We start from the raw sequence: 57,671 nt of genomic DNA, 5'->3' as shown, positions 1-57,671 counted from the left end.
GCTACCGCGCCCTGTGCGCCGCCGACGGCACCGCCATGTGGAAGCAGCTCGACGAAGCGCGCCCCGACCTGGTGGTGCTCGACCTCAACCTGCCCGGCGACGACGGCCTGACCCTGTGCCGCAAGCTGCGCGCCCACTCCACGCTGCCGGTCATCATGCTGACCGCCCGCAACGAGCCGCTGGACCGCATCCTCGGCCTGGAAATGGGCGCCGACGATTACCTGCCGAAACCGTTCGAGCCGCGCGAACTGCTGGCGCGCATCCGTAGTGTACTGCGCCGCAGTAACGCCATGCCGGTCGGCAGCGGCGCCGAGAAGGCGCAGCAGATGCGCTTCTCCGGCTGGACGCTGGACCTGACCGCGCGCCACCTGCTCAATCCTGACGGCATCGTCATCATGCTGTCGGGCGCCGAGTTCCGCCTGCTCAAGGTCTTCCTCGAACATCCGAACCGCGTGCTCAACCGCGACCAGCTGCTGAACCTGACTCAGGGCCGCGACGCCGACCCGTTCGACCGCTCGATCGACATCCAGATCAGCCGCCTGCGCCAGAAGCTGGGCGAGGACGCGCGCCTGCCGCAAATCATCAAGACCGTGCGCAACGGCGGCTACGTGCTGGCCGGCACCGTCACCGTGGAGCCGCAGCCGTGAAAGCCTTCCTCGGATCGATGACCGGACGCGTGTTCCTGGTGCTGCTGCTGGGCATCGTCGCCTCGGCGGCGCTGACCCAGTGGCTGGCCGTGGGCGAACGTACCCGCGCGCTGGAACGCTACCGCGACTTCCACGCGCTGGAGCGTGCCGAGCAATTGATCACCACCGCCGACGTGCTGCCCGAAGCCTCGCGGCCGACCTATCTGCGCATGGCCAACCGCGGCACCGTGCGCCTCGAAGCGACCGACGTGCCGATGGCCGGCGCGCTGCCGCCGACCGAATTTTCCGCCACGCTGCAGCAGCGCCTGGGCGAGGGTTACAAGCTGGGCCCGCTGGCCGAGCATCCTGCCGCCTGCGACCTGCCGCGCAAGAGCAGCAATATGTTTGCGCCGACGCAGTGGCGCGGCACCTGCGAAACCATGAACGTGCGCCTGCACGACGGCCAGGTGCTGAAGCTGTCCGTGCTGCCGCCGCGCGCGCCGCCGCCGTCGGCCCACAGCGAGCTGCTGGCCATGCTGCCCTTCCTGCTCAGCATTGCCGCGCTGGCCTACCTGGTCACGCGCATGACCGTGCGTCCGCTCAAGCAATTGGCGCAGGCCGCCAAGGACCTGGGCAACGACATCAACCACCCGCCGGTGGTGCTGAGCGGCGCGGCCGAGATCCGCCAGGCCAGCGCCGCCTTCAACGCCATGCAGGCGCGCATCCGCCAGCACATCATGCAGCGCACGCAGATGCTGGCCGCCATCACCCACGACCTGCAGACGCCGCTGACCCGCCTGCGCCTGCGCCTGGAAAAAGTCAGCGACGCCGAATTGCAGCAGCGCCTGATCGACGACCTGTCGGCCATGCAGCAGATGGTCAAGGAAGGCCTGGACCTGGCGCGCAGCATGGACACCACGGAAACCATGCAGGCGCTGGACCTCGACGCGCTGCTCGACAGCGTGTGCAGCGACGCCACCGACGGCGGCCAGCAGGTCGAACTGCGCGGCCGCGCGGCGATGGCGCTGATGGGCCGGCCGCTGGCGATACGCCGCTGCCTGGTCAACCTGATCGACAACGCCGTCAAGTATGGCCATTACGCCAATGTTACCGTCGAGCGCATGGTGGGCGCGGCCCGCATCCGCATCCGCGACGGCGGCCCCGGCATCGACCAGGACCAGATGGCGCGCGTGTTCGAACCGTTCTACCGCATCGAGACCTCGCGTTCGCGCGAGTCCGGCGGCACCGGCCTGGGCCTGACCATCGCCCGCAACATCGCCGAACAGCACGGCGCCAACGTCATGCTGTCCAACCACGCGGACGGCGGACTGGAGGTTACGCTGATCGTGCCGGAATACTACGCCGGCGCCTGAACCCGACAACCAACTCTCGCAGAGAAAAAAGCGTCCGGCGCCAGCCGTGGCGCGGTTTTCCCAGCAAATACTGTGCGACAATATTTCGCCCTATGCACGGCGGCAATATTTTACGACGGTAAAACTTAGTTCAAAAAATGAAAAAAACTTCCTTAGCATTTCTGGTCGGCGCCATCGTGGTGGTCGGCGGCGGTATCTGGGCCACCACCCATCAAACGGCCGAGGCGCCGAAAGCCCCGGGCGCCCAGGGTGGCCAGCAAGGCCCGACCACCGTCAGCGTGGTCGCGCCGTCGCGCCAGGATGTGCCGGTGGTGTTGCAGGCCAACGGCACCGTCACGCCGATCAGCACGGTGGACCTGCATCCGCAAACCACCAGCACCATCGCCAAGGTGCACATCAAGGAAGGCCAGTTCGTCAAATCGGGCGAACTGATGTTCACGCTGGACGACCGCAGCGAGCGCGCCAATGTCGACAAGGCCCAGGCCCAGGTCGCGCGCGACCAGGCCTCGCTGGCCGACTACGAGCGCCAGTACAAGCGCTCAATGGAACTGCTGTCCAAGAACTTCATCGCCCAGGGCGCCGTCGACACGCTCAAGAGCCAGGTCGATTCGGCGCGCGCGCTGCTGCAGGCCGACATCGCCGCCGCCCGCTCGGTCGGCGTCGACGCCAGCTACACCGCGATCCGCGCGCCGATGACCGGCCGCGTCGGCGCCATCAACGTCTATCCGGGCAGCCTGGTGCAACTGGCCACCTCGCTGACCACCATCACCCAGCTCGATCCGATCAACGTGTCCTTCACCCTGCCGGAGTCGGCGCTGGCCGGCCTGCTGCAAGCCCAGCATGATGGCGCGGTGGCGGTCAAGGTCGTGCAGGGCAACTCGGACAAGGAAATCAGCGGCGCCCTGAGCTTCATCGACAACACCGTCGATCCGGTCGCCGGCGTGATCCGCGTGAAAGCCCAGTTCGACAACAAGGACACCCTGCTGTGGCCGGGCCAGTACGTCAACACCAGGCTGATCTCGCAGGTGTTGAAAGATGCAACGGTGATCCCGCAAAACGCTATCATTAGCAACACCCGCGGCACCTTCATCTACGCGGTCGACGCCGACCAGTCCGCCAAGGTGGTCAACATCAAGCGTCTGTATTCGTTTGGCGACAATGCGGCCGTGTCCGGATTGAGCGGCAACGAGAAAGTCATCGTCGACGGCAAGCAAAACCTGCGGCCGGGCGGCAAGGTGCGTATCGCCGGGGCCGACAAGCCTGCCGACACGACCAAACAGAAGGGCTAAGCAATGAACCTTTCCGAGTTGTGCATCCGCCGTCCGGTCATGGTGGTGCTGCTGTCGCTGACCCTGATCCTGGCCGGCGTGCTGGCCTACTTCTACATCCCGGTCGCCGCGCTGCCGAGCTATAACACCCCGGTCATCAACGTCTCGGCCGACCTGCCGGGCGCCGCGCCGGACACGATGGCCTCGTCCGTCGCGCTGCCGCTGGAAAAGCAGTTCTCCACCATCGCCGGCCTGTCGCTGATCACCTCCACCAACACGCTGGGCAATTCCTCGCTGACGCTGGAGTTTGATCCTAGCGTCAACGTCAACGAAGCGGCGGTCGATGTGCAGGCGGCGTTGCTGCGCGCCCAGCGCCAGTTGCCGATCGAGATGACCGACCTGCCGTCGTACCGCAAGGTCAACCCGGCCGACGCGCCGGTGCTGTTCATGACGATGAACTCGCCGTCGCTGACGCTGGCCGAGCTGAACGACTACGCCGAAAACCTGATCGCACCCAGCCTGTCGACCTTGCCGGGCGTGGCGCAGGTGACCGTCAACGGCCAGAAGCGCTTCGCCGTGCGCATCCGCGCCAAGTCCGAGCTGATGAACGCCCGCAACCTGACGCTGGATGAATTGCAGCAGGCGATCAAGTCGGCCAACGCCAACACGCCGCTGGGCATTCTGGACGGCCCGAGCCAGACGCTGACCATCCAGGGCAACGCGCAGCTGATGAAGGCGTCCGAATTCGCCGAGCTCATCGTCGCCCAGCGCAACGGCCAGCCGGTGCGCCTGAAGGATGTGGCGACGGTCGAGGACAGCTTCCAGTCGGTCAAGACCGCCGGCAGCTACAACGGCGAGCGCTCCATCGTGCTGCTGGTGCAGCGCCAGCCGGACGCCAACACCGTGCAGGTGGTCGACGGCGTGCGCCGCCTGCTGCCGCGCTTCAAGAACCAGTTGCCGGCGTCGATCAACATCAACCTGGTCAACGACCGTTCGGTGTCGATCCGCGAAGCCATCCACGACGTCAACCTGACCTTGCTGCTGACCATCTTCCTGGTGGTGATGGTGATCTTCCTGTTCCTGCGCCGCGCCGCCGCCACCTTCATTCCGGCGATCACCATGCCGATCTCGCTGCTGGGCGCGCTGGCCTTGCTGTACGCCTTCGGTTACAGCCTGGACAACGTTTCCCTGCTCGGCATCACGCTGGCGGTCGGCCTGGTGGTCGACGACGCCATCGTGGTGCTGGAGAACATCGTCCGCCACATCGAGCTGGGCAAGAAGCCGCTGCAGGCGTCGCTGATCGGCGCCAGGGAAATGGGCTTCACGATCATCTCGATCTCGGTCTCGCTGGTGGCCGTGTTCATTCCGATCTTCTTCATGCCGGGCGTGATCGGCCTGATGTTCCATGAATTCGCCGTGGTGGTGGCGCTGTCGGTGCTGGTGTCGGCGGCGGTGTCGCTGATGCTGGTGCCGATGCTGGCCAGCCGCCTGCTGCCGGCCGACGCCATCGATCCCGAGCACGACAAGGGCGGCTTCATCGGCCGCTGGTTCGAGACCGGCTTCACCGCGCTGCGCAACGGCTACGTGCGCACGCTGGACATCGCGCTGCACCACCGCTACATCGTGCTGGCGGCGGCGATCGGCACCTTCGCTCTGACGGCGGTGCTGTACATCACCATCCCGAAAGGCTTCTTCCCCGAGGAAGACCTGGGCCAGATCCGCGTCAACACGGAAGCGTCGGAAGACATTTCCTCGTCCTCGCTGCTGGACCTGCAGGAGCGCGTGGCGGCCGTCATCAAGGCCGACCCCAATGTGCAGGACGTGACATCCTTCGTCGGCGGCGGCAACAGCGGCCGCATGTTCCTGGTGCTCAAGCCGCGCGACCAGCGCCAGAAGATGCCGCAGGTGCTGGACAGCCTGCGCAAGGCCACCAAGACCGTGCCCGGCATCTCCGTCTACCTGAGCCCGGTGCAGAACTTGCAGCTGGGCGGACGCCAGTCCAAGAGCCGCTACCAGTACACGCTGCAATCGGTCAGCCCCGGCGCGCTCAACGACTGGGCGCAGAAATACATGGACCAGCTGCGCGCCGATCCGGACTTCCGCGACGTCACCAGCGATTCGCAGAACAAGGGCTTGCAAGCCTCGCTGAAGATAGACCGCGACAAGGCCAACAACCTCGGCGTGGCCATCGGCGACATCCGCACCGCGCTCTACCTGGCCTTCGGCGAGCGCCAGGTGTCGACCATTTATTCGCCGGCCGCCAGCTACTACGTGATCCTGGAGGCGGCCACCGCCGACCGCCAGTTCGATGACGCGCTGACCCGCATCTCGGTGCGCAACAAGAGCGGCAACCTGGTGCAGCTGTCCAGCTTTGCCACGGTCCAGCGCACCATCGGCCCGACCGCCGTCAACCACCAGGGCCAGCTGCAGGCGATCACGCTGTCGTTCAACCTGGCGCCGGATGTCCCGCTGGGCAAGGCCACCGCCAAGATCGACCAGATGGGCCTGGACATGCATCTGCCGCCGTCCATCATCACCAACTACGGCGGCGACGCGGCGGTGTTCCAGAGTTCGCAGGGCAGCCAGCTGATCCTGATCGTCGCCGCGCTGGGCGTGATCTACGTGCTGCTGGGCGTGCTGTACGAAAGCTATATCCATCCGCTGACCATCCTGGCCGGCCTGCCGTCGGCCGCCGTCGGCGCCTTGCTGACGCTGCGCCTGTTCAACCTGGATCTGACGATGATCGCCATCATCGGCATCCTGATGCTGATCGGTATCGTCAAGAAGAACGCCATCATGATGATCGACTTCGCGCTGCACGTGCAGCGCAACGAGGGCCGCACGCCGGCCGAGGCGATCCGCGAAGCCTGCGTGCTGCGCTTCCGTCCGATCATGATGACCACCATGGCGGCGTTGATGGGCGCCTTGCCGATCGCGCTGGGCCTGGGCGCCGGCGCCGAGCTGCGCCAGCCGCTGGGCCTGGCCGTGGTGGGCGGCCTGATCTTCTCGCAAGTGATTACGCTGTACATCACGCCGGTCATCTACCTGTTCCTCGACAAGTACAGCGGCTCCGGCCCGATGAGCGACGACGAACTGGCCGGCGACGCCGCGCCGGTGGCGGAAGGCGTCCATGCCTTGCCGCTGAAGGCCGTGAACACCGTCAAACACTGAGCATCGAAGAATTGAGCATCGACAAGTTGCTCTGAAGACCGTCTCTTTATCATGGGCAAGTTAGCCCGGATAAAGGACGGTCGGAAATGAAACGCTACAGTGTCACCATCATCGGTATGGGTCCGCGCGGGCTCAGCGTTTTTGAACGCATCGCCGCCGTCGCCGGCAGCCGCCGGCTGGCGCTCGACATCAACGTGGTCGAGCCCGGCGATTGCGGCCCCGGCGTGCACAGTGTGCGCCAGCCGCAGCACCTGCTGATCAACACCATCGCCAGCCAGGTCACGCTGTTCCCCGCGCCCGGCGCGGTGCAATATCCGCCGCTGTGCGCCACGCCGTCGCTGACCGCATGGGCGCGCCAGGCCGGCTACCGCCGCGTGGGCGAGCGCTACTACCGCCTCGGCGAACACGGCGGCGCCGACATCACCGAAGCCGACTACCTGCCGCGCTGCCTGCTGGGCGAATACCTGGCCTGGGCCTACCGCCAGATCGCCGCCTTGCTGCCCTCGTGCGTCAACCTGAACCACCACCGCCAGCGCGCCGTCGACCTGCTGCCGCTGGCCGACGGCCGCTACGCCGTCGAGCTGGAAACGGGTTACCAGCTGGACAGCGACTTCGTCTTCCTGACCACCGGCCACGGCCGCAACGTGCCCGACGAGCTCGATGCCCGGCTGGCCGATTTCGCCCGTGCCCACGCGCGCAGCAACAGCCGGCTGGCCTTCGTGCGCCACGCCTATCCGCTGGAGCGGCTGGCGCGCATCGGCGCCGGCGCCCGCGTCGCCATCCAGGGCCTGGGCCTGAGCGCGCACGACATCATCGCCGAGCTGACGGTGGGGCGCGGCGGCGCCTTCGTGGAAGACGGGCAGGGCAATTTGCGCTACCAGCGCTCCGGCGCCGAGCCGCAACTGACGCTGTGTTCGCGCAACTGCCTGCCGGCGGCGGCGCGCGGCGTCAACCAGAAGGGCCTGGACGGCCGCCACCAGCCGCACTACTTCACGCCGGCCGCGGTGGACGCGCTGCGCCGCATGGCGCTGGCCGGGCGCGGCAGCCGCCAGCTGGATTTCGAGCGCGAGCTGCTGCCGCTGCTCAAGCGCGAAATGGCCTGGGTCTACCGCAGCACGCTGGCCACGGCCACGCCCGGCGGCGTCGCACCCGATCCGGCCGGCTTCGTGCCGACCGCCGAGGACGACGTGCTGATCGACCAGTTGCTGTTCCCGCTGCGCGGGCGCCGTTTCGCCACGCTGGAAGCGTTCCGCCAGTATTTCACCGACTGGCTGCGCGACGACCTGGCCGAAGCACGATTGGGCAATGTTGGCAGCGCGACCAAGGCCGCCACCGACGTGCTGCGCGATGTGCGCGCCACGCTGCAGGCGGCCGTCGAACACGGCGGTTTGACGCCGGCCTCGCACCGCAACTTCCTCGCCGTCTACCACGCGGCCATCAACCGCAGCGCCTTCGGCCCGCCGCTGCGCCGCAACCAGGAACTGCTGGCGCTGCTGGACGCGGGCGTGATCGAGATCGTCTCCGGCCCCCGCAGCCGCATCGACATGGACGGGCAGGCCGCCAGCTACGTGCTCAGCACCGGCTTCGGCGACGGCGCCGTCGCGCATGCCTTCGATGTGCTGGTGGTGGCCAGGCTGGACGGCTTTTTCCCGGAAACCGACGATTCCTTACTCATCCGTAATGTGTTGAAGCGCGGGCTGGTGCGGCCGTATTGCAACGGTGATTTCCACCCCGGCGGCATCGACATCGACGCCGGCGGCCGGCCGCTCGACGCGCGCGGCCAGCCCTCGGGCGGGCTGTGGGCGCTGGGCTATCTGGTCGAGGGCGCGCACTACTACACGCACGCCTTGCCGCGCCCGCAGCTGCGTTCGCGCCAGGTGCTGGACGCCGACCGCTGCGTCCACGCCATGTGTGCGCAGATGGACGAGCTGCCCCGGCCCGCCGCCCGCCGCGCCGCCGCCGACACCGCCGCCACGGCGTTGCAGCAAGCCGCTTTGTAAAGCCGGTTGATACATACGGTAACACCCGTCAAGACGCGGAACTTGTAAGCTATTCCCCTTGAATACCCTGGAGCGTACGCGCCGCCGCCCGGCGCGTTATCATGGCCATGCACAACGGTTCCCAAAATTGCGGGACTCTGGCACTATGGCCGCATTTTGTCGACGTCGTTCCAATCAAGGTTTGCTATTTTGCATCACGATTCCCACTTACTCTCTGCAAATTCCGAATATTGCGAAACTTGCGGCCAGCGTTTGCCCGAGGCCGGCGAGAGGTATGCCGCGTGGGATCGTAAATCGCAGTCCAACCGGGTCGGCATCGGCATCTCCATCGCGCTGCACCTGATCGGCGTGCTGTACTACTTCCTGGCGCCCGCGCCCGAGCGCAAGCATGCCGCGCCGCCCAAGGGCGGGGTGATGGTCTACATCGCGCCGCTGCCGGAAAAGAAAAACCCGAACAAGCCGCAACCGAAGAAAACCGAAGTGGCCAAGGCCAGCAAGCCGCCGCCGCCGAAGCAGGTGGCGACCAGGGATACGCCGGCCGCCATCCGTCCCAAGCTGGAAACCTATGTGCCGCCGGTGCAGGCGACGATGACGCCGCCGCCCGAGCAGGACATGTCCGAGATGATCGCCAAGCGCCGCGCCGCGCGCGAAGCCAACAATCCGCAACCGGCGCCGCCGGCCCCGGCGGAGAGCGATGCCGAACGTTCGCTGCGCATCGCCAAGGCCAATATCGCCGGCGCCCAGGGCCGTTCCGGCGGCGCCGACAAGGACGACACCGGCGGCATCTTCTCGGTCGACAAGAGCTACCACAGCGCCGACGTGAAGTTCCGCGGCTGGAACACCAACTTCAAGCGCAACTGGACCCAGCAGCTGCACGTGGAGCAGGGCGCCGAGCCGGATATCGAAACCGCCGTGGTCAAGGAAATGATCAAGGTGATCCGCAAGGAAAAGACCGGCGACTTCCCGTGGGAATCGCGGCGTCTGGGCAAAGTGGTCATCATGAGCGCCCGCAAGGAAGACGAGAAGGACTTGATCGCCTTCCTGCTGAAAGAGATGTTCCCCGAGTACACCCGTGGCGCTTCCCGCTAGAAGTAGCGGAATATTGCTGAAAAACCACGTTCCATCCCTCAAAACCGCCGTTTGGTCGCAAAACTCCTGATAGCTTGACAACTTTACTTTAAAGTAACTTTGTCGCGGATTCCGTCCGTCCCCCTATCAGGAGAATGTGTTCCATGCTATCGATCAAACAGCTGAGCAAGACTTACGCCAACGGCGTCAAGGCCATCAACGACGTCACCCTGGACATCCCCAATGGCATGTTCGGCCTGCTGGGCCCCAACGGCGCCGGCAAGTCCTCGCTGATGCGCACCATCGCCACGCTGCAGGATCCCGATAGCGGCAGCATCCATTTCGACGGCCTCGACGTGCTGGCCCAGCCCGAAGCGCTGCGCCGCCAGCTCGGCTACCTGCCGCAGGATTTCGGCGTCTACCCCAAGGTGACGGCCGAGGTACTGCTCAATCACTTCGCCGTGCTCAAGGGCCTGACCGGACGCGGCGAGCGCAAGGAAGCGGTCGAAGCGCTGCTGCACCAGACCAATCTGTGGGAAGCGCGCAAGCGCGGCCTGGGCACCTACTCGGGCGGCATGCGCCAGCGCTTCGGCATCGCCCAGGCGCTGCTCGGCTCGCCACGGCTGGTGATCGTCGACGAGCCCACCGCCGGCCTCGACCCTGACGAGCGCAACCGCTTCCTCAACCTGCTGGCCAAGATCGGCGAGCAGGTGGTGGTGATACTGTCGACCCACATCGTGGCCGACGTCACCGACCTGTGCCCGCGCATGGCGCTGATCGTCAAGGGCGAGGTGCAGCTGCAGGGCGAGCCGCAAGCCACCATCGACACGCTGCGCAGCAAGGTCTGGCGCCGCAGCATCAGCCAGGAAGCGCTGGCCGACTACCAGCAGCGCATGAAGGTGCTGCACACCCGCCTGGTCGGCGGCAAGCCGCAGATCAATGTCTATGCCGACAGCCAGCCCGAGGAGGGCTTCATCCAGGTCGAGCCGGATCTGGAAGACGTGTACTTCCTGCATGTGCGTAACGCCGCCGCCTCTGCGGCCGCCGTGGTCTGAGGGGCGCGCCATGTTGATGGAATTCTTTACATTCGATTTGCGCTACCAGCTGCGTCAGCCGCTGCTGTGGGTGACGGGGCTGATCCTCGGCCTGCTGGCCTTCGGCGCCGCCACCAGCGACGCCATCCAGGTCGGCGGAGCGATCGGCAATGTGCACCGCAACGCGCCGGTGGTCGTGGCTCAGCTGCTGGGCTCGTTCACCGTGGTGTCGACCTTCATCGTCACCATCTTCATCGCCGGCACCGTGCTGCGCGACAGCGAGGTCGGCATTTCCGACATGCTGTTCGCCACGCCGATGCGCAAGTACCAGTACCTGGCCGGGCGCTTCATCGCCGGCCTGGTGGCTTGCCTGAGCATCTTCGTGCTGATCGCCATCGGCATCCTGCTGGGACCGGTCATGCCCTGGGTCGACGCCGCCCGCGTCGGCCCGCTGTCGCTGTCGGCCTACCTGTGGGGCTTCGGCTTCTTCGTCATTCCCAACCTGATCTTCATCGGCGCCTTGCTGATGCTGCTGGCCTCGACTACGCGCTCGATGATGCTGGTGTATGTGGGCGTGCTGGGCTTCTTCGTGCTGTGGATCGTCGCCGGCGTCTTCTCGCGCGACATCAACAGCGAATGGACCGCCGTGCTGCTCGATCCGTTCGGCGTGCGCGCCTTCAGCCGCGCCGTGCGCTACTTCTCGGCCGCCGAATCGAACGCCGGCCTGCCGCCGTTCAGCGGCTTCCTGCTGGCCAACCGCGCGCTGTGGATGGCGGTGGCGCTGGTGCTCTTCGGCGCCACGCTGGTGCTGTTCAAGCCGCAGCGCGCCGGCACCGGCCGCCGACTGTTCGGCAAGGCCAAGACGGCCGCCGCCGCACCGGCGCCTGCGCCATCGAGCCTGGCGCTGCCGCGCAGCGTGGCGCGCTTCAGCGCAAGCACCGGCTGGCTGCAGTGCTGGCACATCCTGCGCTTCGACGCCATGGGCGTGTTCAAGAGCGTGCCTTTCCTGGTGATGCTGCTGTTCGGCGTGCTGAACTTTATCGGCGCCGTCACCCAGGCCGGCGCCAACTTCGGCACCACGGTGTATCCGGTCACCTACCTGATGTTGCGCACGCTGAGCGGCAGCTTCAACTTCATGCTGATCATCGTGCTGACCTTTTACGCGGGCGAGCTGATCTTCAAGGAACGCCAGGTCAAGATCGCCGACGTCAGCGACGCCATGCCGGTGCCGGACTGGGCGCCGCTGGCGGCCAAGTGCCTGGCGCTGGTCGGCGTGATCGCCGGCTTCCTGCTGGCCGGCGTGCTGGCGGGCGCGGCCTACCAGCTGTTCAAGGGCGGCGCGCCGGTCGAGGTCGGCCTGTACGTCCAGGGCGTGCTGCTGGAATCGATGTTCTTCGTGCTGATGGGCTTGCTGGCCCTGGTGCTGCAGGTGCTGACCAACAACAAGTTCATCGGCTACCTGCTGGTGATCGTGCTGATGGTGTCGCAGATCGTGCTGAGCATCATGCACTTCGACCACAACCTGTACAACTTCGCCTCGCTGCCGGGCCTGCGCTATTCGGACATGAACGGCTACGGCCACTTCCTGACCGGCTGGTCGTGGTTCGCGCTGTACTGGAGCTTGTTCACGGCGGCCTTGCTGGTGCTGGCGCAGGCCTTCTGGGTGCGCGGCCTGGCGCGTCCGTGGCGCGAGCGCGTGCGTGTGGCGGCCGCCCGCCTGAAGGGCTCGTCCGGCGTGGCGCTGGCCATGCTGCTGGCCGGCTTCGTCGGCAGCGGCGCCTGGATCTTCTACAACACCAACGTGCTGAACAAGTACGTGGCGTCCGACGCGGCCATGGACCAGCAAGCCCGCTACGAAAAGCAGTACCGCCAGTACAAGGGCTTGCCGCAACCGCGCATCACCGACGTGCGCGCCGATGTCGACATCTACCCGGCCGAGCGCCGCGTGGCGATACGCGGCCACTACCTGCTGGAAAACAAGACCGGCCTGACGCTGGACGTGCTGCGCATCCAGCGCAACCCGGAGGTCGACACCCGCTTCGACAATCTGCCGCCGCACACGGTGGTGTTGGATGACAAGGACACCGGCTTCAGCATCATCAAGCTGACGCAGCCGCTGGCGCCCGCCGCCAAGCTGAACCTGGCCTTCAACGTCGACATCCACAACCAGGGCTTCACCAACAGCGGCGCGGCCGACAACGTCAACCTGAACGGCACCTTCTTCAACAACTTCACCTACTTCCCGCACTTCGGCTACAACGACCAGGCCGAGCTGACCGACCGCAACGAACGCCGCAAGCGCGGCCTGGGCGAGCCGGTACGCATGGCCAAGCTGGAGGACGAGAAGGCGCGCGCCAACGCCATCTTCAGCAACGAGGCGGACTGGATCAACTTCGAAACCACGGTCTCGACCAGCGCGGACCAGATCGCCGTCGCCCCCGGCTATCTGCAGAAGAGCTGGGAGCAGAACGGCCGCCGCTACTTCCACTACAAGATGGACCGGCCGATGGTGCCGTTCTTCGCCTACCTGTCGGCGCGCTGGCAGGTGCGCAAGGGCGAGTGGCACGGCTTGCCGATCGAGATCTACTACGACAGCAAGCACGCCTACAACATCGACCGCATGATTACCTCGGCGCAGAAATCGCTCGACTATTTCGAGGCCAACTACACGCCCTACCAGCACAAGCAGGTGCGGGTGCTGGAGTTCCCGAACTACCAGAGCTTTGCGCAATCGTTCGCCAACACGATCCCGTATTCGGAATCGATAGGCTTCATCGCTGACCTGCGCGACAAGGATGACATCGACTACGTCTACTACGTCACCGCGCACGAGATGGCGCACCAGTGGTGGGGCCACCAGGTGGTGAGCGCCAACGTCCAGGGTTCGACCATGCTGATCGAATCGCTGGCGCAGTACTCGGCGCTGATGGTGATGGAGAAGGAATACGGCCGCGACAAGCTGCGCCGCTTCCTGCGCTTCGAGCTGGACCACTATCTGCGCGACCGTGGCGGCGAGCTGGTCGAAGAGCAGCCGCTGATGCGCGTGGAAAACCAGCAGTACATCCACTACCGCAAGGGCAGCCTGGTGTTCTACCGCCTGCGCGACGAGATCGGCGAGGCGGCGCTCAACCGCGCGCTGAAGCGCTTCCTGCAGGACAAGGGCTATCAGCAGGCGCCGTACACCACCAGCCGCGAACTGCTGGCCTACATCCGCGCCGAGGCGCCGCAGGACAAGCAGGCGCTGATTACCGACCTGTTCGAGAAGATCGTTTTCTACGACAACCGCGTGACCGAGGCCAAGGCCCACAAACGCGCCGACGGCCAGTGGGACGTGACGATGACGCTGCACCTGGCCAAGCTGGAGGCGGACGGCAAGGGCAAGGAAACGCCGCGCGCGTATGACGAGCCGGTGGAGATCGCCGTGTTCGCCCGCGCCAAGGGCGCCAAGGAGCGCGACGAGCGCGTGCTGTTCAGCGAGAAGCGCGTGTTGCAGGGCAGCGATCCGGTGGTGACGGTGACGGTCAAGGAGCAGCCGTTCGATGTCGGCGTCGATCCCTACAACAAGATGATCGACCGCGTCTCGCGCGACAACCGCAAGGAAGTCAGCGTCGAGTAAGAGCGAACGTCATTCCCGCGCAGGCGGGAATCCATACAGCGCGTGCGACGTCGGCGTTGTATGGGTTCCCGCGTTCGCGGGAACGACAAAATCGTTACACAAAAAGTGAAGTTAATGAATTGACAAAGCCCTCATCGGCGGAGATACTTCCGCGATGATACAACTGAGCGATATACGCAAGACCTACCGCCAGGGCGGCAACGATATCCGAGCCCTCGACGGCATCGACCTGCATATCGCCCCCGGCGAGTTCGTCGCCATCATGGGGCCGTCCGGCTCCGGCAAATCCACCTTGTTGAACGTGCTCGGCGCGCTGGACCGGCCCGACAGCGGCCGCTACCGCCTGGCCGAGGACGAGATCAGCGCCCTCGACGACGACGCCGCTTCCGAAGTGCGCAACCGCCGCATCGGTTTCGTATTCCAATCCTTCCACCTGCTGCCGCGCCTGACCGTGCTGGAAAACGTGCTGCTGCCGCAGCGCTACGCCCGCACCGCCGATCCGGCTGCCGCCGGCCGCGCCGTCGCGCTGCTCGAACGCATCGGCCTCGGCCAGCGCACCGACCACTTGCCGGGCCAACTGTCCGGCGGCCAGTTGCAGCGCGCCGCCATCGCCCGCGCGCTGCTGAACCAGCCCGCGCTGCTGCTGGCCGACGAGCCCACCGGCAACCTCGATTCCAAGAGCGCCGCCGACGTCATGGCGCTGCTGAAGGAACTGCACGCGGGCGGGCAGACGCTGGTGCTGGTGACGCACGATCCCGACATCGCCGCGGCCGCCCAGCGCACCATCCACCTGCGCGACGGCCGCATCGACCAGGACCACGCATGAAGCCGCGCCTGAAACGCTCCACCATCGCCGTACTGTGCGCCGTGCCGCTGCTGGCCGCCGGCATTGCCGCCGCCGTCTCGTCGGCCAGCGCATCGCATACCGCGCCGGCCGCAACCTCGTCCGCGCCGCACGCCGCCGGCGGCCAGAGCCCGGCCAGACGACCGGTGCTGCTGACCGGCGAAGTCGAAGCGCTGGACACGCAAACCATCGTGGTGCCGCCATCGAACTCGTCGCCGCTGGTGCTGCGCAACTTCGTGGCCGAAGGCACATCGGTCAAGGCCGGCGACCTGGTGCTGCGCATCGAGACCGGCGGCGCCGCCAATGTCGACCGCCTGAAGACCGAGCTTGAGCGCGCCATCGCGCGCATCGACCGCGACACCGCCAGCCTCGAAGCGGGCGCCATCGATACCGAGAAAGCGCTGATCACCGCCGAGGCCGCGCTGGCCAAGGCCAAGGTCGACGCCGCTTTGCCCAAGCTGCAAATCACGGCGCTGAACTACGACCGCAACCAGGCCGAACTGGACCGCGCTACGCGCGACCTGGCGATCAAGATCGAAGCGCGCGACAACTACCGGCAATCGGTGCAGCGCCGCCGCGAGGACGGCGAGCTGGAAGTGAAAAAAATGCAGATCAACCTGGCCTTCCAGATCGCCCAGCTCAAGCAGGCTGAAGTGCGCGCCGCGCGCGACGGCGTGGTGGTGCACGGCTACAGCCCGTGGAAGGGCGAACGCTTCGAGGAAGGTTCGTCGGCCTGGCCCGGCAATGCCGCCGGCGTGGTGCAGGGCGACGGCCAGATGGCGGTCACGGCCTGGGTGCTGGAAGCCGACCGGCCCTACCTGGCCGAAGGCGATGCCCTCGGCTTGCGCTTCGACGCGCTGCCGGGCGCCGCGCTGACCGGCAAGATCCTCAGCATCACCAGCGCGCCGGAAGCGCGCGCCAGCTGGGGCAACGGCCGCTACTTCCGCGTCCGCATCGGCCTGCCGGAGGGACACGGCCTGCCGCTGGTGGCGGGCATGAGCGTGTTCGCCGAACCGCACGCCGGCGCGGGCACGGCGCGCAAGCCGGCCGTTGCCGCCGAGGCGCCGTCCATCGAAGGCGAGATCGCCTCGCGCCAGGCGCTGCCGGTGTCGCCGCCGACCATCCCGTATGTGTGGCAGTACAAGCTGGCCAGCATCGCCCCCGAGGGCGCGATGGTCGAGGCCGGCCAGACCATCGCCCAGTTCGAATCGGGCGAAGTCACCACCCAGCTGATGCAGCAGCAAGGCCAGCTCAGGGAAAGACAGCGGGCGCTGGACAAGATGCTGCTCGACCAGGCCGAGGCCGACCGTGCCAGCGAACTGGCCGTGGCCGAGGCGCAAAGCAATGCCGAGAAGGCCGAGCGCAAGGCCTCGCAGCCGAAGGAATTGATACGCCGCGTCGATTACGACAAGCTGGTCATCGAACGCACCGAAAAGGTCGCGCTGGCCAAGCTGGCCGTCACCCAGCGCGCCGTGCAGATCCGCGCCCGCCGCGCCGAACGCACCGGCCTGCAGGCGGAAGTGGCCGACATCCAGCAGCAGCTGGCCGCGCTGACCAGGGGCCAGGCGGCGATGACCGTGGTGGCGCCGCGCAAGGGCTTGCTGATGTACCGCACCACCTTCTCCGGCGAGAAGGTCGCGGTCGGCAGCCAGGTGTGGATGGGACTGTCGGTCGCCACGCTGGCCGACCCGGGCCAGCTGTACATCAACGCCTCCGTGCCGGAGGCGCAGGCCTCGCTGGTCCATGTGGGGCAGCGCGCCCGCGTGACGGTGCCGGGCGCCAACCAGGCGCTGAACGCCCACGTGGTCGCGCTGGGCCGCGCCTTCCACGGCAAGTCCACCGCGCAATCGACCATCGTGCGCAATCTTGAATTGCAGTTTGACGACAACCCTCAGGGCCTCAAGCCGGGCGCCGCCGTGCAGGCGGTACTGGTAGCCGATGCCGATGCGCACGGCAAGGAGCGCAAGCAATGAACAAGCATCTACTGAGCGCGGCCGCGGTGCTGGCGCTGGCCGGCTGCGGCGACAGCGCTACCACCGCGCCCGGCGCCATCGAAACCCTGGCCGCGCGGCCGTGGTCCGAAACGCTGGCGGTGGACGGCGAAATCAAGGCCGCCGCCAGCACCACGCTGCCCGTGCCCGGCAGCGGCTGGAGCAGCCGCGTGCTGGTGAGCATGGTGGCCGACGGCAGCGCCGTCCGCAAGGGCGATGTGGTGGCGCGCTTCGACGCGCCGCAGGCGCGCATGGAGCTGTCGCAGGCCGAACTGGAACTGCTGCGCAAGACCATCGCCGAAGCCGGCAACACCGGCAACGCCGCCGTCGAGCGCAGCACGCTGGCCGGCGAGCGCGCCAAGGTCGAGGACGATCTCGGCCTGAGCCAGCGCTATGCCAAGGTCGACCTGACCATCTTCGCCCGCAACACCATCCTCGACGCGCTGGCCGACGTCGGCTTCCTCAGCACCAAGCGCACTTACCTGGACTGGAAGGGCGGCCAGGCGCAGGCGCGCACGGCGGCGCAGGACGCGGTGCTGCACTCGCAGCGCGACAGCGTGGAACTGGGCGCCAAGCGCAACCGCGACAGCCTGGCCGGGCTGGAACTGGTGGCGCCGCACGACGGCGTGTTCCTGCTGGTGCCGCGCTGGGATGGCGCCAAGCCGGAGGTCGGCGCCAGCCAGTCGGCCGGACAGGAATTCGGCATGCTGCCCGACCTGCATCAACTGGTGGCGCACTTCAGCGTGGCCGAGGGCCAGGCCTACGGACTCAAGCCCGGCCTGCCGGTGCAGGTGCGCCTGGCCGGCACCGGCACCGCGCTGACGCTGACCGTCACCCGCGTCGGCAGCAGCGCCAGCACCACCTCGCAGGAGTCGCCGGTCAAGTACAGCGACTTCGACGCCGCCATCCCCAACGACACCGCGCTCAAGCTGGGCCTGAAGCCGGGCCAGGCGCTGCGCGGCAGCGTGCAGCTGGTGGCGCGGCCGGCCGCGCTGACCGTGCCCAACCTGGCGCTGGTACAGGAGGGCGCGGGCTACGCCGTCTACACGGACGAGCAGGGCAAGCCGGTGCGGCACAAGATCGAACTGGGGCAGCGCGGCCCGGTGCGTAGCGAACTCAAAAGCGGATTGACGGCCGGCGCGCGCATCGTGCTGCTGCCGCCATCGACAACGGCGGTAAAGTCATGAACTTCGGCATGAATCTGGCATTGATACGGGAAGCCGTTACTGAACTGCAGCGGCGCAAGCTGCGCACCGGCTTGACCTTGCTGGGCATGATCTTCGGCGTCGCCGCCATCGTCGCCATGCTGGCGGTGGGCGAGGGCAGCAAGCGCGAGGCCTTGCGCCTGGTCGCCGAGCTGGGCCTGGATAATGTGCTCATCGAAAGCAAGGCCATCGACCCCGAGCAGCTGAAGGAAATCCGCACCCGTTCGCTGGGCCTGTCGGCGGCCGACGCCGACGCGGCCTTGCTGGTGGTGCCGGGCGCGCAGTCGGTGGCGCTGAAGAAGGAAATCAAGGTCGAGCAGCTGGTGCTGGGCGATAAGGTGGTCAGCGGCCGCGCCTATGCCGTGTCGCCGTCGTACGCGTCGCACAGCGGCTTGCAGGTGGCCGCTGGACGCTGGCTGGCCGTGCAGGACGGCGCCACGCTGGCGCCGGTGTGCGTGGTCGGCGCGCGGCTGGCGCGCACCCTGTTCGGCGACGGGCCGGCGGTGGGCCAGCGGGTCAAGCTCAACCATGTGTGGCTGGAGGTGGTGGGCGTGCTGGCGGACCGCGCGCAAAGCAAATCGGATTTCGAAGGCGTCAAGCTGGGGCTGGATGATGAGCGCCTGTTTGTGGCCTGGGAGACGGGGCGTGCGCGCTTCGCCTTCAAGCGCATCGAGGACGAGGTGGACGGCATCAGCGTGCGCCTGGGCACGGACGTGGCGCCAGACAGCGCGGCGCGCGTGCTGCAGGCGCTGATCGCGCAGCGCCACGGCGGCGCCGACGACACCAACCTGATCGTGCCGATGGGCCTGTATCGCCAGAACCAGCAGACGCAGCGTATCTTCACCATCGTCATGAGTTCGATCGCGGCGGTGTCGCTGCTGGTGGGCGGCATCGGCATCATGAACATCATGCTGGCCAATGTGCTGGAGCGGCGGCGCGAAGTGGGATTGAAGCGGGCGCTGGGCGCGCGCCGGCGCGACGTGGTCGAGCAGTTTCTGGCGGAAGCGCTGGTGATCGCCGTCAGCGGCGCGCTGCTGGGTGTGGTGCTGGGCGCGGTGGCGGCCTACAGCATCGCCGCGCTGGCCGGCTGGTCGGTGGCGTGGTCGCCGCTGAGTTTGATTGTGGCGGTGCTGCTGTGCGTCGGCGTGGGGCTGGCGTTCGGAGTGTTCCCCGCGCGCCAGGCCGCCGCGCTCGATCCCATCGCCGCCTTGCGCAGCGACGGTTAACCGGCGTCATTCCCGCGCAGGCGGGAATCCATAGAACGTCTCTGTAGCAAGCTCAGCATGGATTCCCGCTTTCGCGGGAATGACATCACGCTTTCTTCAGCAGGCGCGCGATGTCGAGGGCAAAGTAGGTCAGCACGCCGTCGGCGCCGGCGCGCTTGAAGGCCAGCATGGCTTCCATCATCACCTTGTCGTGATCGAGCCAGCCGTTCTGCGCGGCCGCCTTGATCATCGCGTATTCGCCGCTGACCTGGTAGGCAAAGGTCGGCACCTTGAACTCATCCTTCACGCGGCGCACGATGTCCAGGTAAGGCATGCCCGGCTTGACCATCACCATGTCCGCGCCTTCGGCCAGGTCCAGGCCCACTTCGCGCAAGGCTTCATCGCTGTTGGCCGGATCCATCTGGTAAGTGTTCTTGTCGCTCTTGCCCAGGTTCTTGGCCGAACCCACAGCATCGCGGAACGGGCCGTAGAAGGCCGACGCATACTTGGCCGAGTACGCCATGATGCGGGTATGGATGAAACCCTTCTCTTCCAGCGCGGCGCGCACCGCGCCGATGCGGCCATCCATCATGTCCGACGGCGCCACCACGTCGACGCCGGCCTCGGCCTGGCACAAGGCCTGGCGCACCAGCATGTCGGTGGTGACGTCGTTGATGACGTAGCCGTTTTCATCGATCAGGCCGTCCTGACCGTGGCTGGTGTACGGATCCAGCGCGACATCGGTCAGTATGCCCAGCTGCGGGAAGGCTTGCTTCAGCGCCCGCACCGCGCGCGGCACCAGGCCGTCCGGATTGGTCGCTTCGACGCCGTCCGGCGTCTTCTTGGCGGCGTCGATCACCGGGAACAGCGCCAGCACCGGAATGCCCAGTTGCACGCATTCCTCCGCCACCTTCAGCAGCAGATCCACCGACACCCGCTCCACGCCCGGCATCGACAGCACCGGCTCGCGCTGGTGCGTACCTTCGAGAATAAACACCGGGTAGATCAAGTCCGAGGCCGTGACGTTGTTTTCACGCATCAAGGCGCGCGAAAACGGATCACGCCGCATGCGGCGCATGCGGATGGCGGGGAATTGGGCGGAAACGTGTGGAGTGGGCATCGCTAAAACTTTCCTAAGCTGTGGGGTTATTGCTCGTCGGGCTCGACGTCGTCTTCCATTTCGATCAGATCGACCTGGGCCGCCGCTTCGTCATCGGTGACGCCGGCCAGTTCCAGGATCTTGTCGTTGGCTTCGTCGATGCCGATGCGCTTGAGCGCGGAGAACAGTTGCACGGTGAAAGGGAAACCTTCGCCGTCTTCGTCGACATAGCTGTCCAGTTTGGCTTTCGCCTGGCGCAGCACATTGACCGATTCATTGCGGTTCAATTTGTCAACCTTGGTCAGAATGCAATGGATAGGCTTGCCGGTCGGGGCGAACCATTCCAGCATCTGCACGTCGAGTTCGGTGAACGGGCGGCGCGAATCCATGATCAAGATCAAGGCCGCCAATTGTTCGCGGCGCTGGACGTAGTCGCCCAGCAGGCGTTGCCAGTGCAATTTGGCCGAGCCGGACACTTCGGCGTAGCCGTAGCCCGGCAAGTCGACCAGCAGGCACTCGATCTCATCGACGATGGTCGGGTCTTTGCGGTGCTGCGCGACGTGCGCGCCGCCGATCGAGAAGTAGTTGATGTGCTGGGTACGGCCAGGGGTCTTGGACGCGAACGCCAGGCCTTTCTGGTTGCACAGGATGTTGATGGCGGTCGATTTGCCGGCGTTGGAGCGACCTGCAAAGGCGATTTCCGGCACTTGGGTGTCGGGTAGGTCGCGCAATTGGTTGACGGTCGTAAAGAAGCGGGCTTGCCAGAGTTTGGACATGGGATGGGGGAAAATGCAACAAAAGGGAGCAAATATGCTGGAAAGCTATTGTACAATGAGTGGTTACGAAGTGTTGCCATAGCCTCTAGCGTCTAGCCTGCGGCATACGTTCGACAAACTTTTTTGAGGGTGCTTGAATGAATCGTGCGTTTTCACCGTTTGTAAAATCCCTGTTGGTCGCCGTGCTGGCAGTTGCGGGCACCGCATCCGCCAACGAAGAAAAAAAACCGGCCCACGCCGAAGCCGTCGCACCCAAGGTCGATGCGGCCAAGGGCGGCACGCTGTTTGAAACGGGTGACAACGCACGCGGCCTCCCGGCCTGCGTCTCCTGCCACGGCGCCGGCGGCAATTCGACCATCGCGGTCAATCCCAAGCTGGCCGGCCAGCACGAGGGCTATCTTTACAAGCAACTGGTGAACTTTACGGCGGCGGACCGGAATCAAGCAGTCATGACGACCTACGCCAAGATGCTGACCGACGAAGAAAAGCACAACATCTCGGCCTGGCTGGCCGCCCAGGCGCAAAAGCCGGGCGCAGCCAAGAGCAAGGACACCGTAGAACTGGGCAAGAAGATTTATCGCGGCGGCATCGCCGAGAAAAACGTGCCAGCCTGCGCCAGCTGCCACGGCGCCGCCGGCGCCGGCATTCCGGTGCAGTACCCACGCATCGGCGGCCAGCACCAGGACTACACGGTAGCCCAGCTGGGCCTGTTCAAAGCGGGCGGCCGCAAGAACAGCGCGCAGATGAGCACCATCGCCATGCGCATGTCGGATGAAGAAATGAAAGCCGTGGCCGATTACGTCGCCGGTTTGAAATAAGAACACGTCGCCGCGCCCCTGGGTTGCGGTGCAACTGATAGTGCATAGAGGGCGGCAGCGTAAGCGGGCTGCCCTTTTTGTTGATATGCTGCCCGCAGCGTACCTTTTTTGAGACAGTCCCAGCATGAGCAGCAGCCCCAGCACCACCGGCATCGAACTGAAAACCCGCCGCCCCATCGTCGGCGAAATCGTCGAACTGATTTCCTCAATGCGTTTCGCCATCGCGCTGCTGGCGATGATCGCGATAGCCGCCATCGTCGGCACCGTGATGAAGCAGGGCGAGGCGACCAACAACTACATCAACCAGTTCGGGCCGTTCTGGTTCGAGGTGTTCGGCAAGCTGGGCCTGTACGCCGTGTACTCGGCCTGGTGGTTCCTGTTGCTGATGACCGCGCTGGTGACGTCGACTTCGCTGTGCATCGTCCGCAACGCGCCCAAGATGCTCAAGGACATGCGCAGCTGGCGCGAGAACGTGCGCGAGAATTCGCTGCTCAACTTCCACCACAAGATGCAATGGCGTTCGCCGCTGGCGCGCGCCGCGCTGGCGCAGCAGACCGCCGCCCGCCTGGCCGACGCCGGCTACAAGATCAAGCTGGTCGAGAAGGACAACGGCACGCTGGTGGCCGCCAAGCAGGGCGCGGCCAACAAGTTCGGCTACATCTTCGCGCACTCGGCCATCGTGGTCATCTGCATCGGCGGCCTGCTCGATTCGGACGTGCCGATCCGGCTGCAGGAATGGTTCCTCGGCAAGGTGCCGTTCAGCGGCAGCGGCTTGATCTCGGCGGTGCCGGCGCAGAGCCGTCTCGGCCTGGGCAATCCCACTTTCCGCGGCAACACCATGATCCCGGAAGGCCAGTCCAGCGAAAGCGCCATCATCACCCGTCCCGACGGCGTGCTGATCCAGGACCTGCCGTTCACCATCAACCTGAAGAAATTCACCATCGATTTCTACAGCACCGGCATGCCCAAGCTGTTCGCCAGCGAAGTCGAAGTGCGCGACCACGCCAGCGGCGAAGTGGTCAAGGCCGTCATCGAAGTCAACAAGCCCTTGCTGTACAAGGGCCTGGCGATCTACCAGTCCAGCTTTGACGATGGCGGCAGCAAGCTCAAGCTCACCGGCTACCCGATGCGCGGCGGCGCCACCGCCACCTTCGACATCGCCGGCGAAGTGGGCGGCAGCACGCCGATGACCGACGCCTACACCGTCGAATGGTCGGGCTTCCGTCCCTTCAACGTCGAGAACCTGGCGGCCTCGCAAGACCCGCGCGCCGTCGCCAAGGGCAAGACCCTGGAAGAGCAGTTCGCCAACTCGCTCGACAAGCACACCGGCTCGGCCGGCCGCAACGCCAACAACAAGGATTTGAAGAACGTCGGCCCCAGCGTGACCTACAAGCTGCGCGACAAGACCGGCCAGGCGCGCGAGTACCAGAACTATATGCAGCCGGTGACGGTCGACGGCGCCACGGTGTTCCTGGCCGGCATGCGCGTCAATCCGTCCGACCAGTTCAGCTTCCTGCGCATCCCGGCCGACGACGGCCACAGCGTGACCGAATGGATGCGCCTGCGCGCCGCCCTCGGCGACGCCGGCCTGCGCGCCGCCGCCGCCAAGCGCTACGCCGAGCGCGCCACGCCGCAATCGAACAACAGCGACGCGCTGCGCGTGCAGCTGCAAGCGTCGGCCGACAAGAGCCTGACCATCTTCGCCGGCAACGACAGGGCGGCCGGCTTCGTCGCCATTTCGCAGTTCCTGGAAAAAATCCCGGCCGCCGAGCAGGAGAAGGCAGCCGACGTCTTCATGAAGATCCTCAACGGCAGCCTGTGGGACTTGTGGCAGGCCGCGCGCGAGAAGGATGGCCTGGCCCCGGTCAGCGCCGACGAACAGCACGCCCGCTTCCTGCAACTGGCCACCAACGCGCTGTCGGACGCCTTCTTCTACGGCGCCCCGGTCTACCTGCAACTGGACGACTTCACCCAGGTGCAGGCTTCGGTGTTCCAGGTCACGCGCTCGCCGGGCAAGAACGTGGTCTACCTGGGCTGTGTGTTCCTGGTACTGGGTGTATTCTCGATGTTCTACATCCGCGAGCGCCGCCTGTGGGTCTGGATCAAGGATGACGCCAACGGCGCCGAGGCGTTGATGGCCATGAGCACCCAGCGCAAAACGCTGGACTTCGAACGCGAGTTTGAAACTTTGAAAGAAAAGCTGCCGCAATCGGCGTAAGCTATAGCGGCCACGGAGATAAATGATGGAACTGACGCAATCGACCCAAACCTATACCCAGGCGCCCGGCTACTTCAAGCGCCTGAACGCGTTCGACTGGCTGTTCGCGCTGGCCCTGGTGGCCGGCTCGCTGTACGGCCTGAGCACGTACGGCCACTACATGGACGTCTACGAGAAGGGCATCCTGCTGGCGGCCGCGCCGGCGTTTGCCGCGCTGGGCTGGCACTGGAAGCCGGCGCGCTGGCTGATGCCGCTGGTGGCCCTGCTGTCGCTGGGCGCGATCGCCATGTATGCGGGCGAGCTGGACAACGGCACCAAGAAATTCTGGCTGCGCATGATGTTGTCCAGCCAGTCCGCGATCCTGTGGATGAGCGTGATGTTCTGCCTGTCGACGCTGTTCTACGTGATCGGCCTGGCGACCCGTTCCTCTTCCGCCTCCAGCATCGGCTCCAAGCTGTGCTGGGCCGCCGTGGTGCTGGGCCTGACCGGCATGATGGTGCGCTGGTACGAGTCCTACCTGATCGGCACCGACGTCGGCCACATCCCGGTGTCGAATCTGTATGAAGTGTTTATATTGTTTTCGCTGATCACCGCGATGTTCTACCTGTACTTCGAACAGCGCTACGCCACGCGCCAGCTGGGCGCCTTCGTCACGCTGGTCATCACCGCCGCGATCGGCTTCCTGTTCTGGTACACCACCTCGCGCGACGCCGCCGACATCCAGCCGCTGCTGCCGGCGCTGCAAAGCTGGTGGATGAAGATCCACGTGCCCGCCAACTTCATCGGTTATGGCAACTTTGCCTTGGCGGCAATGGTCGCGGCGGCTTATCTGCTGAAGACCTCGGGCTATCTGGTCGACCGCCTGCCGTCGGAAGAAGTGCTGGACGACGTCATGTACAAGGCCATTTCGGCCGGCTTCGCCTTCTTCACCATCGCCACCATCCTCGGCGCGCTGTGGGCGGCGGAGGCTTGGGGCGGCTACTGGTCGTGGGATCCGAAGGAGACCTGGGCGCTGATCGTCTGGCTGAACTACGCGGCCTGGCTGCACATGCGCTTGATGACGGGCCTGCGCGGCCGTCCGGCGGCCTGGTGGGCGCTGGTGGGCCTGCTGGTGACGACCTTCGCCTTCCTGGGCGTGAATATGTTCCTGTCCGGCCTGCATTCCTACGGCAAGTTGTAAACGCGATGTTATAAACGGCTGACGAAGATTGGTGTAAGGTTCAGGCTACTGGGGCGACCAAGTCTCAACCTTGCACTTTCTTTGGAGTCAGCATGCTGATCAAGCGTAGCCCCAACGGCATCGAGTTGCCGTTTTCATCAGAAATCACCTCGCGCGACGTCTACGAGTCGCGCCGCAAGTTCATCAAGCAGATCGCCGCCGGCGCCATCGGCAGCGCCGCGCTGCTGGAGATGGCCAACCGCGAAGCGTTCGCGCAGGGTGTCAATCCCAAGCTGGCCGCCAAGCTCAACCCGTCCTACTCGGCGCTCGACAAGCAGACGCCCTACAAGGACGCCACCAGCTACAACAACTACTACGAATTCGGCACCGACAAGAGCGAACCGGCCATGTATGCCGGCACGCTGAAGACGCATCCGTGGACGGTGTCCATCGAGGGCGAGGTGAAGAAGCCGATGACCCTGGACATCGACGCGCTGCTGAAGCTGGCGCCGCTGGAAGAGCGCGTCTACCGGCTGCGGTGCGTCGAGGGCTGGTCGATGGTCATTCCCTGGATCGGCTACTCGTTCTCCGAGATCATCAAGAAGGTCGAGCCGACCGGCAACGCCAAGTATGTGGAGTTCGTCACGCTGGCGGACAAGAAGCAGATGCCGGGCGTGGGCAGCCGCGTGCTGCAATGGCCGTACACCGAAGGCTTGCGCATCGACGAAGCCAATCATCCGCTGGCCTTGCTCACGCTGGGCATGTATGGCGAAACGCTGACCAACCAGAACGGCGCGCCGGTGCGTATGGTGCTGCCGTGGAAGTACGGCTTCAAGTCGGCCAAGTCCATCGTCAAGATCCGCTTCGTCAAGGAGCAGCCGCGCACTTCGTGGAATCTGTCGGCGCCCAATGAGTACGGCTTCTATTCGAACGTGAATCCGGAAGTGGATCACCCGCGCTGGTCGCAGGCGTCCGAGCGCCGCATCGGCGAGGACGGCTTCCTGGCCCGCAAGCGCAAGACGCTGATGTTCAACGGCTATGCCGACGTGGCGCCGTTGTACGCGGGCATGGACCTGAAGAAGTTCTTCTGATCGTATGGCGTTCAATCCTTCAACGCGGCAGGCAGGGTTAATCAAGGCCGCGATCTTTGTGCTGGCGCTGGTGCCGCTGGCGCGCATGGTGTATCTGACCTTGACCGGGCAACTGGTCGAGCCGCTGGAATTCATCACGCGCGGCACCGGCGACTGGACTTTGTACTTCCTGTGCTTCACCCTGGCGGTGACGCCGCTGCGCCGGCTCAGCAAATGGAACTGGCTGATCAAGCTGCGCCGCATGCTGGGGCTGTACATGTTCTTTTACGGCTTTCTGCATTTCATGACCTTCCTGTGGTTCGATCATTTCTTCGACGTGCAGGAGATGTGGAAGGATGTGTTGAAGCGGCCGTTCATCACGGTGGGTTTCATTGCCTTCGTGCTGTTGATACCGTTGGCGGTGACCAGCACCAACGCCATGGTCAAGCGGCTGGGCGGCAAGCGCTGGCAGTGGTTGCATCGGGTGATCTACGTGATCGCGCCGCTGGCCATCCTGCACTTCTGGTGGATGAAGGCGGGCAAGCACAACTTCACGCAGCCGATCATCTTCGGCGTGATCCTGGGCGTGCTGCTGCTGATGCGCGTGTACTGGGCGCGCAGCAAGGCCGTGGCTGCGGCGGCGCGCTAGCGGCGCGCTTTTTTACACCCGCCGCATGCGCCAGCAGCAATCATGAAGGCTGATATATCACTCTTCCTTCTTGTAACAGATTTCTTCGCATTCTTTCTTGTCATTTATTTTTTCCATGCAGCGCTTGTAACAGGCCTTCGGATCGAATTTGGCAAAAGTATTGATGCAATCTGCGCATGTCGAAGTGCCATAGACGGCAACTTCATAGGTTTGCTTCGCTGCGTGAGCCGGGTAGTCGCCGCTTGCGGTCGGGCGCTGGTAGTTCTCGTATGCGGTTGCCGCATAGCGGCCTAACGGAATCGCAATGATGATTGCAATCGCTGCCAATCCCAGGTCGGTGAAAATCTGCTTGCCAGTCGTTTTGATGTTCATGGTTGTCTTTAGAGTTTGATATCCAGGGTGATGCCCAGTTTGGGGGCGGTGTGACGAACGGTCTCTTTGGAGACCACGCTGCTCGTCTCGAAATATTGGTCCGCTTGCCTGCGCCTGGCCTTGCCGATATTTTCAAGCGCGAACCGCAGCCGATATTTTTGATCTATTTTCCAGCTTGCCTCGGTGCCCAGTTCGAAATTTCGGTCGATAATACTTTTCCGTAAATCGCTGATTTGTATACGCTCGCTTGGCTCCCAATTGGCGTTGATGCCGAACTGCAGCGGAGCCGACTCCATGTCGTACGTGATGCCGAGCTTTGCTCGCCAAGGCAGTTGGTCGGGAATATGATTGTCCGCACCGGCCAGATCCGTTCTATGTGAGCGCGCAAAAGTGACGCCGCCACGCATTTCAATTTTCGGACTCTCCGCCAGAATTTCGCGCGCGTTCAGCACGCCCTCAAGACTGAGTCCTTGCAGCCTCGCATCCCCATCGTTGCTTGGCCGCTGCACATACCTGCGCGCGCGTGACCAGGGAACGGACGCGTATTCGATGCGATTGACGACTAATTCCGTAATGCGCCGCTCGAATAATTCGATCGTCAGGGAGGTCTCCTTTCCAAAATAATGTTCGTAGGACAGATTGAAGCCCAGCGCTTTTTCCGGCTTCAACTGGGCATTCCCGGCGGTGTCCGCATATTCGGGAGCGTTGGTCAGGCACTCGTTCTTCGACGGACAAGCGGCCATTGGATTGATGACGGGGCGTACCACCATCTGATCCAGGAAAGGCGCTTTGAAAGACCGCGCAACGCTGGCGCGGACTTGTTTGCGATCACTCCCGTCTATCTTCCACGCCAGGTGAGCGGAAGGCGCCGCAACCGAGTACCTGGACGCTGAAACAAACTCACCTTCTGCCATGTTCGTCGTACGAAGCTCGCCGCTGATACCGAAATTGGTGGAGACCTCTTCGCTGATCTTCCACTCATCCTGCAGGAAGTAGCTTCTGGTTCGCTGGATCGCCTCTCGTGCGCGTCCAAACGTATCGAAGCTCGACTCGAATTCCTTGTCCCGCAAGTTTGCAAGGTCGGTCCAGGTTCGATTGTTTAACAGTGTGAGGCCGGCTTTAAGTTCGTGACTGGCCGAGATGCCCTGGCTGAAATCAAATTTCAACGAATTATTATGCATCCGCATCCACTGATTCGATTGGCGAAACTCATCGGACTGTGCTGGTATCTGATCGCGGCGATCGAGCAAGGACGCGACCCTCGACTGGGTACTCAGGAGCCGCAGACTAAGCTGGGTGTCCTTGTCGGGCCGGTAGCTCCATTTCAATGGAATCGAGATGGTGGACAGATCCTGGTCTGATTGGCTTTCGCTATGCGTCGGTCTGCCTGGCTGATACTGTGCGGCCCATGCGCTGTACTCATCGACGTTGCTCGTCGTTTTGAACCACAGGATCGACGGGCTCAATTCGATCTTCTCGCCCTTGGCAATGGCCCAACTGAGCGAGCTGCTGGTGGACAGGCGCGGCGTATCTGTTGTGTTTCGTGAGTTTGCTGTCTGCTGTTGCAACGGCAGGGCATCCCCGGCATCACGAAGCACTGAAGTTTCGGAGTCGCTGGAACGGCGTTGATAACCGCCGGATGCCTGCAGGCTGTAGGAGAAGAATGTTCCGGGGTGATTGCTCGACCAGGAAAAATTCCCTGCGTGATCCCGCGCGCCCAATGCTCCGCCCAACCGAGCCTGAGTCAGGGATAGCCTGGCAATCTTGCGGGTGATGATGTTGATGGTGCCGGCAGTTCCGTAAGGCCCCAATTCGGCGATGCTGGTCTTGACGATCTCGATACGTTCGATGTGCACGACGTCCAATTCGAGCGGACTCCTGCCCGTCGAACCTGGTGCGCCATCGACCAGAATTTGCGTATAGCCGGGTAAGCCAAGCAGACCTAATCGTCCGTTTGAACTGATGGTGACAGACGGTTCTTTTCGAAGCACTTCTTCGACGGTTTTTCCGCCGCTTTCTTCGATTCTTTTGCGCCCGACAATGAGTTTGCCGGCGACAAATTGCTTATGCAGGTCACTGTCTTTTCCTTCAACCACGACGATATCGCCGGGATCCGAAGCGTGGGCGGAAGACATGCTTTGAACGAAAATCAAAGTTGGGAAAACTGCTGCCCGGGTAAATCGCCTGCAAAGTCTCAATTTCAAAAACTCTCAATAAATAATGTGCTGCACATATCGCGAAACGATGGATCTGAAAATCGTCGGATGCCTGTTGAAAGGATTGTAATTGTAAATATGAAACTATTGCAAAGTAAGTATTCTAATTAAATAAAATAAATCGAATAAAACTCTGCGTTGCCAGGCCGCGCAGCGATACCTGCTAGTGGACTTGCGGCGGCTATCGCGAGCGGCTCTGGATGCTGCAAATAATTTGTTGGCAGCGCCGTTTCGACTTGAGCACCTTAGGACGATGAGCGACATTTACGATGCCCGCATGAAAAAAGCCGCCGGCGGTGAGGCGGGCGGCTTTTGCGTGCTAGCTGAACGGCTTACTTGATCAGCGATTCCAGCGCATACAGATCGGCCGGATTCTCGCGCTGGCGCACCACATGGCACACCTCGCCATCGACGATGATCTCCGCCGCGCGGCCGCGCGTGTTGTAGTTGGACGCCATCGTCATGCCATACGCGCCGGCACTGTGCATCACCAGCAGATCGCCGGCTTCCACCGCCAGCTCGCGGTCGCGCGCCAGCCAGTCGCCCGATTCGCAGATCGGACCCACCACGTCATACGTCAACGCGCCAGCCTTGCCCTGCACCACAGGCTGCATGTCCATCCACGCCTGGTACAGCGCCGGACGCGCCATGTCGTTCATCGCCGCATCGACCACGCAGAAGTTCTTCTCCTCGCCGTGCTTGATGAACTCCACCTTGGTCAGCAGCACACCCGTGTCGCCGACGATAGAACGGCCCGGCTCGAAGATCACCTTGATCGCCTTGCCTTCGTAGCGCGCTGCGCGCCAGGCGTCGATTTTGGAGAACAGGCGGCCCAGGTAGTCGCCCACCGGCACCGGCGCAGCTTCGCCCGCTTCGCCGTAGTTGATGCCGATGCCGCCGCCGATGTCCAGATGGTGCAGCACGATGCCTTCCTCGCCCAGCTTGTCGATCAGCTCGATCAGGCGGTCCAGCGCCTCCAGCAGCGGCGCATCGTCCAGCAGTTGCGAGCCGATGTGGCAGTCGATGCCGGCCACTTCCAGATGCGGCAGCCTGGCGGCCGCGCGGTAGGTGTCCAGCGCATCGTCGAAGGCCACGCCGAACTTGTTGGCCTTCAGGCCGGTGGCGATATACGGATGGGTCTTGGCGTCGACATTCGGGTTGACGCGCAGCGAGACGCGCGCGGTCTTGCCCATGGCCCCGGCCACTTCGTTCAGACGGTGCAGCTCGGGGATCGATTCGACGTTGAAGCACAGGATGTCGTGCGACAGCGCCAGGCGCATTTCATCGACGCTCTTGCCGACGCCGGAGAAGATCACCTTGCGCGGATCGCCGCCCGCCGCCAGCACGCGCAGCAGCTCGCCGCCGGAGACGATGTCGAAGCCGGCGCCCTGGCGGGCCAGCAGGTCGAGGATGGCCAGGTTGGAGTTGGCCTTCATCGCGTAGCAGACCAGCGCGTCGCGGCCGGCGCAGGCGTCGGCGTAGGAGGCGAAGTTGGCCAGCAGCTGCGCCTTCGAGTACACATAGGTCGGGGTGCCATACTGCTCGGCGATGGCGGCTAGCGACGCGCCCTCGGCGTGCAGCACGCCGTCTTGATAACTGAATTGGGACATAAACTTATTGTTGGGAAGCTGGAGGAGTGGACGAAATAGGGGCGCTGACCGGAGCCGCGCCCTGACGTGGCGCGTCGCTGCTCGTGACAGGCTTGGCCGATGGCGCCTTGGGCAGGTACAGCGGGCCGGGTTGGCCGCAACCGCTCAACAAGGTGGTCAGGCACAAGGTGCTTGTGCCGATAAATAAACGGAAAGTGGACTTCACGATAAAATCATGGATTAAGTATAGATATTGGAGTGTAGCATGGGCGAATCAGAATTCCTGGCGCAGGCCGAGGCCACCCTCACCGCCATCGAAGGCGCGCTGGACCGTTTGAACGATGAGGACATGCTCGATGTCGAGTGCAGCCGCAGCGGCAATGTGCTGGAAATTGAATTTATTGACAATGGTTCCAAGATCATCGTCAACAGCCAGGCGGCGATGCAGGAACTGTGGGTAGCGTCCCGTTCGGGCGGCTACCACTACAGGCAGAAGGACGGCAAGTGGCTCAACACCCGCGACGGCTCCGAACTGTTCGCGGCGCTGTCCGAGATGGTCAGCACGCAGGGCGGCAGCCCGGTGGTGCTGGGATAAAAAAAGGGGCCGAGGCCCCTTTTTTTTCGAACAACCCGTTTTAGAACAACTCGTTCTTCACGGCGTCCTTGGCTTTTTCCTCGACCGGCGTGCCGCGCGTGGCGCCGTCGATGTTATGCACGCCGGCGCCCGGCGGGTTTTCCGCATAGTAGTACTCGTCGCCCACCAGCATCACGCCTTCCGGCACCGCGCGTTCCTCGATCGGGATATTCTTCAGCGCCTTCTGCATGTAGCTGATCCAGATCGGCAGCGCCAGGCCGCCGCCGGTTTCGCGGTTGCCCAGGTTCTTCGGCTGGTCGTAGCCGATCCAGGCGATGCCCACCAGGTGCGGCTGGTAGCCGGCGAACCAGGCGTCGATCGAATCGTTGGTGGTGCCGGTCTTGCCCGACAGGTCGGGACGCTTGAGCACCAGCGCCTTGGTCGCCGTGCCGAAGCGCACCACGTCCTTGAGCATGCTGTCCATCAGGAAGGCGTTGCGCTCGTCGATCACGCGGTTGCGCTCGTCGCCTGCCTTGTCCGGATTGGCTTGCGACAGGATCTTGCCGTCGGCATCGGTCACCTTGGAAATCAGGTAAGGACTGACCTTGTAGCCGCCGTTGGCGAACACCGAATACGCGCCGGCCATCTGCAGCGGCGTGACGTTGCCCGCGCCCAGCGCCAGTGTCAGGTAGGGCGGGTTCTTGTCGGCGTCGAAGCCGAAGCGGGTGGCGTATTCCTGGCCGTACTTGGCGCCGATCTTGTGCAGGATGCGGATCGAGATCATGTTCTTGGACTTGGTCAGGCCGCGGCGCATGGTCATCGGGCCTTCATACTTGCCGTCGTAGTTCTTCGGCTCCCAGGCCTGGCCGCCGGTCTGGCCGGCGTCGAAGGAGATCGGCGCATCGTTGATGATGGTGGCCGGCGACAGGCCGCGCTCCAGCGATGCCGAGTAGATGAAGGGCTTGAACGACGAGCCCGGCTGGCGCCACGCCTGCGTCACATGGTTGAACTTGCTGCGGTTGTAGTCGAAGCCGCCCACCATGGCCTTGATCGCGCCGTCGTGGGTGTCGGCCGCAACGAAGGCCGATTCGATTTCCGGCAGCTGCGTCACTTGCCAGTCCTTACCTTCCTGCATCACGCGGATCACCGCGCCACGACGGATGCGCTTGTTCAGCGCAGCCTTGTCGGACAGCCACGAGCGGCCCATCTCCAGCCCCGGGCCGGTGATCTTGATTTCCTCGCCGGTGGCGGTGACGGCGGTGATCAGCTGCGGCGTCGCGGCCAGCACCATGGCGGCCACGATGTCGTCGCTGTCCGGGTGGTCGGCCAGTTCGTTCTCGATGGCGTCGTCGGCTTCTTCCTTGTTCTGCGGGATGTCGATGTAGGCTTCCGGGCCGCGATAGGCGTGGCGCTTCTCGTAGTCCATCACGCCCTTGCGCAGCGCCAGGTAGGCGGCGTCCTGGTCGGCCTTGGTGATCGTCGTGAAGACGTTCAGGCCGCGCGTGTAGGTGTCTTCCTTGAACTGCTCGTAGACCAGCTGGCGCGCCATCTCGGCCACGTACTCGGCGTGCACGCCGAACTCGCTGCTGTCGGTCTTGACCTTGAGCTGTTCGGCCTTGGCCGCTTCGAACTGCTTGTCGGTGATATAGCCCAAGTCATGCATGCGTTGCAGGATGTACTGTTGGCGTGTGCGCGCGCGTTTCGGGTTGACCACCGGGTTGTAGGCCGACGGCGCTTTCGGCAGGCCGGCCAGCATGGCGGCCTCGGCCACGCTAATGTCTTTCAGATTCTTGCCGAAATAGATTTGTGCGGCCGACGAGAAACCATAGGCGCGCTGGCCCAGGTAGATCTGGTTCATATACACCTCAAGGATCTGGTCCTTGCTGAGGTTTTTCTCGATCTTCCAGGCCAGCAGCACCTCGTAGGCCTTGCGCTTGAGCGTCTGCTCGCTCGACAGGAAGAAGTTGCGGGCCACCTGCTGGGTGATGGTGGACGCGCCTTGCTTGGCGCCGCCGGTGGCGTTGTGCACGGCCGCGCGCAGGATGCCGGTGTAGTCGACGCCGCCGTGCTCGTAGAAGCGGTCGTCCTCGATCGCCAGCACGGCTTTTTTCATCACGTCCGGGATGTCTTTGATGCGCACCAGGTTGCGGCGCTCTTCGCCGAACTCGCCGATCAGCACGTTATCGGCCGAGAAGATACGCAGCGGCATTTTGGGGCGGTAGTCGGTCAGCGTGTCGAGCTCGGGCAGGTTGGGGTAGGCCATCGCCAGGCCGAACACCACCAGCAGCAGCGCCACCAGCCCGAGGCCGACCACGGACAGGCCGGCCAGCAGGAAGAAGCGCGTAGCGGGTTTGCCTTGGGCCGATGCGCCCGGCGGATTCGAGGGTGGAGGTGCCGAATTTGAAGAAGAGGCCATGCAGTTAGATCTTTCTGTTAAGTATGCGGGCCATTATAAGCTAGCCAACACCCACGGCGCGCACTGCCGGACGACAGGAATATTTACCCGTAAGCAACAATGCAACTCAGTTGTTTTTGAGGCTACAGGCCGCCAAAAAAGTGTGGCGTAAGCCTCACACCATGGCAATTGTGCACAATAGAAATACCTTTACACTTATATAGGCACGATTTAATGTAGGGGCTGACATACGTAGGCTAAACGCTGGTTTTTACACGAGTTCCTCTATGCACACAGTTCGAATGTTGATTCGGCGGCAATGTAGCACGGGTGCCAACGATGGCGCCGGGGAGCTCGTATGATCGACATCAAGGCGCTGCTGGGACAGGGGAACCCGCCGCTGGTGGGCATAGACATCAGCACTTCCAGCGTGCGCCTGGTCGAGCTGGCGCAGAGCGGCAAGGGCGAGTACCGCCTGGAACGCTACGCCGCCGAACCGCTGCCGCGCGGCTCCGTCGTCGACGGCAATATCGAGAATATGGACCAGGTGGTGGAAGCCGTGCGCCGGGTCTGGAAGAAGAGCGGCACCCGCGCCAAGCTGGTCGCGCTGGGCATGCCGCCCGCTTCCGTCATCACCAAGAAAATCATCCTGCCGGCCGGCATGTCGGAAGACCAGCTCGAAGTGCAGGTCGAATCCGAAGCCAGCCAATACATCCCGTTCGCGCTGGACGAGGTCAGCCTGGACTTCGACGTCATCGGCCCGGCCGCCAATTCGCCGGAAGACATCGAAGTCATGCTGGCCGCCTCGCGCCGCGAGAAGGTCGAGGACCGCGTCGCCATCGCCGAAGCGTCCGGCCTGAAGGCCACCGTGATGGACATCGAATCCTACGCCGCCCGCGCCGCGCTGGACCGCGTGACCGCCCAGCTGCCCGAAGCCGGCGCCGGCCAAGTGGTGGCGCTGTTCCAGGTCGGCGCCCAGGTCACGCATATCTCCGTGATGCTGGACGGCGTCACCGTCTACGAGCGCGAGCAGCCCTTCGGCGGCAACGCGCTGACCCAGGACATCGTGCGCGCCTACGGCATGAATTTCGACGAGGCCGAAACCCGCAAGAAATCCGGCGACCTGCCCGACAACTACGGCGTTGAATTGCTGACGCCCTTCCTGGAAAGCGCCGCGCTGGAAGTGACGCGGGCCATCCAGTTCTTCTACACGTCCACGCCCTACACCCGGATCGACCAGCTGTTCCTGGCCGGCGGCTGCGCGCTGCTACCGGGCCTGCTTGAACTGGTGGCCAGCCGCACCAAGATTTCCAGCGCCGTGATCTCGCCGTTCAAGGGCATGCAGCTTGGCTCCTCGGTGCGCGAGTCGCAACTGCGCAGCGACGCCCCGGCCTACCTGGTGGCCTGCGGCCTGGCCCTGCGGAGGTTTGGCTGATGATCAAGATTAACCTGCTGCCGCACCGCGAGGAAAAACGCAAACAGAAAAAGGCCGCCTTCTTTGCGCTGCTGGCGCTGGGCGGCATCATCGGCATTGGCGTGGTGCTGCTGGTGGGCGGCTACAACGCGCGCGCTATCTCCATCCAGAACGAACGCAACCAGGCGATCAAGACCGCCATCTCCGGCCTCGATAAAAAGATCGCCGAGATCGCCACGCTGAAGCAGGAAATCGAAGCGCTGAAAGCGCGCCAGCAGGCGGTGGAAGATTTGCAGGGCGACCGCAACCAGCCGGTCTATCTGCTGGACGAGCTGGTCAAGCAGATCCCGGCCGGCGTCTACCTGAAGGCCTTCAAGCAGGAAGGACAGAAGCTGGCGATGGGCGGCTATGCACAGTCGCAGGAGCGGGTGTCCGAACTGCTGGGCAACCTGGCCGGCGTGTCGCCGTGGCTGGAGCGGCCGGAACTGATCGACGTGAAGTCCACCGGCCTCGGCCAGGGCAAGACCGCCAAGAAGGTGGTGGAGTTCAACCTGACAGTCAACATCAAGCGACCGCGCGACCGCGACGCCGCCGCCAATGGCAGCACCGGCGCCAACGGCGCCAAGGGCAAGACCGCCGCGCCCGCGTCCGCCGCCGACGCCCCCAACACCGGCCTGCCGCCGGCCAAGAGCTAGGAGCGCGCACCGCCATGGCCAAGATCGACATCAACGAACTGGGCGCGCAACTGGCCGACCAGTTCCGCAACCTCGGCGACCGCCACCCGGGCCAGTGGCCGGTGGCGCCGCGCGTGCTGTGCAGCATCGGGGTGATGGCTGCGGTGGTGGCGGCCGGCTACTTCGGCTACTGGAGTTCGCAGTTCGACGAACAGGAAGCCGGCGCCCAGGCCGAGATCAAGCTGCGCGACGAGTACAAGTTCAAGACCGCGCAGGCCGTCAACCTGGAGGCGCTGCGCGCGCAGAAGATGCAGGTCGACCAGTATGTCGACCGTCTGCAGAAACAGCTGCCGAGCAAGGCCGAGATGGATGCGCTGCTGAAGGACATCAACCGCGCCGGCACCGGCAGCGGCCTGCAGTTCGAATCGTTCACGCCGGCGCCGGTGGTGGTCAAGGATTACTATGCCGAGCTGCCGATCAACATCCGCGTCACCGGCAGCTACCATGACATCGGCGCCTTTGCCGGCAACATGGCCAATCTGTCGCGCATCGTCACGCTCAACAACATGGCCCTGGCCACCGGCAAGGACGGGGTGCTGACTTTGGAGGCGGTGGTCAAGACCTTCCGCTACCTCGATCCGGAGGAGGTCAGCGCCCAGCGCAAGGCCGCCGCCGACAAGAAAAAGGCAGCGAAGAAATCATGAGAACCCTGATCGCAGGAATCATGGCGGCGTTGTTGCTGGCCGGCTGCGGCGACAGCGACGTGCAGGAAGTGCGCGCCTGGATGAAGCAGGTCGACTCCCAGGCCAAGGTGGCGGTGCCGCCGCTGGCCGAACCCAAGACCTTCATCCCCTTCGCCTACGCCCAGGCCGACGCGATCGATCCCTTCAACCCCAACAAGCTGCTGGCCGAACTGGCCAAGGCCTCGGCCCGTGGCAACAACGGCATCAAGCCGGACATGGAACGGCGCAAGGAATTGCTGGAGAGCTTCCCGCTCGACACCGTCAAGATGGTCGGCACGATGGAGAAAAAAGGCGTGGTCTACGGACTGCTGCAAGTCGACCGCAATCTGCATCATGTGGTGGTGGGCCAGCACGTGGGCCAGAACTTCGGCCTGATCACCGCCATCAATGACACCAGCGTCAGCGTCAAGGAAATCGTACAGGATGCGGGCGGCGACTGGGTCGAACGCATGTCGAAGTTGGAACTGCAGGAAAGCAAGGAGATCACCAAATGACCGCTCACATCACGCCCCGGCGCGCCCTGGCCGTCGCCAGCTGGATGCCGGTGCTCGCTTTTGCCTTCGCCATGCAACTGGCCGGCGTCGCCCGCGCCCAAGCCGCGCCTGAGGTGCCGTCTTCGAACGCCATCGAGGCGATCACCGCCAACCAGCAGGGTTCGAACGTGATCGTCAAGATCGCGCTGAAGAACGCTCCCGACAAACTGCCGATCGGCTTCGCCATCACCAATCCGCCGCGCATCGCGCTGGACTTCGGCGCCACCTCCAACGCCACCGGCAAGACCGTGCAGGAGCTCAGCCTGGGCGACCTGCGCGGCGTCAACGTGGTGCAGGCCGGCGAGCGCTCGCGCCTGGTGTTCAACCTGAAGCGCAGCCTCAACTACGCCACCGCCATCGACGGCAACGCCGTCATCCTGACCATCGACGGTTCCGGCGGCCTGGCCCAGGCGGTCGATGCCAAGGGCTTGCCGGTGGCCGCCAAGGTTGCCGCGCCGACCGGCCGCCAGCTCTTGCGCGACATGGACTTCCGCCGCGGCGCCAACGGTGAAGGCCGGGTCGTGGTCGACCTGCCCAACAGCCAGGTGGCGGTCGATGTGCGCCAGACGCCGACCGGCGTGGTGGTCGATTTCCTCAAGACCGGCGTGCCGGAAAGCCTGCGCCGCCGGCTCGACGTCAGCGACTTCGGCACCCCGGTGGCGCTGGTGACGACCGTGCCGCAGGGCGACAACACGCGCATGACCATCGAGGCGCGCGGCCTGTGGGAACAGACCGTCTACCAGAGCGACACCCAGCTGGTGATCGACGTCAAGCCGATCAAGGAAGATCCGAACAAGCTGACCCAGGGCACCCAGGGCTATCGCGGCGAGAAGCTGTCGTTCAACTTCCAGAACGTCGAAGTGCGCGCGGCGCTGCAGGCGATCGCCGACATCTCCGGCCTGAACATCATCACCAGCGACAGCGTCGGCGGCAACCTGACCCTGCGCCTGAAGGAAGTGCCGTGGGACCAGGCGCTGGACGTGGTGCTGCAAGCCAAGGGCCTGGACATGCGCAAGAACGGCTCGGTGCTGTGGATCGCGCCCAAGGAAGAACTGCTGACCAAGGAAAAGCTGGAACTGGAGCAGCGCGCCCAGATCGCCGACCTGGAACCGCTGAAGTCCGAAATCTTCCAGCTGAACTACCAGAAGGCCGACGCCTTCAAGACCGTGTTCGGGCTGGAGGGCGCCGGTGACGGCAAGAACCGCATCCTGTCCAAGCGCGGCAGCGCCATCATCGAGCCGCGCACCAACCAGCTGTTCGTCACCGACATCGCCTCCAAGCTGGAAGACATCCGCCGGCTGATCGCCAAGACCGACGTCGCCTCCAAGCAGGTGCTGATCGAAGCCCGCATCGTCGAGGCCAGCGACACCTTCACGCGCAACCTCGGCGCCAAGCTGGGCTTTGCCGACCTGCGCACCCAGCGCGGCGGCGATTCCGGCTACCAGCTCGGCACCAGCAACACCCGCGTCGCCATCGGCGGCAACATCACCGGCGTCGGCGAAGTGACGGGCCAGATCAAGCCGACCGACACCAGCTACGGCAACAGCCAGTTCATCAACCTGCCGGCCGGGCCCATCAATGGCGCCCAGGCGGGCAACCTGGCGATCAGCCTGTTCTCGTCGGCGGCCAACCGCTTCCTGAACCTGGAACTGTCGGCGCTGGAGGCGGACGGCACCGGCAAGATCATCTCCAGCCCGCGCGTCATCACGGCCGACAAGGCCATCGCGCTGATCGAGCAAGGCATCGAACTGCCGTACCAGGTGGCCACCAGCAGCGGCGCCACCTCGATCATGTTCCGCAAGGCCAACCTGCGGCTGGAAGTGACGCCGCAGATCACGCCGGACGGCAACGTCGTCATCGATGTCGACGTCAACAAGGACAGCGTCGGCCAGGAAACCCGCGCCGGCTTCGCCATCGACACCAAGCACGTCAAGACCCAGGTCATGGTCGAGAACGGCGGCACGGTGGTGCTGGGCGGGATCTACCAGCAGACCGAACGCAACACCACGTCCAAGGTGCCGCTGCTGGGCGATGTGCCGGTGCTCGGCTATCTGTTCCGCACCAACAGCCGCACCAACGACAAGACAGAATTGCTGGTCTTTATCACGCCGAAGATCGTCGCCGAACGGCTGTCGACGCGCTAAGCCTTCCTGTTCCACTGCTCTGCAAGGTCCACTATGAACACTCACGGAAAAAGCACCATGAAAAAATTCACCGGATGGCTGGCCGTGCTGGCCTGCGCCAGTTGGTTGGCCGCCTGCGGCGGCGGCGGCGGTTCGGCCGGCTCCAACAGCAGCGGCGTGGCGCCGTCCAAGGCGGCCAGCGTGGTGCTGACGGCCAGCGCGACCACCATCGCCTCGTCCGGCCTGGACGGCACCGAGGTGACGCTGACGGCCATCGTCAAGGATAGCGGCGGCAATGCGCTGCCGAACGAGACGGTCAGTTTCACGGCCAGTTCCGGCACCATCAGCAACACCAACCGCATCACCAACAGCTCCGGCCAGGTGGTCGAAAAGCTCAGCGTCAAGGGCGATGCCACCCCGCGCACCATCACCATCACCGCCAGCGCCAACAACGGCGCGGCCAAGTCCGGCGAGATTTCGGTGGCGGTCGTCACCGCCGTGCCGACGCTGACGCTGACCACCGATTCCGGCACGCTGGCCTCGGTTGGCACCGCCGGCAATGAAGTTAACGTCGTCGCCTTGGTGCGCGACGCCAACAACACCGTGATGTCCGGCGTGACGGTCGACCTCAAGGCCGACTCGGGCGCGCTGTCGCTGACCAACCGCGTCTCCAACGCCCAGGGCCTGGTGACGGAAAAACTGGGCACCGGCGGCGATCCGACTTCGCGCGCGATCAAGGTCACCGCTTCGGCGCCGGGCGCCGCGCCGGTGACGACCATCGTCAACGTGTCCGGCAACAAGCTGACCATCAATGCCCAGCCGACCATCAATGTCGGCGCCAGCGCCGATGTCACCGTCAAGCTGGTCGACTCGGCCGGCAACGGCCTGAGCGGCAAAGCGGTGACGTTCAGCTCCAGCTTCAATGCGCTGACCGTCAAGGGCGGCGGCGCGGCCGTCACCAACTCGGCCGGCCAGCTGGTGCTGACCTATGCCGCCAGCACCGGCCCTTCCGACGTCGTCACGGTCAAGGCGGCGGGCGAATCGAACTCGGTCGGCATCTCCATCAATTCCTCGACCTTCGCGGTCAAGGTGCTGGATACGGACGGCAATACTGAGACCTCGGCCTACATCGGCGGCTGCCAGCACATCGCCGTCACCGGCGGGCCGACCGGCAGCGTCGCCATCAGCAGTTCGCGGGGTGTGGTCTACAGCGAATCGACCTGCAACACGGTGCTGAGCAGCACGCGCACGCTGGTCGGCGGCGCGGCCGACGCCTATGTCAACGCGACCGGCCCCGGCGTGGCCACCATCACCGCCGCCGCCAACGGCAGCCTGACCACCCAGACCGACCTGGAGTTCATCGCGCCGCTGACCAATACCGCCATCGTCACGATACAGGCCGATCCGGCTGTCATCGGCGTCAACAACGCTGGCAGCACCAGTGAGCAAACCACGCTGCGCGCCGTGGTGCGCGACGGCACGGCGCTGAACAACGTGGTCAAGAACGCCACCGTGGCCTTCTCCATCCTGGCCGATTCGAGCGGCGGCACGCTGACGCAGCCTGCGCTGGTGATCACCGGCGCCGACGGCGCCGCCACGGTCAGTTTCATCGCCGGCGCCACGCCGTCGGCGCTGAACGGGGTGAAGATCCAGGCCAAGATCATTGGTGGTTCCGGCGCCAGCTCGATCGCCAGCCTGACGGTGGCGAAGAAATCGCTGTTCATCAGCGCCGGTACCGGCAGCACCGTGGGGCAGAGCGGCACCGCGGCCTACCAGCTGGACTACGTGGTGCTCGTCACCGATGCGGCCGGCAATGCCGCCTCCGGCGTCAAGCTGACCGCCTCGGTGCTGCCGACCACCTACTTCAAGGGCTTCATGAAGTACACGCTGCCGCTGGGACCGTGGGAGCCGGTGCAGCACGTGGGCTGCTCCAACGAGGACATCAACCGCGACGGCATCCTGGATCCGGGCGAGGATACCAACGGCGATGGCGTGCTCACGCCGGGCATCCCGGTCAGCGTCACCACCAACGTCACCACCGACGCCAAAGGCCAGGCCATCGTCTCGCTGGTGTACCCGCGCGACCACGCTTTCTGGCTGGATGTGAACCTGACCGTGCGCGGACAGGTAAATGGCACTGAGTCCATCTACACGGGTCTGGTACACTTGCCGGGTTTGGGCCTTGATTACTCGACCCAATCGACACAGCCTCCGGGCGTTACCAGCCCTTACGGGATATCAACCTTATGTAGTAACCCGAATTAACTCGGACTGTTCATGCCTAATGTGTTTCTAGTCGGCCTGATGGGGGCAGGAAAAACCACCATCGGCCGCATCCTGGCCCGCAAGCTGGGCTCGCGTTTTATCGATTCCGATCACGAGATCGAGGCCCGCACCGGCGCTTCGATCCCGTGGATTTTTGAAATTGAAGGGGAACAGAGCTTCCGCCGGCGGGAGGCGGACGTGATCCGCGAGCTGACTTCCCAGCAAGACCTGGTGCTGGCCACCGGCGGCGGCGCCATCCTCAATGCCGACAGCCGGGCCTACCTGCAGGCGCGCGGCACCGTGATTTATCTGCGCGCGACCGTCAACAGCATCCTGCAGCGCACGGCGCACGACAAGAACCGGCCGCTGCTGCAAACGGCCGATCCGCGCAAGAAACTCGAAGAATTGATGGCGGTGCGTGATCCTTTGTACATGGAAATTGCCGATATCGTCATCGATACCGGCCGACCTAACGTACAATCGATGGTCCAATCCATCCTGACCCAGTTGGAAACCCGGGCCTGCGAGGCCTCGCCCAACTGCGTCACACAAGCCGAACCATCGATGAACGAAGAATCCACCATCCTGTTAAATGTCGAGCTGGGCGAGCGCAGCTACCCGATCTCGATCGGCCCGGCGCTGCTGCAAGACGGCGCGCTGCTGGCGCGTCACGTGCACGGCGACAAGGTCGCCATCGTCACCAACACCACCGTCGCGCCGCTGTACCTGGCGCGCGTCGAGGCCGGCTTGCGCGGCGCGGGCAAGCAAGTCACGGCCATCGTGCTGCCGGACGGCGAGGAGCACAAGAACTGGTCCAGCCTGATGCTGATCTTCGATGCGCTGCTGGCCGCCAAGGCCGACCGCAAGACCACGCTGATCGCCCTGGGCGGCGGCGTCATCGGCGACCTGACCGGCTATGCGGCCGCCAGCTATATGCGCGGCGTCGACTTCATCCAGGTGCCGACCACCTTGCTGTCGCAGGTCGATTCCTCGGTGGGCGGCAAGACCGGCATCAACCATCCGATGGGCAAGAACATGATCGGTGCGTTCTACCAGCCGCGTGCGGTGATCGCCGACACGTCGACCCTGGAAACGCTGCCGGCGCGCGAGCTGTCGGCCGGCCTGGCTGAAGTCATCAAGCACGGCGCCATCATCGACGCCGTCTTCTTCGACTGGATCGAAGCCAATATCGGCAAGCTGATGGCGCGCGACAAGGGCGCGCTGGCCTACGCCATCGCCCGCTCGTGCGAGATCAAGGCCGACGTGGTGCGCCAGGACGAACGCGAGGGCGGCCTGCGCGCCATCCTGAATTTCGGCCACACCTTCGGCCACGCGATTGAAAACGGCCTGGGCTACGGCGAGTGGCTGCACGGCGAAGCCGTCGGCTGCGGCATGGTGATGGCGGCCGACCTGTCCCATCGCATGGGCCTGGTCGACGCGGCCACGGTGGCGCGCATGCGCGCGCTGGTGGCGGCGGCCGGCCTGCCGGTCAAGGCGCCGGACCTGGGCACGCAGCGCTGGCTGGAACTGATGGAAGTCGACAAGAAGAACGAGGGCGGCGCCATCAAGTTCATTCTGTTGAAACCGCTGGGCGCGCCGAGCATCACCAACGCGCCGCAGGAGCTGCTGCTGGCCACGCTGGCCGCCTGCGTTTAAGCGGAGGCCGCCATGCTGCCTGACGAATTCCTCGCTCCTTACGCGGCCCATTCGGCGGGCGGCGTGGGACGTCGCTTTGAAGAAACGGCGCACGCGTCGCGCAGCCAGTTCCAGCGCGACCGCGACCGCATCATCCATTCCTCGGCTTTCCGCCGGCTGGAATACAAGACCCAGGTGTTCCTCAATCACGAAGGCGACCTGTTCCGCACCCGGCTGACGCACAGCCTGGAGGTGGCGCAGATCGGCCGTTCGCTGGCGCGCAATCTGCGTCTGAACGAAGACCTGGTGGAAGCCATTTCGCTGGCGCACGATCTGGGCCACACGCCGTTCGGCCATGTAGGGCAGGACGTGCTCAACGAATGCATGCAGGACCACGGCGGCTTCGAGCACAACTTGCAAAGCCTGCGCGTGGTCGATGAGCTGGAAGAGCACTACGGCGCTTACAACGGCCTGAACCTGATGTTCGAGACGCGCGAGGGCATCCTCAAGCACTGCTCGCTGAACAACGCGCGCATGCTGGGGCCGGTGGCGCAGCGCTTCATCGACCGCACGCAGCCGTCGCTGGAGGCGCAGCTGACCAACCTGGCCGACGAGATCGCCTACAACAGCCACGATATCGATGACGGCCTGCGTTCCGGGCTGATCACGATCGAGCAGCTGGAGCAGGTGGAGTTTTTTGCGCGGCTGTGGCGCGATGTGCAGCAGACCTTCCCGGGCTTGTCGGGCCGCCGCGCGATCTACGAAACCTTGCGCCGGCTGATTACCGCGCTGGCCGACGATTTGATCGTCACCTCCAGCGCCTTGCTGGCCGATGCCGCGCCCAAGAGCCTGGACGAGGTGCGCGCCTCGCCGCCGCTGATCCGTTTTTCCGATCCGATGCGCAAGGACGCGACCGAGCTCAAGCGCTTCCTGCGCGAGAATCTGTACCGGCATTACAAGGTCAACCGCATGCGGGTGAAGGCCAGCCGCATCGTGCGCGAGCTGTACCACGCCTTCATGGCCGAGCCGGTGCTGCTGCCGCCGGATTACCAGGAGAAGTCGGGCGATGTCGGCAAGCAGGCGCGCATGATCGCCGACTACATCGCCGGCATGACCGACCGCTATGCCATCCGCGAACACCGCCGGCTGTTCTCGCTCGACGAGCTCTGATTCAACTCAAGCAGCTGACCTTGAACATTCCCCGTCATTGAACAATGATGGGGGATGGACGATCAAATCGCACAACTGGGGCAGCGTGTGGCAGCCGTCGAAAAAGACACGGCTGTCATCAACGCGACTTTGGCAGCCCAGCCCTATGTCACGAAGGAAGACTTCCTCCGGGTAGAGGGCCGGGTGATGGTTATCCAGTCAAACTACGTCACCAAAGAAGAGTTTGCTCGCCTTGACGCCAGAGTCGTCGCAATTCAAGAAAATTACGTAACCAAAGAAGAGTTTGCTCGCCTTGAAGCCAGAGTCGCCGCAATTCAAGAAAATTACGTAACCAAAGAGGAGTTTGCTCGCCTTGAAGCCAGAGTCGTCGCAATTCAAGAAAATTACGTAACCAAAGAAGAGTTTGCTCGCCTTGAAGCCAGAGTCGCCGCAATCCTGGAAAACTACGTTACCAAAAAAGACTTGGCTAAGTTGGAATCCCGCATGATCAAATGGTGCCTTGGCTCCGCGGCGTCGATTTGTACCGTAGTAATCTCCGCCATCAAGCTCTGGCCTTAAAACATCCTTTGCTGCGCAGCCTTGCTGTCGCCCACCAATTCCAGCAGCAGCTTCTTGATCGGCGCCGGCAGCGGGGCGTCGGGGATTTTGGCGGCGTCATACCAGACGTGGCCGGATTCGGCGGCCATCGCCTGCCGGCGTGCCAGGGTCACGCGGTAGGGCGCGATGTGAAGCTTGTAGTGCGTGAACACATGTGTCACCGTCGACAACCGCTCATGCGATTCCATCTCGCCGAACTTGCCTACCGCCAGCATCAGCGCATCGTCATCGACCGCTTCCACCTCATCATCCTCGGCCAGCAGATGACCGTCCAGCTCTGGCAGCGACAACAAACCGCCCCAGATGCCGCTTGGCGGACGCTGCTCCAGCAGCACCTGGCCGCCGTCGATAATCGCCAGCATCACCGCGTGCTTTTCCGGACTGGCCTTCTTCGGTTTGCGCACAGGAAGATCCTTGGTGCGGTTGGTGGAAAACGCCACGCAGCGCGGCTGCATCGGACAGCGCTCGCACGATGGACTGCTGCGCGTGCACAGCGTCGCGCCCATGTCCATCAAGCCCTGCGTGTACGATTCAATGCCCTGCTCGGGCAGCAAAGCCTCGGCGCGGCGCCACATCATTTCCTCGGTCTTGCGCTCGCCCGGATACGTGTCGATGCCGAACACACGCGCGAACACGCGCTTGACGTTGCCGTCCATGATGGCCGCCCGCGTGCCGCTGGAAAACGCCGAGATCGCCGCCGCCGTCGAACGGCCTATGCCCGGCAACTCCGCCAGCAACAACGGATCGGAAGGGAATACGCCGTCATACTCCGCCACCACGCGCTGCGCGCACTTGTGCAGATTGCGCGCCCGCGTGTAGTAGCCCAGGCCGCTCCACTGTGCCATCACATCCTCGACCGGCGCCGAGGCCAGGTCGCGCAGGGTAGGGAAGCGCTCCAGGAAGCGCGCGTAATAACCCAGCACAGCCGACACCTGCGTCTGCTGCAACATGATTTCCGACAGCCAGATCAGATACGCATCGCGCGTGTTTTGCCACGGCAGCACATGGCGTCCATGTACTTTTTGCCAGCCGATCAGATCGGCCGAGAAACTGGGATCTGCAAAATTCTCAACTGCTACAACTTTCATTCTGTTCCTAAGTCTTAAGCGGCGGCGTCCAGCGCCACGAATTCCGCATTGATGGCGATGCTGATCTGCCCCGCCAATTCATTGAGCCGCGCCTTTTGCGCCTCCAGCTCTTGCTGGCTGCCCTCGAACGCATCGATTTTCTGTTCCAGGCTGTCGGTCGCATCGTGGATGCGCTGGATCGACGCCAGCCGGTGTTTCAACTGGTCCTTGTGCTGGCGGATCTGCGCCTCCAGCGGCGCCATGATGACCTTCAGCCACGCCTCCGCATCGTTGTTGGCGGCGCGGAAGCAGCCGCGCACGCGCGAGGCGATGGTGTCGAAGAACTTCTCCATCAGCACCACGCGGCTGGTGGTCAGCAGGGTCGCCGTGCCGAACTGCTTGTAGTAGATCGCCTCGATGCTGGCGATCTCCTCGCGGTAATGCTCCAGCGAGAACGGCATCGGCAAGGCCAGCGTCAAGCCGTGCTCGTTGGAGAAGCGGCGGTACATCACGCCCATCATCTCGCTGATCTCCAGCGTCTTGCGCTCGGCCGCGTCGAGGTTGGCGCGGATGCGTTCGAAGTAATTGCGCACCGCTTCGCGCACGCCGGTGAAGAAACGGCTGCGCTGCATCTCCTGCCGCACCAGTTCGATATCGTCGCGCACGATGTCCATGCCCATGCTGGTGTACAGCTCGGTCGACAGCCGCGTGAACACGGCGCGCGTGGCCTGCAGCTTGAACAGGCTGGCGTCGAATTCCTTCTTCTCGACATCGATGCGGCGCATCATGTGCGCGATCACGCTCTGGTTCTTGCCGCGCAGGCTCTTCAGCTCGTGCAGCTGTTCGACCACGCCGCGGCTGCGTGCGTTAATCATCGCCAGCTGCGCCGTGCTCAGCGCCTGTAATTCCTCGCCCAGCTGCTTGCGCACGATTTCCTTCTTGGCCGGGATCAGCTCGTTGAACAGCGCGCTCTCCAGCGACTGCAGACGGCTGCGCTCCAGCAGCGCAGGGTCTTGCGTGATCTTGCCCACCAGCGCCTTCTGCGCCGACACCGGGAACACCTGGCGCGGCTCCAGCGCCAGCACGTGCGCCACGTTGGCCTGCTGGCGCTCGATTTCGAGGTTGACCTCGGCCTCGCTGCGCAGCTCGTCCCACATGCTGTCGATCTTGTTCAGCACCACCAGCCGGCCCGCGCCCGCGCCGATGTGGTTGCGCCAGACTTCGATATCGCTCTTGGTCACGCCGGTATCGGCGGCCAGGATGAACAGCACCGCGTGCGCGTTCGGGATCAGGTTCAGCGTCAGTTCCGGCTCGGTGCCGATGGCGTTCAGGCCCGGCGTGTCGAGGATCACCAGGCCCTGCTTCAACAGCGGATGCGGGAAGTTGATGATCGCGTGGCGCCACAGCGAGATTTCGACCAGGCCGGCATCGTTCAGCGTGACCGGCATGTCGGGATCGTCCTCGTCGTACAGGCCGTAGCGCTTGGCTTCCTCCACCGGCACGTGGCGCGTCAGGCTGACTTGCTTGAACACCTCGTGCATGTCGGCGCCGGCGTCCAGGTTCAGCGGCAGCACGGTCCAGGCGGCGGGCTGGTCGCGGTAGTCGCTGGTGGACAGGTTCTCGGCCCGCGTCTCGATAGGCAGCAGGCGGATCGATGGCGCGAAGCTGGCGTCGTACATCAGCTCGGTCGGACACATGGTGGTGCGGCCGGCGGCGGACGGCAGGATGCGCTGGCCGTAGTCGGCAAAGAAGATGGCGTTGATCAGCTCCGATTTGCCGCGCGAGAATTCGGCGACGAAGGCCACCGACAATTTATCGTCGGCCAGCCGCGCCAAGGTGCGCACGATGCGCTGGTCGGTGGCGGCATCGGTCAGGGACGCGCCGGCCACCCAGGACTGGTAGTTCTTCAAGGCTGTGACCACGCCTTGCCGCCACGCGCTGTATTGTTCGAAATCCCTGACCATCATCTCTGCCCTTATTTTTGACAATTCACGCAGTAGAACGTGGAGCGCTGCCCCTGCTTGATCTGGCGTATCGGCGCCGCACACACCTTGCAGGGTACGCCTGCACGATCATAGACGAAATAACTCTGCTGAAAATACCCGGACTGCCCGTTGACGCTAATAAAATCGCGCAGCGTGCTGCCGCCCTGGACGATGGCCTCGGCCAGGATTTCGCGCACGGCCTGGGCCAGCTTCTCGTAGCGCGCCAGGCTGATGCGCTTGGCCGGCGTCTTAGGATTGATGCCGGCCCGGAACAAGCTTTCCGAAGCATAAATATTGCCGACACCGACAACGATGTCGCCCGCCAGCAGCACCTGCTTGACGGGCGCGCTGCGCTGCCGGGTTTGATCGTACAGCAATTTGCCGCTGAAACCCGCTTCCAGCGGCTCCACGCCCAGCTCGCGCAGCAGCACGTGGTGTTCCAGCATGCCGTCGGCGTGGTCGTGCCACAGCACGGCGCCGAAGCGGCGCGGATCCTTCATGCGCAGCACCTGCAAGCCGTCCGGCGTCTCGACAACGAGATCAAAATGATCATGTTTCTCCGGCTCTATGCCGTCCGGCATGATGCGCAGATGGCCCGACATGCCGAGGTGGATGATGAGCGTGCCATGGTCGAAATGCACCAGCAGGTACTTGCCGCGCCGGCCGATGTGCAGCACCTGGTGGCCGGCCAGCAGCTGCGGCAGCTGCGCCGGAAACGGCCAGCGCAAGCCCTCGCGCCGCAGCACCACCTGGTGCACGGTGCGGCCTTCGAGATGCGGCGCAACGCCGCGGCGGGTCACTTCAACTTCTGGTAATTCTGGCATCTGGATGGCAAACAGTCGAAATAATGAGCGGCGACACTCTGGCCGTGGCGGAATATTTGGTTACACTAGTCAAAAGACGCGATCGTTGCGTTGGGCGTAAAATCCACTGACTCTGTACCTATTGCCGACTTGCCAGGATCTTCCCTTGAAAAACGCTTTCGCCATTGTAACTCTCTCCGCCTTGCTGTCCGCGTGCGCCATCGCGCCGCAAAAACAGGTGGAGTCCACCGCCGCTGCGGAGCCGGACGCGCCCGCCGAGGCGGTTGCGGACAGCGCCGCGCCGCCTGCTGTGGCGCCGGCGGAGGAAGCCTTGCCCAATGTCGACCTCACCAGCGACATGTTGTACCGCATCACCAAGGCCGAGCTGGAATTCAAGCAGGGCCGCTGGCAGGGCGCCTACGTCACGATGATGGCGCTGGCCCAGCAGACCCGCGATCCGCGCCTGGCGCGCCGCGCCGCCGAAATGGCGCTGGGCGCCAAGCAGGGATCGGAAGCGTTGTCGGCGATCCGCCTGTGGCGCAGCCTGGCGCCGGATTCGGACGAGGCCACCCAGTACTTCCTCGGCTTTGCCGTCGTCAACGACGATCTCGGCGAAGCGGAGCAGATCTTCGCCGAGCGCCTGAAAAATGCACCCTTGCGCGCGCGTCCGCTGGCGATGTTCCAGATGCAGCAATTCCTGCTGCGCGCCAAGGACAAGGCCGCCGCTTTCGCGCTGGAAGACCGCGTGCTGGCGCCCTACGGCGACATGCTGGAAAGCCATCTGATCCTGGCGCAGGGTGCGTTCTCGCTGGGCGACAACGAGCGCGCCCGCACCGAGGCCGAGCAGGCGCTGCGCATCAAGCCCGATTCCGAGCTGGCGATCCTGACCACGGCGCAGGTGTCGGGCGATATCGACGCGGCGCTGAAAGTGCTGTCGACCTTCCTGGACAAATATCCGAAGTCGCGCGAAGTGCGCGCCGCCTACGCCCGCATCCTGGTCGATTCCAAACAGACCGAGCAGGCCCGCAAGGAATTCCTGGTGCTGTTGAAAGACCAGCCGGACAACCTGGCCACGCTGTACGCGCTGGGCGTGATCGGCATGCAGTCCAACGACATCCCGGCGGCGGAGAAGTATTTCACCAGCTTCGTCAACGTGCTGGCCGAGCATCCCAGCGACGAGCGCGATCCGTCCAAGGTGCTGATGATGCTGTCGCAGATCGCCGAGCAGCGCAACGACCTCGACACGGCTTACAACTGGCTGGACAAGGTCGAAGGCAACGACGAGAAAATCTACCTGGCCGCGCGCATGAAGATGGCGCAGCTGACCGCCCGCAAAGGCAATGTCGACGAAGCCCGCAAGCAGCTGGCCGAGCTGAAGCCGTCCGAAGCCGTCGACCAGGCGCAGATCTTCCAGGCCGATGCGCAGATCCTGCGCGACGCCGGCGACCACCGCGCTGCCTACACGGTGCTGGAAAACGCGGTCAAGCGCTACCCGGACAATCCCGACCTGCTGTACGACTTCGCGCTGGTGGCCGAAAAGCTGGGCCAGCTGGAGCTGATGGAAAAGGCGCTGCGCCAGGTGATGATCGCCGCGCCCGACAACCAGCATGCCTACAACGCGCTGGGCTACTCGCTGGCCGAGCGCAACGAGCGCCTGCCGGAAGCCTATTCGCTGATCGACAAGGCGATGAAGATGGCGCCCGGCGATCCGTTCATCATGGACAGCATGGGCTGGGTGCAGTACCGCATGGGCAACCTGAGTGAGGCGGAAGCGATGCTGCGCCGCGCCTACGCCTTGCGCAGCGATCCGGAAATCGCCGTGCATCTGGGCGAGGTGCTGTTCGCCAAGGGCGACAAGGCGGGCGCCCAGCAGATGTGGCAGGAAGCCCAGGCCAAAGACCCGAAGAACGACGCGCTGAAAAGCACGCTCGCCCGATTAAATCAAAGCCTGTAAGCGACGATATCACTTGATGACCTTATTCCCCCTGCGCCGCCGCGCGCCCGCCGCATTGCTCGCTTCCGTGCTGGCCGTCTCTGTGCTGGCCGGCTGCGCCACCTCTCCGCCGCGTTCGACCGCCGCCGTGGCGCCATATCGCGACAGCATCGAACTGGGCGGCGGCATCGCCGTCAATTACACCCGCGACGGCAAGGCCGAACCGATGACCGGCAGTTTCACCTGGCAGCAAAGCAAGGCCGCCACCCAGGTCACGCTGATCTCGCCGCTCGGCCAGACCATTGCCGTCATCAGCGTCACGCCGGAATCGGCCACGCTCAAGCAGGGCGGCAAGCCGCCGCGCACCGCGCCCGACCTCGACAGCCTGACCGCGCAGACGCTGGGCTGGACGCTGCCGGTCTCCGGCCTGCGCGAATGGCTGCAAGGCTACGCCACCGACGCCAGCGGCAAGCGCTTCGTCGCCTCGCCGGCCAACAATACGGTCGTCACCCGCGACGGCTGGAAAATCGAATACGTCACGTGGCAAGACGATACAGCCGCCGTGCCGCAACCCAAACGCATCGACCTCACGCGCCTGGGCGCGGGGCAGGTGGATGACCTGACGATACGCATCGCCATCCGTCCGAACGCAGAATAAGCAGCACCATGACCAGTCTGAAGAATTGCCCGGCTCCGGCCAAACTCAACCTTTTCCTGCACGTGAACGGCCGCCGCGCCGACGGCTACCATCTGCTGCAAACCGTGTTCCAGCTGATCGACCACGGCGACACCCTGCATTTCGAGCTGCGCGACGATGATGCCATCCGCCGTGTGACCGACTTGCCCGGCGTGCCGGAAGAGAGCGACCTGATTATCCGAGCCGCCCGCCTGCTGCAGGCCGAGGTGCTGCGCCGCACGGGCGCGCTGCCGCGCGGCGTCGATATCGCCATCGACAAGGTGCTACCCATGGGCGGCGGCCTGGGCGGCGGTTCGTCCGATGCGGCCACCACGCTGATGGCGTTGAACTCTTTGTGGCAGGCCGGTCTAAGCAAGGAAGAGTTGATGGCGCTGGGCCTGCCGCTGGGCGCGGACATCCCCTTTTTCATCTTCGGCGAGACCGCTTTTGCCGAGGGCGTGGGGGAGGCGATGCGGCCGGTGCAAGCGCCGGATTGTTGGTATGTCGTCATCGAACCGGGCGTGGCCGTGCCCACGGCTGCAATTTTTTGCTCAGAACATTTGACAAGGGATACTCCGGTCGTCATAATAACGGACTTTTCCAGCCACCTCGAAAATCGAAACGGTTTAAAAGGGTTTGGAAAGAATGACTTGCAGCAGGTAGCAACGAAGTTATTCCCGCCGGTAGCAGAGGCGATAGAATGGCTCAGTGCTTACGGTGATGCCAGGATGACTGGCTCCGGTGCTTGCGTGTTCAGTGCGGTAGCAACCGAGGCAGAAGCGGATGCGGTGCTTGCAAAAGTACCGGCGAAGTGGAAGGCCTGGAAAGCAAAAGCGCTGAATCGCCATCCGATCATCGCGAAGTTGTGATGCAGTAAAAAAATTTGGCTTAGCGTGAAAATGGCTGTAAAATACCGGCCATGTAACGACAAGCAGTCAGTTGCGTAGGGGAATCGCCAAGCTGGTTAAGGCACTGGATTTTGATTCCAGCATACCAAGGTTCGAATCCTTGTTCCCCTGCCATTCGTTTGTATCTGGACCCGTCGAGGCGCAAGTCTCCGGCCAGGTAGAGCAAAGATGGCTCAGCCCAGAGCGAGCCATTCAACTAAGATCTAAGTACAGCGCCGCGCGGCTTCCGCTGGCGACTTTTCAAAAATTTTCATCGACTATCTCTGGGACTCCCAATGGCTTTCGAAAACCTGATGGTTTTTACCGGCAACGCTAATCCTGCATTGGCAGAAGGGGTCGCTAAAAATCTCGGCATCCCTCTCGGCAAGGCAAACGTTTCGAAATTCTCGGACGGCGAAGTGATGGTTGAGATTAACGAAAACGTCCGCGGTAAAGACGTCTTCGTTCTGCAATCGACTTGTGCTCCAACCAACGACAGCCTGATGGAATTGATCCTGATGGTCGACGCCCTGAAACGCGCGTCCGCTGGCCGTATCACCGCAGCTATTCCTTACTTCGGCTATGCCCGTCAAGACCGTCGCCCACGTTCGGCGCGCGTTGCGATCTCGGCCAAAGTGGTCGCGAACATGCTGGAAGAAGCGGGCGTCGAGCGCGTCCTGATCATGGATCTGCACGCAGACCAGATCCAGGGCTTCTTCGACATCCCGGTTGACAATATTTACGCTTCGCCAATTCTGCTGGGCGACCTGCAGAAGAAGAACTACCAGGATTTGCTGGTGGTATCGCCGGACGTCGGCGGTGTGGTACGTGCGCGCGCCCTGGCTAAACGCCTGGGCTGCGACCTGGCCATCATCGACAAACGTCGTCCGAAAGCCAACGTTTCCGAAGTGATGAACATCATCGGTGAAGTCGAAGGCCGTAACTGCGTGATTATGGATGACATGGTCGACACCGCAGGTACGCTGGTCAAGGCTGCCGAAGTACTGAAAGAGCGCGGCGCGAAGAAAGTTATCGCGTATTGCACGCACCCGGTGCTGTCCGGCCCGGCGATCGAGCGCATCACCAATTCGTCGCTGGACGAACTGGTTGTGACCGACACGATCCCGCTGTCCGATTCGGCCAAGGCTTGCGGCAAGATCCGTCAACTGACCTGCGCACCGCTGCTGGCAGAAACGTTCAAACGCATCATCAAGGGCGATTCCGTGATCTCCCTGTTTATCGACTGAGATAAACTGTTTAGCTAGTTTTAGCGGCGCGACAAGCAAAAATTGCTTGTCGCGCCTTTGCTTTTCCCGGTTTCATGAGCGCAGTCAGCTCATTTTCGAAGCACCCTGGTCGCGGGGGCTTCATAACACGGGGCGCGAGCCCTGTTATTTTTGGAGTTACACATGAAAGTTGTTGCATTCAAACGCGAATTGCAAGGTTCCGGAGCGAGCCGCCGCCTGCGCAATTCGGGCCAAACCCCAGGCATCATCTACGGCGGTACCGAAGCGCCAGTGACCATCTCGCTGGACCACAACGCGCTGTACCACGCGCTGAAAAAAGAAGTATTCCACTCGTCGATCCTGGATCTGGAAATCGACGGCGTGACCCAGCAAGTTCTGCTGCGCGACTTCCAAGTCCACGCATACAAACAACTGGTTCTGCACGCTGACTTCCAGCGCGTTGATGCTTCGAAAAAAGTGCACATGAAAGTTGCTCTGCACTTCGCTAACGCCGACGTGTCCCCAGCAGTCAAACTGCACGGCGCCACCATCAGCCACGTAGCCAACGAAATCGAAGTTTCGTGCCTGCCTAAAGACCTGCCAGAGTTCGTGACCGTTGACCTGTCGACCATCGACGTTGGTCACTCGCTGCACATCGCTGACCTGGTTCTGCCAGCTGGCGTGACCGCTGTCACCCACGGCTCGAACCTGACCATCGCTACCGCTTCGGTACCAGCTGGTCACGTTGCTGCTGAAGCCGCTGCTGCTGAAGCTCCAGCTGCTGACGCCAAGCCAGCCGCCAAGGCCAAGAAGTAATCACTGACGCCGCCTTCGGGCGGTTGCAGGAAAAAGCCCCCGCCAGTGCTACATGCCGGCGGGGGTTTTTGTTTTTTAAGCGATAATCACGTTTCTCTTTTTTCGACCACACGTCATGCCTATACGTCTCATCGTCGGCCTCGGCAATCCCGGCCCCGAATACGAACAAACCCGTCACAACGCCGGCTTCTGGCTGGTGGACAACCTCGCCAACGACATCGGCGCGCGCCTGCAGCGCGAGACCAAGTACAACGCGCTGATGGCCAAGGGCTCGGTGGCCGGCCAGGAAGTCTATCTGCTGGAACCGCAGACGTATATGAACCGCTCCGGCCAGTCGGTGGGCGGCCTGTGCCGCTTCTTCAAGATCCTGCCGGACGAAGTGCTGGTCGTGCACGACGAGCTGGACCTGATGCCCGGCACCGCGCGCCTGAAAAAGGGCGGCTCCTCGGGCGGCCACAACGGCCTGAAGGACATCACCGCCGCATTGGGCACGCAGGATTACTGGCGCCTGCGCCTGGGCATCGGCCATCCGCGCACGCTGAGCCTGGCGCAGCAGGTGGCCGACTTCGTGCTGCACCGCCCGCGCCGCGAAGACCAGGAACTGATCGAGCAGTCCATCGACAAGTCGCTGCTGGTGATGCCGCTGATCGTCGAAGGCAAGTTCGACGCCGCCACGATGAAGTTGCATACAGCTTAATCGTTGGGGTCAAGTCTGACATTTGGACACGGTCTCTGCCGTAGCGGCTGCTACGGCAGAGACCGTGTCCAAATGTCAGACTTGACCCCAATGGGTGGTATGCTGGTTTGATTATCCCCAGACCAGGAAACCATCGATGAAGCTGCTTCCAGTTGCCGCATTATTGTGCATCCACGCCGCCCAGGCGCAGGATGCGTCCGCCGTCGCCAGCCAGATCAATGGCATGTATCCCAAGCTCGATGCGATCTACAAGGATCTGCACGCGCATCCCGAGATCGCCTTCCAGGAAGAACGCACGGCCGCCAAGCTGGCCGCCGAGATGCGCGCGATCGGCTTCGAGGTGACGGAAAAAGTCGGCAAGACCGGGGTGGTGGCGATCTACAAGAACGGCGCCGGTCCGACCGTGCTGGTGCGTACCGAGCTTGACGGCCTGCCGATGGAGGAGAAATCCGGCTACGCCTATTCCAGCAAGGCGCACGCGCTGTTGGACGGCAAGGATACGATGGTGGCCCACAGCTGCGGCCACGACGTCCACATGACCGCCTGGCTGGGCGCGGCGCGCGCGCTGGTGGCGCTGAAGTCGCAGTGGAAGGGCACGCTGATGTTCATCGGCCAGCCGGCCGAGGAAACCGTCAGCGGCGCCAAGGCCATGCTGGACGACGGCCTGTTCAAGCGCTTCCCGAAGCCGGACTACGCCTTCGCGCTGCATACCTGGCCGCTGGCCTATGGCACCATCGGCTACAACAGCGGGCCGGTGTCGTCCAACTCGGACGCGATTGAAATCACTTTTAAAGGCCGCGGCGGCCATGGCTCGGCGCCGGACAAGGCGCTCGACCCGATCACCATCGCCGCCCGTTTCGTGGTGGACGTGCAGACCGTGGTCAGCCGCGAAAAAGATCCCAAGGAATTCGGCGTCGTCACCATCGGCGCGATCAACGGCGGCTCGGTCGGCAACATCATCCCGGACACGGTGCGCGTGCGCGGCACGATACGCTCATACAGCCCGGAAGTACGGGCGAAACTGCTGGCCGGCGTGCGCCGCGTCGCCAACGCCTCGGCCGCGATGGCGGATGCGCCGGCGCCAGATGTGGAGCTGATTACCGGCGGCGCCGCGATCGACAACAGCGACGCGCTGGTGAAGCGCACCGAGGGCGTGCTGAAAAAAGCCTTCGGCGACGCCAACGTCGCGCGCATGCCGGCGATGACGGCCAGCGAAGATTTCTCGGCCTACGTCAACGAAGGCGTGCCGGGCATGTTCTTCTTCACCGGCGTCTACGATCCGAAAGCGGTGGCCGAGGCGGCCAGGCCGGGCGGCAAGCCGATCGCCTTCAACCACTCGCCGTACTACGCGCCGGTGCCGGAACCGTCGATCAAGACCGCCGCCCAGGCGATGACGCTGGCCGTCCTCAACATCCTTAAATAAACCCGGGGTCAAGTCTGACATTTGGACACGTGCTCTGCCGTAGCTATCACTACGGCAGAGCACGTGTCCAAATGTCAGACTTGACCCCAGAGTGTTTATTTGCTGGCGGCGATCCAGCGGTCCACGCGCGCTTCCAGGATAGGCAGCGGCAGCGTGCCGTCGCCGATCACGACCTCATGGAATTTCTGGTAGCTGAACTTGTCGCCCAGCGCCTGCTGCGCGCGCGCCCGCAGTTCCAGGATCTTCAGCGAGCCGATCTTGTAGCTCAGCGCCTGCGCCGGCCACACCATGTAGCGCTCGATCTGGTTCTTGGCGCGCGCCTCGCTCCAGCCCAGCGTGTCCGCCAGATAGGTGATGGCCTGCTCGCGGCTCCAGTTTTTAGCGTGCATGCCGGTGTCGACTACCAGCCGCGCCGCGCGCAGCATCTCCGCGTTCAGGTGGCCGTAGTAGGCCACCGGATCTTCATACAAGCCCATCTCGCGGCCCAGCGTTTCCGAGTACAGCGCCCAGCCTTCGGTGTAGGCCGCGCTGTTTGGATTCTCGGTGCTGAACTTGCGGAAGTCCGGCAAGTCCAGTTCCTTCAACAGCGCCGCGTGCAGGTGGTGGCCCGGCACGCCTTCGTGCAGGAACAGGCTGACCATGTCGACCCGGCTGTATTTCTTCGGATC

General features: G+C 63.9%; 45 protein-coding genes and 1 tRNA gene (2 of these 46 running past the window's edge). 35 read left to right on the top strand and 11 right to left on the bottom strand.

The genetic code is table 11. The features are described 5' to 3' along the window. The 12 genes from GEV02_RS25570 to GEV02_RS25515 form a co-directional block, all read left to right on the top strand. Window positions 1–647, top strand: partial view of a response regulator gene (locus GEV02_RS25570; RefSeq protein ID WP_152809646.1) — the 3' portion only. Its footprint begins 82 nt before the window's first position; 647 of the gene's 729 nt are visible here — the last part of the coding sequence; its start codon lies off the left edge, out of view; it ends in the stop codon at window positions 645–647. Beyond that, window positions 644–1,999, top strand: a complete 1,356-nt coding sequence (locus GEV02_RS25565; protein ID WP_328595915.1) for an ATP-binding protein — start codon at window positions 644–646, stop codon at window positions 1,997–1,999. Before GEV02_RS25570 ends, GEV02_RS25565 begins: the two co-directional genes overlap by 4 nt. A gap of 137 nt (window positions 2,000–2,136) precedes the next feature. Further along, window positions 2,137–3,288: an efflux RND transporter periplasmic adaptor subunit gene (locus GEV02_RS25560; RefSeq protein ID WP_152840741.1), complete on the top strand. Its 1,152-nt coding sequence runs from the start codon at window positions 2,137–2,139 to the stop codon at window positions 3,286–3,288. Window positions 3,289–3,291: 3 nt separating this feature from the next. Continuing rightward, window positions 3,292–6,438, top strand: coding sequence for an efflux RND transporter permease subunit (locus tag GEV02_RS25555; RefSeq protein ID WP_152840740.1), 3,147 nt, complete (start codon window positions 3,292–3,294; stop codon window positions 6,436–6,438). Window positions 6,439–6,524: 86 nt separating this feature from the next. Further along, on the top strand, window positions 6,525–8,438 hold the full coding sequence (locus GEV02_RS25550) for an FAD/NAD(P)-binding protein (RefSeq protein ID WP_152840739.1): 1,914 nt from the start codon (window positions 6,525–6,527) through the stop codon (window positions 8,436–8,438). A gap of 252 nt (window positions 8,439–8,690) precedes the next feature. Then, complete coding sequence (locus tag GEV02_RS25545) at window positions 8,691–9,527, top strand: hypothetical protein (RefSeq protein WP_235922939.1); 837 nt, start codon at window positions 8,691–8,693, stop codon at window positions 9,525–9,527. A gap of 143 nt (window positions 9,528–9,670) precedes the next feature. Next, on the top strand, window positions 9,671–10,561 hold the full coding sequence (locus GEV02_RS25540; protein WP_152840737.1) for an ABC transporter ATP-binding protein: 891 nt from the start codon (window positions 9,671–9,673) through the stop codon (window positions 10,559–10,561). A 10-nt stretch (window positions 10,562–10,571) separates the two neighbouring features. Continuing rightward, window positions 10,572–14,156 (top strand): M1 family aminopeptidase, encoded by a 3,585-nt coding sequence (locus GEV02_RS25535; RefSeq protein WP_152840736.1) that lies wholly within the window; start codon window positions 10,572–10,574, stop codon window positions 14,154–14,156. A gap of 154 nt (window positions 14,157–14,310) precedes the next feature. Then, the gene (locus GEV02_RS25530) at window positions 14,311–14,982 is read left to right on the top strand and encodes an ABC transporter ATP-binding protein (protein ID WP_152840735.1); all 672 of its coding nucleotides are present in this window, start codon (window positions 14,311–14,313) and stop codon (window positions 14,980–14,982) included. After that, window positions 14,979–16,973, top strand: a complete 1,995-nt coding sequence (locus GEV02_RS25525) for an HlyD family secretion protein (protein WP_152840734.1) — start codon at window positions 14,979–14,981, stop codon at window positions 16,971–16,973. The genes GEV02_RS25530 and GEV02_RS25525 overlap by 4 nt, the downstream gene beginning before the upstream one ends. Beyond that, on the top strand, window positions 16,970–18,178 hold the full coding sequence (locus GEV02_RS25520; RefSeq protein ID WP_152840733.1) for an efflux RND transporter periplasmic adaptor subunit: 1,209 nt from the start codon (window positions 16,970–16,972) through the stop codon (window positions 18,176–18,178). The genes GEV02_RS25525 and GEV02_RS25520 overlap by 4 nt, the downstream gene beginning before the upstream one ends. Window positions 18,179–18,186: 8 nt before the next feature. Further along, window positions 18,187–19,422, top strand: a complete 1,236-nt coding sequence (locus tag GEV02_RS25515; protein WP_174999340.1) for an ABC transporter permease — start codon at window positions 18,187–18,189, stop codon at window positions 19,420–19,422. Between the two features lie 85 nt (window positions 19,423–19,507). Here the strand turns inward: GEV02_RS25515 and hemB are convergent, their stop codons facing one another. After that, entirely contained in the window at window positions 19,508–20,521 is a 1,014-nt protein-coding gene (gene hemB / locus GEV02_RS25510) for a porphobilinogen synthase (RefSeq protein WP_152840731.1), read from the bottom strand. A gap of 26 nt (window positions 20,522–20,547) precedes the next feature. Further along, window positions 20,548–21,276 carry a ribosome biogenesis GTP-binding protein YihA/YsxC gene (yihA, locus tag GEV02_RS25505; RefSeq protein ID WP_008444374.1) on the bottom strand — a complete coding sequence of 243 codons (729 nt, stop codon included), beginning with the start codon at window positions 21,274–21,276 and terminating at the stop codon, window positions 20,548–20,550. Between the two features lie 137 nt (window positions 21,277–21,413). Between yihA and GEV02_RS25500 the strand changes: the two genes are divergently transcribed. The 5 genes from GEV02_RS25500 to GEV02_RS25480 all read left to right on the top strand — a co-directional run bounded on the left by GEV02_RS25500 (window position 21,414) and on the right by GEV02_RS25480 (window position 27,190). After that, on the top strand, window positions 21,414–22,094 hold the full coding sequence (locus tag GEV02_RS25500; RefSeq protein ID WP_152840730.1) for a c-type cytochrome: 681 nt from the start codon (window positions 21,414–21,416) through the stop codon (window positions 22,092–22,094). 124 nt (window positions 22,095–22,218) lie between these two features. After that, window positions 22,219–24,312 carry a cytochrome c biogenesis protein ResB gene (locus GEV02_RS25495; RefSeq protein WP_152840729.1) on the top strand — a complete coding sequence of 698 codons (2,094 nt, stop codon included), beginning with the start codon at window positions 22,219–22,221 and terminating at the stop codon, window positions 24,310–24,312. 25 nt (window positions 24,313–24,337) lie between these two features. Then, complete coding sequence (gene ccsB / locus GEV02_RS25490; RefSeq protein ID WP_152840747.1) at window positions 24,338–25,492, top strand: c-type cytochrome biogenesis protein CcsB; 1,155 nt, start codon at window positions 24,338–24,340, stop codon at window positions 25,490–25,492. A gap of 92 nt (window positions 25,493–25,584) precedes the next feature. Beyond that, the gene (gene msrP / locus GEV02_RS25485; protein WP_152840728.1) at window positions 25,585–26,562 is read left to right on the top strand and encodes a protein-methionine-sulfoxide reductase catalytic subunit MsrP; all 978 of its coding nucleotides are present in this window, start codon (window positions 25,585–25,587) and stop codon (window positions 26,560–26,562) included. Window positions 26,563–26,566: 4 nt separating this feature from the next. Continuing rightward, entirely contained in the window at window positions 26,567–27,190 is a 624-nt protein-coding gene (locus GEV02_RS25480) for a protein-methionine-sulfoxide reductase heme-binding subunit MsrQ (RefSeq protein ID WP_152840727.1), read from the top strand. Window positions 27,191–27,247: 57 nt separating this feature from the next. Here GEV02_RS25480 and GEV02_RS25475 read toward each other — a convergent pair whose 3' ends face one another. From GEV02_RS25475 to lptM, 4 genes are all read right to left on the bottom strand, one after another. Continuing rightward, on the bottom strand, window positions 27,248–27,562 hold the full coding sequence (locus GEV02_RS25475; RefSeq protein WP_152840726.1) for a hypothetical protein: 315 nt from the start codon (window positions 27,560–27,562) through the stop codon (window positions 27,248–27,250). Between the two features lie 8 nt (window positions 27,563–27,570). Further along, window positions 27,571–29,697 carry a TonB-dependent receptor plug domain-containing protein gene (locus tag GEV02_RS25470; RefSeq protein ID WP_152840725.1) on the bottom strand — a complete coding sequence of 709 codons (2,127 nt, stop codon included), beginning with the start codon at window positions 29,695–29,697 and terminating at the stop codon, window positions 27,571–27,573. A 413-nt stretch (window positions 29,698–30,110) separates the two neighbouring features. After that, entirely contained in the window at window positions 30,111–31,388 is a 1,278-nt protein-coding gene (gene lysA, locus GEV02_RS25465) for a diaminopimelate decarboxylase (protein WP_152840724.1), read from the bottom strand. 4 nt (window positions 31,389–31,392) lie between these two features. Continuing rightward, window positions 31,393–31,593, bottom strand: coding sequence for an LPS translocon maturation chaperone LptM (gene lptM, locus GEV02_RS25460; RefSeq protein WP_152840723.1), 201 nt, complete (start codon window positions 31,591–31,593; stop codon window positions 31,393–31,395). A gap of 39 nt (window positions 31,594–31,632) precedes the next feature. Between lptM and cyaY the strand changes: the two genes are divergently transcribed. Beyond that, on the top strand, window positions 31,633–31,962 hold the full coding sequence (cyaY, locus tag GEV02_RS25455; RefSeq protein WP_070361202.1) for an iron donor protein CyaY: 330 nt from the start codon (window positions 31,633–31,635) through the stop codon (window positions 31,960–31,962). A 40-nt stretch (window positions 31,963–32,002) separates the two neighbouring features. Here the strand turns inward: cyaY and GEV02_RS25450 are convergent, their stop codons facing one another. After that, on the bottom strand, window positions 32,003–34,357 hold the full coding sequence (locus GEV02_RS25450) for a penicillin-binding protein 1A (RefSeq protein WP_152840722.1): 2,355 nt from the start codon (window positions 34,355–34,357) through the stop codon (window positions 32,003–32,005). A gap of 337 nt (window positions 34,358–34,694) precedes the next feature. Between GEV02_RS25450 and GEV02_RS25445 the strand changes: the two genes are divergently transcribed. From GEV02_RS25445 to GEV02_RS25405, 9 genes are read left to right on the top strand one after another with little or no spacing between them, the layout of a single operon-like run. Next, entirely contained in the window at window positions 34,695–35,771 is a 1,077-nt protein-coding gene (locus GEV02_RS25445; protein ID WP_152840721.1) for a pilus assembly protein PilM, read from the top strand. Next, a complete protein-coding gene (locus GEV02_RS25440; RefSeq protein ID WP_152840720.1) occupies window positions 35,771–36,445 on the top strand; it encodes a PilN domain-containing protein in 675 nt (224 codons plus the stop codon). The genes GEV02_RS25445 and GEV02_RS25440 overlap by 1 nt, the downstream gene beginning before the upstream one ends. Window positions 36,446–36,459: 14 nt before the next feature. Beyond that, on the top strand, window positions 36,460–37,128 hold the full coding sequence (locus GEV02_RS25435) for a type IV pilus inner membrane component PilO (protein ID WP_152840719.1): 669 nt from the start codon (window positions 36,460–36,462) through the stop codon (window positions 37,126–37,128). Further along, a complete protein-coding gene (locus tag GEV02_RS25430; RefSeq protein WP_070271949.1) occupies window positions 37,125–37,661 on the top strand; it encodes a pilus assembly protein PilP in 537 nt (178 codons plus the stop codon). Before GEV02_RS25435 ends, GEV02_RS25430 begins: the two co-directional genes overlap by 4 nt. After that, complete coding sequence (gene pilQ / locus GEV02_RS25425) at window positions 37,658–39,844, top strand: type IV pilus secretin PilQ family protein (protein WP_152840718.1); 2,187 nt, start codon at window positions 37,658–37,660, stop codon at window positions 39,842–39,844. Before GEV02_RS25430 ends, pilQ begins: the two co-directional genes overlap by 4 nt. 57 nt (window positions 39,845–39,901) lie before the next feature. Continuing rightward, window positions 39,902–42,088 carry a beta strand repeat-containing protein gene (locus GEV02_RS25420; RefSeq protein WP_174999336.1) on the top strand — a complete coding sequence of 729 codons (2,187 nt, stop codon included), beginning with the start codon at window positions 39,902–39,904 and terminating at the stop codon, window positions 42,086–42,088. 12 nt (window positions 42,089–42,100) lie between these two features. Further along, complete coding sequence (gene aroKB / locus GEV02_RS25415) at window positions 42,101–43,744, top strand: bifunctional shikimate kinase/3-dehydroquinate synthase AroKB (RefSeq protein ID WP_152840717.1); 1,644 nt, start codon at window positions 42,101–42,103, stop codon at window positions 43,742–43,744. A 12-nt stretch (window positions 43,745–43,756) separates the two neighbouring features. Next, window positions 43,757–44,893 carry a deoxyguanosinetriphosphate triphosphohydrolase gene (locus GEV02_RS25410; RefSeq protein ID WP_152840716.1) on the top strand — a complete coding sequence of 379 codons (1,137 nt, stop codon included), beginning with the start codon at window positions 43,757–43,759 and terminating at the stop codon, window positions 44,891–44,893. A gap of 54 nt (window positions 44,894–44,947) precedes the next feature. After that, the gene (locus tag GEV02_RS25405; protein ID WP_152840715.1) at window positions 44,948–45,451 is read left to right on the top strand and encodes a hypothetical protein; all 504 of its coding nucleotides are present in this window, start codon (window positions 44,948–44,950) and stop codon (window positions 45,449–45,451) included. Here GEV02_RS25405 and mutY read toward each other — a convergent pair. From mutY to mutM, 3 genes are read right to left on the bottom strand one after another with little or no spacing between them, the layout of a single operon-like run. Then, window positions 45,448–46,578: an A/G-specific adenine glycosylase gene (gene mutY, locus GEV02_RS25400; protein WP_152840714.1), complete on the bottom strand. Its 1,131-nt coding sequence runs from the start codon at window positions 46,576–46,578 to the stop codon at window positions 45,448–45,450. The two genes, GEV02_RS25405 and mutY, sit on opposite strands and share 4 nt — an antisense overlap. Before the next feature lie 14 nt (window positions 46,579–46,592). Further along, window positions 46,593–48,521 (bottom strand): dynamin family protein, encoded by a 1,929-nt coding sequence (locus GEV02_RS25395; protein ID WP_152840745.1) that lies wholly within the window; start codon window positions 48,519–48,521, stop codon window positions 46,593–46,595. Window positions 48,522–48,532: 11 nt separating this feature from the next. Continuing rightward, window positions 48,533–49,366, bottom strand: a complete 834-nt coding sequence (gene mutM / locus GEV02_RS25390) for a bifunctional DNA-formamidopyrimidine glycosylase/DNA-(apurinic or apyrimidinic site) lyase (protein ID WP_152840713.1) — start codon at window positions 49,364–49,366, stop codon at window positions 48,533–48,535. Window positions 49,367–49,511: 145 nt separating this feature from the next. On the opposite strand from mutM, the gene GEV02_RS25385 reads away from it, so the two are divergent. The 8 genes from GEV02_RS25385 to GEV02_RS25350 all read left to right on the top strand — a co-directional run bounded on the left by GEV02_RS25385 (window position 49,512) and on the right by GEV02_RS25350 (window position 57,003). Further along, the gene (locus tag GEV02_RS25385) at window positions 49,512–51,299 is read left to right on the top strand and encodes a tetratricopeptide repeat protein (RefSeq protein WP_152840712.1); all 1,788 of its coding nucleotides are present in this window, start codon (window positions 49,512–49,514) and stop codon (window positions 51,297–51,299) included. A 16-nt stretch (window positions 51,300–51,315) separates the two neighbouring features. Further along, window positions 51,316–51,936, top strand: a complete 621-nt coding sequence (gene lolB, locus GEV02_RS25380) for a lipoprotein insertase outer membrane protein LolB (protein ID WP_152840711.1) — start codon at window positions 51,316–51,318, stop codon at window positions 51,934–51,936. A gap of 8 nt (window positions 51,937–51,944) precedes the next feature. Beyond that, window positions 51,945–52,823 carry a 4-(cytidine 5'-diphospho)-2-C-methyl-D-erythritol kinase gene (gene ispE, locus GEV02_RS25375; protein ID WP_152840710.1) on the top strand — a complete coding sequence of 293 codons (879 nt, stop codon included), beginning with the start codon at window positions 51,945–51,947 and terminating at the stop codon, window positions 52,821–52,823. Between the two features lie 76 nt (window positions 52,824–52,899). Further along, window positions 52,900–52,976 (top strand) — tRNA-Gln (locus GEV02_RS25370). A gap of 161 nt (window positions 52,977–53,137) precedes the next feature. Next, a complete protein-coding gene (locus GEV02_RS25365; protein ID WP_008444419.1) occupies window positions 53,138–54,088 on the top strand; it encodes a ribose-phosphate pyrophosphokinase in 951 nt (316 codons plus the stop codon). 162 nt (window positions 54,089–54,250) lie between these two features. Beyond that, a complete protein-coding gene (locus tag GEV02_RS25360) occupies window positions 54,251–54,883 on the top strand; it encodes a 50S ribosomal protein L25/general stress protein Ctc (protein ID WP_008444421.1) in 633 nt (210 codons plus the stop codon). A gap of 115 nt (window positions 54,884–54,998) precedes the next feature. Further along, entirely contained in the window at window positions 54,999–55,580 is a 582-nt protein-coding gene (pth, locus tag GEV02_RS25355) for an aminoacyl-tRNA hydrolase (protein WP_152840709.1), read from the top strand. Between the two features lie 136 nt (window positions 55,581–55,716). Continuing rightward, a complete protein-coding gene (locus tag GEV02_RS25350; protein WP_152840708.1) occupies window positions 55,717–57,003 on the top strand; it encodes an amidohydrolase in 1,287 nt (428 codons plus the stop codon). A gap of 95 nt (window positions 57,004–57,098) precedes the next feature. On the opposite strand, the gene GEV02_RS25345 is transcribed toward GEV02_RS25350, so the two are convergent. After that, a protein-coding gene (locus tag GEV02_RS25345; RefSeq protein WP_152840707.1) for a DUF885 domain-containing protein crosses the window boundary here: on the bottom strand, window positions 57,099–57,671 show its 3' portion. It continues 1,254 nt past the right edge of the window; the window shows 573 of its 1,827 coding nt (coding positions 1,255–1,827); its start codon lies off the right edge, out of view; the stop codon is at window positions 57,099–57,101.

This window comes from Rugamonas aquatica (assembly GCF_009380215.1).
Taxonomy (GTDB): domain Bacteria; phylum Pseudomonadota; class Gammaproteobacteria; order Burkholderiales; family Burkholderiaceae_D; genus Rugamonas; species Rugamonas aquatica_B.
The sequence above is the reverse complement of the archived record's forward strand: the minus strand, read 5'-3'. Positions and strand labels throughout refer to the sequence as shown.

Coding starts and splice junctions, on each gene's coding strand:
- GEV02_RS25560 (WP_152840741.1), top strand. CDS start 2,137: ATGAAAAAAACTTCCTTAGCATTTCTGGTCGGCGCCATCGTGGTGGTC.
- GEV02_RS25555 (WP_152840740.1), top strand. CDS start 3,292: ATGAACCTTTCCGAGTTGTGCATCCGCCGTCCGGTCATGGTGGTGCTG.
- GEV02_RS25550 (WP_152840739.1), top strand. CDS start 6,525: ATGAAACGCTACAGTGTCACCATCATCGGTATGGGTCCGCGCGGGCTC.
- GEV02_RS25540 (WP_152840737.1), top strand. CDS start 9,671: ATGCTATCGATCAAACAGCTGAGCAAGACTTACGCCAACGGCGTCAAG.
- GEV02_RS25535 (WP_152840736.1), top strand. CDS start 10,572: ATGTTGATGGAATTCTTTACATTCGATTTGCGCTACCAGCTGCGTCAG.
- GEV02_RS25530 (WP_152840735.1), top strand. CDS start 14,311: ATGATACAACTGAGCGATATACGCAAGACCTACCGCCAGGGCGGCAAC.
- GEV02_RS25525 (WP_152840734.1), top strand. CDS start 14,979: ATGAAGCCGCGCCTGAAACGCTCCACCATCGCCGTACTGTGCGCCGTG.
- GEV02_RS25520 (WP_152840733.1), top strand. CDS start 16,970: ATGAACAAGCATCTACTGAGCGCGGCCGCGGTGCTGGCGCTGGCCGGC.
- GEV02_RS25515 (WP_174999340.1), top strand. CDS start 18,187: ATGAATCTGGCATTGATACGGGAAGCCGTTACTGAACTGCAGCGGCGC.
- hemB (WP_152840731.1), bottom strand. CDS start 20,521: ATGCCCACTCCACACGTTTCCGCCCAATTCCCCGCCATCCGCATGCGC.
- yihA (WP_008444374.1), bottom strand. CDS start 21,276: ATGTCCAAACTCTGGCAAGCCCGCTTCTTTACGACCGTCAACCAATTG.
- GEV02_RS25500 (WP_152840730.1), top strand. CDS start 21,414: ATGAATCGTGCGTTTTCACCGTTTGTAAAATCCCTGTTGGTCGCCGTG.
- GEV02_RS25495 (WP_152840729.1), top strand. CDS start 22,219: ATGAGCAGCAGCCCCAGCACCACCGGCATCGAACTGAAAACCCGCCGC.
- ccsB (WP_152840747.1), top strand. CDS start 24,338: ATGGAACTGACGCAATCGACCCAAACCTATACCCAGGCGCCCGGCTAC.
- msrP (WP_152840728.1), top strand. CDS start 25,585: ATGCTGATCAAGCGTAGCCCCAACGGCATCGAGTTGCCGTTTTCATCA.
- GEV02_RS25480 (WP_152840727.1), top strand. CDS start 26,567: ATGGCGTTCAATCCTTCAACGCGGCAGGCAGGGTTAATCAAGGCCGCG.
- GEV02_RS25475 (WP_152840726.1), bottom strand. CDS start 27,562: ATGAACATCAAAACGACTGGCAAGCAGATTTTCACCGACCTGGGATTG.
- GEV02_RS25470 (WP_152840725.1), bottom strand. CDS start 29,697: ATGTCTTCCGCCCACGCTTCGGATCCCGGCGATATCGTCGTGGTTGAA.
- lysA (WP_152840724.1), bottom strand. CDS start 31,388: ATGTCCCAATTCAGTTATCAAGACGGCGTGCTGCACGCCGAGGGCGCG.
- cyaY (WP_070361202.1), top strand. CDS start 31,633: ATGGGCGAATCAGAATTCCTGGCGCAGGCCGAGGCCACCCTCACCGCC.
- GEV02_RS25450 (WP_152840722.1), bottom strand. CDS start 34,357: ATGGCCTCTTCTTCAAATTCGGCACCTCCACCCTCGAATCCGCCGGGC.
- GEV02_RS25445 (WP_152840721.1), top strand. CDS start 34,695: ATGATCGACATCAAGGCGCTGCTGGGACAGGGGAACCCGCCGCTGGTG.
- GEV02_RS25440 (WP_152840720.1), top strand. CDS start 35,771: ATGATCAAGATTAACCTGCTGCCGCACCGCGAGGAAAAACGCAAACAG.
- GEV02_RS25435 (WP_152840719.1), top strand. CDS start 36,460: ATGGCCAAGATCGACATCAACGAACTGGGCGCGCAACTGGCCGACCAG.
- GEV02_RS25430 (WP_070271949.1), top strand. CDS start 37,125: ATGAGAACCCTGATCGCAGGAATCATGGCGGCGTTGTTGCTGGCCGGC.
- pilQ (WP_152840718.1), top strand. CDS start 37,658: ATGACCGCTCACATCACGCCCCGGCGCGCCCTGGCCGTCGCCAGCTGG.
- GEV02_RS25420 (WP_174999336.1), top strand. CDS start 39,902: ATGAAAAAATTCACCGGATGGCTGGCCGTGCTGGCCTGCGCCAGTTGG.
- aroKB (WP_152840717.1), top strand. CDS start 42,101: ATGCCTAATGTGTTTCTAGTCGGCCTGATGGGGGCAGGAAAAACCACC.
- GEV02_RS25410 (WP_152840716.1), top strand. CDS start 43,757: ATGCTGCCTGACGAATTCCTCGCTCCTTACGCGGCCCATTCGGCGGGC.
- GEV02_RS25405 (WP_152840715.1), top strand. CDS start 44,948: ATGGACGATCAAATCGCACAACTGGGGCAGCGTGTGGCAGCCGTCGAA.
- mutY (WP_152840714.1), bottom strand. CDS start 46,578: ATGAAAGTTGTAGCAGTTGAGAATTTTGCAGATCCCAGTTTCTCGGCC.
- GEV02_RS25395 (WP_152840745.1), bottom strand. CDS start 48,521: ATGGTCAGGGATTTCGAACAATACAGCGCGTGGCGGCAAGGCGTGGTC.
- mutM (WP_152840713.1), bottom strand. CDS start 49,366: ATGCCAGAATTACCAGAAGTTGAAGTGACCCGCCGCGGCGTTGCGCCG.
- lolB (WP_152840711.1), top strand. CDS start 51,316: ATGACCTTATTCCCCCTGCGCCGCCGCGCGCCCGCCGCATTGCTCGCT.
- ispE (WP_152840710.1), top strand. CDS start 51,945: ATGACCAGTCTGAAGAATTGCCCGGCTCCGGCCAAACTCAACCTTTTC.
- GEV02_RS25365 (WP_008444419.1), top strand. CDS start 53,138: ATGGCTTTCGAAAACCTGATGGTTTTTACCGGCAACGCTAATCCTGCA.
- GEV02_RS25360 (WP_008444421.1), top strand. CDS start 54,251: ATGAAAGTTGTTGCATTCAAACGCGAATTGCAAGGTTCCGGAGCGAGC.
- pth (WP_152840709.1), top strand. CDS start 54,999: ATGCCTATACGTCTCATCGTCGGCCTCGGCAATCCCGGCCCCGAATAC.
- GEV02_RS25350 (WP_152840708.1), top strand. CDS start 55,717: ATGAAGCTGCTTCCAGTTGCCGCATTATTGTGCATCCACGCCGCCCAG.